Annotated in this window: 44 protein-coding genes (2 of these 44 cut by a window edge); 11 read left to right on the top strand and 33 right to left on the bottom strand. The window is 69.2% G+C overall.

The window, feature by feature from the left end; all coding sequences use genetic code 11:
* The 3 genes in view from J2X46_RS15975 to J2X46_RS15965 are tightly spaced (at most 11 nt apart) and all read left to right on the top strand, a layout consistent with a single transcriptional unit that may run on beyond the window.
* Positions 1-736, top strand: the 3' portion of a protein-coding gene (locus J2X46_RS15975; RefSeq protein ID WP_310252266.1) for an acetaldehyde dehydrogenase (acetylating). The gene continues 224 nt to the left of window position 1, outside the view; the window shows 736 of its 960 coding nt (coding positions 225-960); the start codon falls outside the window, past its left edge; it ends in the stop codon at positions 734-736.
* Complete coding sequence (gene dmpG, locus J2X46_RS15970; RefSeq protein WP_310252264.1) at positions 733-1761, top strand: 4-hydroxy-2-oxovalerate aldolase; 1029 nt, start codon at positions 733-735, stop codon at positions 1759-1761. The genes J2X46_RS15975 and dmpG overlap by 4 nt, the downstream gene beginning before the upstream one ends.
* Before the next feature lie 11 nt (positions 1762-1772).
* A complete protein-coding gene (locus J2X46_RS15965; protein ID WP_310252262.1) occupies positions 1773-3017 on the top strand; it encodes an MFS transporter in 1245 nt (414 codons plus the stop codon).
* On the opposite strand, the gene J2X46_RS15960 is transcribed toward J2X46_RS15965, so the two are convergent.
* The 4 genes from J2X46_RS15960 to J2X46_RS15945 all read right to left on the bottom strand — a co-directional run bounded on the left by J2X46_RS15960 (position 2954) and on the right by J2X46_RS15945 (position 7845).
* A complete protein-coding gene (locus J2X46_RS15960) occupies positions 2954-4684 on the bottom strand; it encodes an AMP-binding protein (protein ID WP_310252260.1) in 1731 nt (576 codons plus the stop codon). The genes J2X46_RS15965 and J2X46_RS15960 overlap by 64 nt on opposite strands.
* Positions 4681-5529 (bottom strand): alpha/beta hydrolase, encoded by an 849-nt coding sequence (locus J2X46_RS15955; RefSeq protein ID WP_310252258.1) that lies wholly within the window; start codon positions 5527-5529, stop codon positions 4681-4683. The genes J2X46_RS15960 and J2X46_RS15955 overlap by 4 nt, the downstream gene beginning before the upstream one ends.
* Positions 5530-5635: 106 nt before the next feature.
* On the bottom strand, positions 5636-6814 hold the full coding sequence (locus J2X46_RS15950) for an FAD-dependent monooxygenase (RefSeq protein ID WP_310252256.1): 1179 nt from the start codon (positions 6812-6814) through the stop codon (positions 5636-5638).
* Positions 6811-7845, bottom strand: coding sequence for an amidohydrolase family protein (locus J2X46_RS15945; RefSeq protein ID WP_310252254.1), 1035 nt, complete (start codon positions 7843-7845; stop codon positions 6811-6813). The genes J2X46_RS15950 and J2X46_RS15945 overlap by 4 nt, the downstream gene beginning before the upstream one ends.
* Before the next feature lie 184 nt (positions 7846-8029).
* Here J2X46_RS15945 and J2X46_RS15940 point away from each other — a divergent pair, with 184 nt between their 5' ends.
* Positions 8030-8842: an IclR family transcriptional regulator gene (locus J2X46_RS15940; RefSeq protein ID WP_310252252.1), complete on the top strand. Its 813-nt coding sequence runs from the start codon at positions 8030-8032 to the stop codon at positions 8840-8842.
* A gap of 15 nt (positions 8843-8857) precedes the next feature.
* Here J2X46_RS15940 and J2X46_RS15935 read toward each other — a convergent pair whose 3' ends face one another.
* The 3 genes from J2X46_RS15935 to J2X46_RS15925 are packed head-to-tail and all read right to left on the bottom strand — an operon-like array spanning position 8858 to position 11514.
* A complete protein-coding gene (locus J2X46_RS15935) occupies positions 8858-9922 on the bottom strand; it encodes an extradiol ring-cleavage dioxygenase (RefSeq protein WP_310252250.1) in 1065 nt (354 codons plus the stop codon).
* A gap of 46 nt (positions 9923-9968) precedes the next feature.
* Positions 9969-11189, bottom strand: a complete 1221-nt coding sequence (locus tag J2X46_RS15930; RefSeq protein WP_310252247.1) for an FAD/NAD(P)-binding oxidoreductase — start codon at positions 11187-11189, stop codon at positions 9969-9971.
* A complete protein-coding gene (locus tag J2X46_RS15925; protein WP_310252245.1) occupies positions 11176-11514 on the bottom strand; it encodes a non-heme iron oxygenase ferredoxin subunit in 339 nt (112 codons plus the stop codon). Before J2X46_RS15925 ends, J2X46_RS15930 begins: the two co-directional genes overlap by 14 nt.
* Positions 11515-11666: 152 nt before the next feature.
* On the opposite strand from J2X46_RS15925, the gene J2X46_RS15920 reads away from it, so the two are divergent.
* A complete protein-coding gene (locus tag J2X46_RS15920) occupies positions 11667-12983 on the top strand; it encodes an aromatic ring-hydroxylating dioxygenase subunit alpha (protein WP_310252243.1) in 1317 nt (438 codons plus the stop codon).
* 62 nt (positions 12984-13045) lie between these two features.
* Here the strand turns inward: J2X46_RS15920 and J2X46_RS15915 are convergent, their stop codons facing one another.
* From J2X46_RS15915 to J2X46_RS15900, 4 genes are all read right to left on the bottom strand, one after another.
* Positions 13046-13732 (bottom strand): dienelactone hydrolase family protein, encoded by a 687-nt coding sequence (locus J2X46_RS15915; RefSeq protein ID WP_310252242.1) that lies wholly within the window; start codon positions 13730-13732, stop codon positions 13046-13048.
* Positions 13733-13736: 4 nt separating this feature from the next.
* Positions 13737-14546 carry an SDR family oxidoreductase gene (locus tag J2X46_RS15910; protein ID WP_310252240.1) on the bottom strand — a complete coding sequence of 270 codons (810 nt, stop codon included), beginning with the start codon at positions 14544-14546 and terminating at the stop codon, positions 13737-13739.
* Positions 14543-15064: an aromatic-ring-hydroxylating dioxygenase subunit beta gene (locus J2X46_RS15905; RefSeq protein ID WP_310252239.1), complete on the bottom strand. Its 522-nt coding sequence runs from the start codon at positions 15062-15064 to the stop codon at positions 14543-14545. Before J2X46_RS15905 ends, J2X46_RS15910 begins: the two co-directional genes overlap by 4 nt.
* A gap of 104 nt (positions 15065-15168) precedes the next feature.
* Entirely contained in the window at positions 15169-16827 is a 1659-nt protein-coding gene (locus J2X46_RS15900; protein WP_310252237.1) for an AMP-binding protein, read from the bottom strand.
* Positions 16828-16952: 125 nt separating this feature from the next.
* On the opposite strand from J2X46_RS15900, the gene J2X46_RS15895 reads away from it, so the two are divergent.
* Positions 16953-18080: an epoxide hydrolase gene (locus tag J2X46_RS15895; RefSeq protein WP_310252235.1), complete on the top strand. Its 1128-nt coding sequence runs from the start codon at positions 16953-16955 to the stop codon at positions 18078-18080.
* Between the two features lie 6 nt (positions 18081-18086).
* Here the strand turns inward: J2X46_RS15895 and J2X46_RS15890 are convergent, their stop codons facing one another.
* The 9 genes from J2X46_RS15890 to J2X46_RS15850 all read right to left on the bottom strand — a co-directional run bounded on the left by J2X46_RS15890 (position 18087) and on the right by J2X46_RS15850 (position 27764).
* Positions 18087-18380, bottom strand: a complete 294-nt coding sequence (locus tag J2X46_RS15890) for a hypothetical protein (protein ID WP_310252233.1) — start codon at positions 18378-18380, stop codon at positions 18087-18089.
* Between the two features lie 308 nt (positions 18381-18688).
* A complete protein-coding gene (locus J2X46_RS15885; protein ID WP_310252231.1) occupies positions 18689-21223 on the bottom strand; it encodes a bifunctional FO biosynthesis protein CofGH in 2535 nt (844 codons plus the stop codon).
* A 13-nt stretch (positions 21224-21236) separates the two neighbouring features.
* Positions 21237-21902 (bottom strand): NADPH-dependent F420 reductase, encoded by a 666-nt coding sequence (gene npdG / locus J2X46_RS15880; protein WP_310252230.1) that lies wholly within the window; start codon positions 21900-21902, stop codon positions 21237-21239.
* Positions 21903-22035: 133 nt separating this feature from the next.
* Positions 22036-22752 (bottom strand): IclR family transcriptional regulator, encoded by a 717-nt coding sequence (locus J2X46_RS15875; protein WP_310252229.1) that lies wholly within the window; start codon positions 22750-22752, stop codon positions 22036-22038.
* A gap of 37 nt (positions 22753-22789) precedes the next feature.
* Positions 22790-24052 carry a CaiB/BaiF CoA-transferase family protein gene (locus tag J2X46_RS15870; RefSeq protein WP_310252227.1) on the bottom strand — a complete coding sequence of 421 codons (1263 nt, stop codon included), beginning with the start codon at positions 24050-24052 and terminating at the stop codon, positions 22790-22792.
* Entirely contained in the window at positions 24049-25593 is a 1545-nt protein-coding gene (locus tag J2X46_RS15865; protein WP_310252225.1) for a tripartite tricarboxylate transporter permease, read from the bottom strand. Before J2X46_RS15865 ends, J2X46_RS15870 begins: the two co-directional genes overlap by 4 nt.
* 4 nt (positions 25594-25597) lie before the next feature.
* Positions 25598-26068, bottom strand: coding sequence for a tripartite tricarboxylate transporter TctB family protein (locus tag J2X46_RS15860; protein WP_310252222.1), 471 nt, complete (start codon positions 26066-26068; stop codon positions 25598-25600).
* Complete coding sequence (locus J2X46_RS15855) at positions 26065-26952, bottom strand: tripartite tricarboxylate transporter substrate binding protein (RefSeq protein ID WP_310252220.1); 888 nt, start codon at positions 26950-26952, stop codon at positions 26065-26067. The genes J2X46_RS15860 and J2X46_RS15855 overlap by 4 nt, the downstream gene beginning before the upstream one ends.
* Positions 26953-27407: 455 nt before the next feature.
* Entirely contained in the window at positions 27408-27764 is a 357-nt protein-coding gene (locus J2X46_RS15850) for a hypothetical protein (protein WP_310252218.1), read from the bottom strand.
* Between the two features lie 274 nt (positions 27765-28038).
* On the opposite strand from J2X46_RS15850, the gene mobF reads away from it, so the two are divergent.
* The gene (gene mobF / locus J2X46_RS15845) at positions 28039-34296 is read left to right on the top strand and encodes a MobF family relaxase (RefSeq protein ID WP_310252216.1); all 6258 of its coding nucleotides are present in this window, start codon (positions 28039-28041) and stop codon (positions 34294-34296) included.
* A 264-nt stretch (positions 34297-34560) separates the two neighbouring features.
* Here the strand turns inward: mobF and J2X46_RS15840 are convergent, their stop codons facing one another.
* The gene (locus J2X46_RS15840) at positions 34561-37182 is read right to left on the bottom strand and encodes a DEAD/DEAH box helicase (RefSeq protein WP_310252214.1); all 2622 of its coding nucleotides are present in this window, start codon (positions 37180-37182) and stop codon (positions 34561-34563) included.
* Positions 37183-37547: 365 nt separating this feature from the next.
* Between J2X46_RS15840 and J2X46_RS15835 the strand changes: the two genes are divergently transcribed.
* From J2X46_RS15835 to J2X46_RS15825, 3 genes are all read left to right on the top strand, one after another.
* Positions 37548-38441 carry an abortive infection family protein gene (locus tag J2X46_RS15835; RefSeq protein ID WP_310252212.1) on the top strand — a complete coding sequence of 298 codons (894 nt, stop codon included), beginning with the start codon at positions 37548-37550 and terminating at the stop codon, positions 38439-38441.
* A gap of 1085 nt (positions 38442-39526) precedes the next feature.
* Complete coding sequence (locus tag J2X46_RS15830; protein ID WP_310252211.1) at positions 39527-40708, top strand: hypothetical protein; 1182 nt, start codon at positions 39527-39529, stop codon at positions 40706-40708.
* Positions 40705-41154, top strand: a complete 450-nt coding sequence (locus tag J2X46_RS15825) for a hypothetical protein (RefSeq protein ID WP_310252209.1) — start codon at positions 40705-40707, stop codon at positions 41152-41154. The genes J2X46_RS15830 and J2X46_RS15825 overlap by 4 nt, the downstream gene beginning before the upstream one ends.
* Positions 41155-41418: 264 nt before the next feature.
* Here J2X46_RS15825 and J2X46_RS15820 read toward each other — a convergent pair whose 3' ends face one another.
* The 3 genes from J2X46_RS15820 to J2X46_RS15810 form a co-directional block, all read right to left on the bottom strand.
* Complete coding sequence (locus J2X46_RS15820; protein WP_310252207.1) at positions 41419-42459, bottom strand: DUF4192 domain-containing protein; 1041 nt, start codon at positions 42457-42459, stop codon at positions 41419-41421.
* A 424-nt stretch (positions 42460-42883) separates the two neighbouring features.
* On the bottom strand, positions 42884-43345 hold the full coding sequence (locus J2X46_RS15815) for a hypothetical protein (protein WP_310252205.1): 462 nt from the start codon (positions 43343-43345) through the stop codon (positions 42884-42886).
* 224 nt (positions 43346-43569) lie between these two features.
* The gene (locus J2X46_RS15810) at positions 43570-44955 is read right to left on the bottom strand and encodes a TraM recognition domain-containing protein (protein WP_310252203.1); all 1386 of its coding nucleotides are present in this window, start codon (positions 44953-44955) and stop codon (positions 43570-43572) included.
* A 311-nt stretch (positions 44956-45266) separates the two neighbouring features.
* Between J2X46_RS15810 and J2X46_RS15805 the strand changes: the two genes are divergently transcribed.
* Positions 45267-45395 carry a hypothetical protein gene (locus tag J2X46_RS15805; RefSeq protein ID WP_310252202.1) on the top strand — a complete coding sequence of 43 codons (129 nt, stop codon included), beginning with the start codon at positions 45267-45269 and terminating at the stop codon, positions 45393-45395.
* Positions 45396-45801: 406 nt separating this feature from the next.
* On the opposite strand, the gene J2X46_RS15800 is transcribed toward J2X46_RS15805, so the two are convergent.
* From J2X46_RS15800 to J2X46_RS15760, 9 genes are all read right to left on the bottom strand, one after another.
* A complete protein-coding gene (locus J2X46_RS15800; protein ID WP_310252201.1) occupies positions 45802-47874 on the bottom strand; it encodes a peptidoglycan DD-metalloendopeptidase family protein in 2073 nt (690 codons plus the stop codon).
* Positions 47875-47986: 112 nt separating this feature from the next.
* Positions 47987-49318 (bottom strand): ATP-binding protein, encoded by a 1332-nt coding sequence (locus J2X46_RS15795; RefSeq protein ID WP_310252200.1) that lies wholly within the window; start codon positions 49316-49318, stop codon positions 47987-47989.
* A 290-nt stretch (positions 49319-49608) separates the two neighbouring features.
* Positions 49609-51117 (bottom strand): SCO6880 family protein, encoded by a 1509-nt coding sequence (locus J2X46_RS15790; protein ID WP_310252198.1) that lies wholly within the window; start codon positions 51115-51117, stop codon positions 49609-49611.
* A 14-nt stretch (positions 51118-51131) separates the two neighbouring features.
* A complete protein-coding gene (locus tag J2X46_RS15785; protein WP_310252196.1) occupies positions 51132-53723 on the bottom strand; it encodes a type IV secretion system protein in 2592 nt (863 codons plus the stop codon).
* On the bottom strand, positions 53723-54109 hold the full coding sequence (locus J2X46_RS15780; RefSeq protein WP_310252194.1) for a hypothetical protein: 387 nt from the start codon (positions 54107-54109) through the stop codon (positions 53723-53725). The genes J2X46_RS15785 and J2X46_RS15780 overlap by 1 nt, the downstream gene beginning before the upstream one ends.
* A gap of 88 nt (positions 54110-54197) precedes the next feature.
* Complete coding sequence (locus tag J2X46_RS15775) at positions 54198-55421, bottom strand: hypothetical protein (RefSeq protein WP_310252192.1); 1224 nt, start codon at positions 55419-55421, stop codon at positions 54198-54200.
* Positions 55418-55879: a hypothetical protein gene (locus J2X46_RS15770; protein WP_310252190.1), complete on the bottom strand. Its 462-nt coding sequence runs from the start codon at positions 55877-55879 to the stop codon at positions 55418-55420. Before J2X46_RS15770 ends, J2X46_RS15775 begins: the two co-directional genes overlap by 4 nt.
* A gap of 46 nt (positions 55880-55925) precedes the next feature.
* Positions 55926-56831 carry a hypothetical protein gene (locus J2X46_RS15765; RefSeq protein WP_310252188.1) on the bottom strand — a complete coding sequence of 302 codons (906 nt, stop codon included), beginning with the start codon at positions 56829-56831 and terminating at the stop codon, positions 55926-55928.
* Positions 56832-57327: 496 nt separating this feature from the next.
* On the bottom strand, positions 57328-57671 hold the 3' portion of the coding sequence (locus J2X46_RS15760) for a helix-turn-helix domain-containing protein (RefSeq protein ID WP_310252186.1). 337 nt of this gene lie beyond the right edge of the window; 344 of the gene's 681 nt are visible here — the last part of the coding sequence; its start codon lies beyond the right edge, outside the window; the stop codon is at positions 57328-57330.

The raw sequence follows: 57671 nt of genomic DNA, 5'->3' as shown, positions 1-57671 counted from the left end.
CTTCGACGCGACGTCTGCCGGAGCCCACCGCGCCAATGCGGCACGGCTCGCGCCGTACGGAAAGCGGCTGGTCGACCTCACACCCGCCGCGATCGGTCCCTTCGTCGTTCCGGCGGTCAACCTCGACGACCACCTCGACGCGGCGAACGTCAACATGGTGACCTGCGGTGGCCAGGCGACGATCCCGGTCGTAGCAGCGATCCGGAAGGTGACGCCGGTCCCCTACGCCGAGATCGTGGCGTCGATCGCCTCGCGCTCCGCAGGCCCCGGGACCCGGGCCAACATCGACGAGTTCACCGAGACGACCAGCCGGGCCATCGTCGAGGTGGGAGGTGCCAAGCGCGGGAAGGCGATCATCGTGCTGAACCCGGCCGAGCCACCCCTCATCATGCGCGACACGGTGTTCGCGCTCGTGAGTGCCGAGGACGCCGCGACGCAGGACGCGATCCGCACGTCGGTCGCGCAGGTGGTGGCGGACGTCGCGGCCTACGTGCCCGGCTACCGGCTGAAGCAGGAGGTGCAGGTCGTCCCCGTCCCAGACGACCAGCCCCTGCACACGCTCTCGGGCGGGAGCCCCGTCACCCACCAGGTGTCGGTGTTCCTCGAGGTCGAGGGAGCGGCCCACTACCTCCCGGCCTATGCCGGAAACCTCGACATCATGACGTCGGCAGCCCTGCGCGTGGGCGAGGTCATCGCCCGGAGCCAAGGTGCTGAGCTGGAAGAGGTCTCCCGATGAGTGACAGGACGACCTCTGCACCAGGGGTGTTCGTGCAGGACGTGACGCTGCGCGACGGCATGCACGCCATCCGCCACCGCATCTCCCCCGCCGATGTCGCACGCATCGTCGCCGCCCTCGATGCCGCCGGGGTGGACGCGATCGAGGTCGCGCACGGTGACGGACTGGCGGGGGGCTCGCTCAACTACGGCCCGGGCAGCAACACCGACTGGGAGTGGATCGAGGCCGCTGCTGACGTGATCACGCGTGCGCGGCTGACCACGCTCCTGCTGCCGGGCATCGGGACGATCGACGAGCTGGTGCACGCCTTCGACCTGGGGGTGCGCTCCGTCCGCGTCGCCACCCACTGCACGGAGGCCGACGTCTCGGCGCAGCACATCGCCAAGGCACGCGAGCTGGGGATGGACGTGTCGGGCTTCTTGATGATGAGCCACATGGCACCGGCCGAGGAGCTCGCACGACAGGCGGTCCTGATGGAGTCCTACGGCGCCCATTGCGTCTACGTCACCGACTCCGGTGGGCGACTCACCATGGGCGCGGTCCGCGATCGGGTCCGCATCTATCGCGACGCGCTGTCGGACGAGACGGAGATCGGCATCCATGCGCACGAGAACCTCTCGTTGTCCGTCGCCAACTCCGTCATCGCGGTCGAAGAGGGAGCGACGCGCGTGGATGCCTCGCTCGCCGGCCATGGCGCCGGCGCAGGGAACTGCCCCATCGAACCCTTCGTGGCGGTCGCCGACCTCCAGGGGTGGCAGCACGGGTGTGACCTCTTCGCGCTCCAGGACGCGGCCGACGACCTCGTCAGGCCTCTGCAGGACCGTCCGGTCCGGGTCGATCGCGAGACCCTCACGCTCGGCTACGCCGGGGTCTACTCGTCCTTCCTCCGGCACGCCGAGGTGGCCGCCGAGCGGCACGGCATCGACGTGCGCTCGATCCTGGTCGAGGTGGGGCGACGTGGTCTGGTCGGTGGCCAGGAGGACATGATCGTCGACATCGCGCTCGACCTCGTGGCGGCGTCCTGAGGGGCGGCGCCGTGGGGCACCGCTCCTGGATGTACGTCGCACCCGCAGCCTTCGTGCTCTCCTACGGCGGCAACCAGTTCACCCCTCTCCTCGCCATGTACCGCGACCTGGCTGGGTACTCCAGCGCCGAGGTCAACCTCTTCCTCGCGATGTACGTCGTGGGGTTGGTGCCGGGATTCCTCGTCGTCGGCCAGGCGAGCCTGCGGTGGGGACGGAGGCGCGTGATGCTGGCCGGGCTGGTGACGGGCCTGATGGCGAGCGGCGTGCTCGCGGCATCGCTGAACCAGCCAGCTTTCCTCTGCATCGGCCGCCTTCTCGTGGGAGTGTCCGTCGCGATCGCGCTCGTGGTAGGGACGGCGTGGATCGATGACCTGACACCGCCGACCGCGGCGCGCGGCACCGCAGCACGTCGCGCCGCCATGACGCTCACGGCGGGCTTCGGCGCCGGAGCCGGGGTTGCAGGCACTCTGGCCCAGTGGGGGCCTTCGCCCCACGTGACGCCGTACGTCGTCCACCTGGTGCTCGGCGCGCTGGCGATGCCCAGCCTGGTGCGGGCACCGGACCCTGCGCAGCGGACCCCTGGGAGCCGGCTCGCGCCGGACCTGCGACTTCCCGGTCGATCGAGACACCGCTTCGACCTGGTGGTTCTCACCACGGCGCCGTGGGTCTTCGCGTCGGCCGGCCTGGCGTACGCGATCGTCCCGGAGCTCGTCGCCACTCGGACGGCATCGCTCGCGGTCGCCTTCGCAACGCTCCTGACCGTCCTGATGCTGGGGTCGGGTGTGCTCGCCCAGCGCGTCGCCGGTCGCTTGCACGTCAGGCTCCGCGGCTGGGAGCTGGTGCTCGGCATGAGCCTGATGACGGCGGGCGCAGCCATGGTCGCCCTCGAGACGGCGGCGAGGTCCCTCGTCCTCGCCGTCGGGGCAGCGGTGGTGCTCGGCGCCGCCTACGGAGTCACGGTCGTGGCAGGCTTGGTCGAGGTGCGAGCCATGGCTGCGGCGGAGCAGCTGCCCGGGCTCACCGGGATCTTCTACGCCCTGACCTATGTCGGATTCGCGCTACCTGCGGCGTTGGCGACCGTCGAGCACGCGGTGTCGTACGCCGCCTCCCTCACGCTCGTCAGCCTCGCGTGCGCCACCTGCACCGCTGTCGCCGCTGTCGGGCTGAGGAGCACCCGGCCGGCATGGCTCGACTACGACGAGCGGGCGGGCTCGCCGCCGGTGAGCTCGGGGAAGTCCTCGTCGCGCCACTCCTGACCGTTGCGCCCGGCGGACTCCGCCGCCAGGTCGACCTCGCGGGTCCGCAGCTCCACCCGGCGGATCTTCCCGGAGATCGTCTTCGGAAGCTCGAAGAACTCCACCCGTCGCACGCGCAGGTAGGGCGCCAGGTGCTCGCGAGCATGCCGGAGGATGTCGAGGGCCGTCTCCCGGGTCGGCTCGTGGCCGGGCGCGAGCGCGACGTACGCCTTCGGCACAGCGAGCCGCACCGGGTCCGGTGCGGGCACGACGGCCGCCTCGGCGACCGCCGGGTGCTCGATGAGCACGCTCTCGAGCTCGAACGGGCTGATCTTGTAGTCGGAGGCCTTGAAGACGTCGTCGGTGCGCCCGATGTAGGTGATGTAGCCGTCGGCGTCGCGGGCGGCCACGTCGCCGGTGTGGTACCACCCACCGGCCATGGCCTCGTCGTTGCGCTCGGTGTCGCCCTGGTAGCCGGTCATGAGGGGCAGCGGCGACTGCGCGAGGTCGAGGCAGATCTCACCCTCGCCGACGCCCTCGACGAGGGCCCCGGAGAGCGGGTCGACCAGGACGCTCGGCACGCCGGGGAGCGGGCGCCCCATCGAGCCTGGCTTCACCGGCGACCCGGGGGTGTTGCCGATCTGGCAGGTCGTCTCGGTCTGCCCGAACCCGTCGCGGATCGTCAGTCCCCAGCGCCGCTCCACCTGTCCGATGACCTCGGGGTTCAGGGGCTCCCCCGCCCCGACGAGCTCGCGGAGCTCGGGCGGGCGGTCACCGAGGTCGGCGTTGATGAGCATGCGCCACACCGTCGGTGGCGCGCAGAAGGACGTGACGCCCTCGGCGACGAGACCCTCACGCAGCGTGTCGGCCCGGAAACGGGAGTAGTCGTGGACCACGACGGTCGCCTCGGCGTTCCAGGGCGCGAAGAAGCACGACCATGCGTGCTTGGCCCATCCGGGCGAGGAGATGTTGAGGTGCCGATCCCCCGGACCGATGCCGAGCCAGTACATGGTGGAGAGATGGCCGACCGGGTAGGACACCTGCGTGTGCCGGACCAGCTTCGGGCGGGACGTGGTGCCGCTGGTGAAGTAGAGCAGCAGCGGGTCGTCCGGCGTCGTTCCCGGGTGGGGCTGAGGCTCGGCATCCAGCGCGTCGGCGTCCGACAGCGAGTGCCAGCCGGCGCGCGACCCCACGACGACCTTGGCGTAGTCGCCGGGCACCTCGTCGAACTTGACGGCGTCCGCCTCGTTGCAGACCACGAGCACGGCTCCCGACCTCTGCATCCGGTCCACCAGCTCGGCCGGCCCTGCAGCCGTTGCGGTGGGCACGATCACCGCGCCGATCTTCATCACGCCGAGCATCACGGCCCACAGCTCGGCCTGGTTGCCCAGCATGACCATCACGCTGTCGCCGGCGCGGACACCGTGCCCGCGCAACCAGGAGGCCATCCGGTCCGACCGATCGGCCATCTCGTCGAAGCTGACAGCATCCCGGCCGCCGTCCTCGCGGAGCACCACGAGCGCCTCGCGGTCCACACCGCGCGCCACGGCGTCGAACCAGTCGATCGCCCAGTTCCACTGGCCTTGCAGCATCGGCCACTCGAAGTCCTGGACGGCGGTCGCGTGGTCGCCGCGCCAGCCCAACAGCCGGTCGCGGGCCGCCCGGAAGGAGTCGGTGTTCGCCGTCACGCCGTCGCCGTCGCCGTCTCGTCGAGACCGAGGAACTGCGTGACCACCGCGTTGAAGTCACTGGCACGCTCGATCTGGGTCCAGTGCCCACAGCGTGCGAACACGTGCAGATCGGCGTCCGGGAGGAGACCCAGCATGTTCCAGGCCACGTCCACGGGCACGATCCGGTCCTCGCGCCCGTGCACGAGCAAGGTCGGGCGGTCCACCGCGCGCACCTGTTCCTCGGTGATCGCAAGCTCACCACCCTTGTGGTCCGGGTGGAAGAACATCAGCCGATACGCCTCGTGGGCCCCGGCCGCGGCGCTGGCCTTGTAGCGGATCCTGACCAGGTCGTCGCTGATCAGGGTCGGGTCGACCGCGAAGTAGGTCCGGAGGAGCTCGCGCATCGCCTCGGGCGAGGGCTCGTACGCACGCAGGGCCTTCAACCCGTCCGTCAGGGTCATCCCGACCCCGGGCGACCCCATCAGCACGAGGCGGTCGAGCCGGTCCTGGTCGTCCTCCGCCATCTGCAGTGCGATCCGTCCCCCGAGCGAGTTGCCCACGACCGAGACGCGCTCCAGGCCCAGCGCGTCGAGGAAGCCCCACACGTGGTCGGTCCAGGTCCGCAACGAGTACTGCACGTCGTCGGGGCGTTCGGTATGGCCGAACCCGACGATGTCGAGGGCGATCACGCGGGCGTGCTGGGAGATGCTGGGGATCGCGTGCTGCCAGTTGGCCCAGGCAGAGACACCCGGCCCCGAGCCGTGCAGCATCAGGACCGGATCGCCCGCGCCCGCGTCGTGGTAGTGCGTGGAGACGCCCGCGACGTCGAGGAATGCGCCTTGCGCGAGATCGGACAACGTCACGGACACGGTGGCTCCTGTGGTGGGGGAACGGTGCTTTGGTCGGACCGACGCTAGGAACCGGGGCAGCACGCGACAACGCGTCGTTCCGGCGTCCGGAATGCCGGTGTCACCAGGTCGTCGTCGCGCCCTCGAGCTCTCGGCCACGCATGAGGACGTCCCGGCGCACCTCCACGTCATCGAGCGCTCGCCGGAAGTCCTCGAGCTCGAGCGCCAACCGTGACGGGTCGTGGATCTGCGCCACGAGGTTCCTCCGGCTGATGCTCGCCGGGACCGCGTCCGAGAGGTATCTCCGACGACGTTCGTGCGCCCACGCGTCGAGGCGCGACGGAGCGACCGCTCCCGCGACCACTCCGGCGAGCACCTCCGCGAGCGTGAAGGACTCGAACCACGCCGCGATGGACGAGTGCCCGATCAGGCGGTGCGTGAGGTGGGCGCTGTCCCCCACCAGCACGGTCCTGCCCCGTCGGAAGGTCACGGCAGTTCGCTGGTGGGTCCGCTCCACGTCCCAGTCGAGGATCCGCGGCGTCGTCCCGGTGACCTGGCCGAGCACGTCGGCGATGCGCCCCGGTGCTTCCTCCTCCGACCACTCGAGAGGCTCCTGGAACACGTAGCGCCACGTGGTCCCACCGATCCTCTCGACCACCGCTCCTCTCTGTCCGTCGAGCTGGAACGTCGTCTCCGCATAGTCGTGGCCAGCGAAGTCGTGGTCGACGATCGCGACGACCGTGCGCTCGGCGCCGCTGGTGCCCGGAAAAGCGATGCCGGCCTCACGCCGAGGCACGCTCGACGGTCCGTCTGCGGCGACGATCCAGCGACCGCTCACCTCACCGTCGCCACCTCGGCCTCCATAGGTCACGGTGGCGGCGTCCGGCCCGGTGGTGACGGCACGCACCGGACCCTGCAGGACCCGGGTGCCCGGCAGGGACAGCAGGTGCTCGGTCAGCACCTCGAGGAGGTCGGTCTCCGAGACTCGCAGTGCATACGGGTGTGGCACGTCGTCGCGCAGGTCACCGAGGTCAAACGGGATCCGCTCGCCCGAAGCCAGGACCCGCAGCTCCCATCGTGTGCAACGGGTCCCCCGCCGGAGCAGGTCGTCGAGGACACCGAGGTCGTGCAGCCCCGCCAGCACGGACCAGTGGTGCACCTCCGTCCACGGCACCCGCTGCGGGCGGGCGACATCGACCACGTCGACGCTCACGCCTCTCCGCGCCAGCCCGAGAGCCGTGGCGAGCCCAGCTGCGCCCGCCCCCACCACGACCACGTCCACGACATCGGTCGGTGTCACGAGGCCACCGCTCCCAGTCCGGTCAGCACCGCGCCGTTCGACGAGAAGACCCGGTGGGCCGCTCCGCGGCGCAGAGCCCCGCTCTGCTCGGCCTCCGAGAGGAAGGCGCGTGCCTGCTGCGTCACGGCCGGAAAGAACGGGTGGTCGGTGCCCAGGACGACGCGATCCTCGCCGAACCGGTGGACGAGCAGCCTGAGGTGCTCGGGGTCGAGCACCAGGGAGTCCACCCACAGCCGGCGGACCAGCTCGTCGAGCCGCCCGGCGTCGATCCCCTGGAAGACGTTCGCCCCCAACCGCATCCGCGGGTAGGACCACGCGAATCCCCCGCACCCGTGTGCCAGCACGACGCGCAGTCGCGGGAACCGGTCCAGCACGCCGCCGAAGACGAGGGCGGCAGCCGCCAGCGCCGTGTCGGTGAGCATGCCCAGCCCGAAGTCGTAGGGCTGTCCGCCACGGCGCACGGTCCCGCTGCCTCCGTCACCCGGATGCACCATGACCAGCGCGCCGAGCGACTCCGCGGCCTCGAAGAAGGGCAGCAGCAGCGGGTCGTCGAGCTCGAGCGCGCCGATCCGGGAGCTGATCTCCACCCCCAGCATCGGCCGGGTGCCGGTCATCAGTCCCTGCAGGGCGTCCACTGACTCCCGGACGTGCGGCAGCGGGACTGCCCCGAGCCCGAGCAACCGTCCGCCGGAGGCCGCGACCGCGGCGGAGACGGAGGCCGAGCAGGCTCGTGCGTACTCGATCGCGCGGTCGCGGTCTGCCCACGTCGCCAGAGTGACCGGGACGGGCGAGATGACCTGGTGGCGCACGCCGGCGGCGTCGAGGTCGGCCAGACGTGTCTCGACGTCCCACAGCGAGCTACGCACGTCACGGAAGGGCGTGCTGCCCAGCATCAGTCGACCGTGGTCGGACGAGTCGACGGTGAGGGTCGGCCACCGATCGTCCTGCATGCGATCCGCGACCTGGAGGTCGCGCCCGAACCAGTGCGCGTGCAGGTCGACGCCGTCTCGCGGCGATCCGGCCTCCTGCATGCCGACACCTCCGAACCCTCGACGTGGGGTCGCCCAGCTGGGACGGCCGGCACCCACCTTGTCGCCGACAATCGCCGTTCGCAGCCCTGCGTTCCGGCGCGTGGAACTGAGCTCTCCCGCGGGCACCGCTCGACGCGTAGAGTGACGAGGGTCACGGTTGAATGGTTGGACCAGTGAGGTGACGATGCCCCCCACCACTACGAAGAGCGCGCCCGGCGCTGACGCTGTCGAGCCGCCGTCGATCCTGACGAAGGCGTTCGACCTCCTGCGGGCGTTCAACCCGCACGAGCGCGTCATGACGCTCAGCGAGCTGGCCCGGGCGGCCGGGCTGCCCAAGTCGACCGTCCATCGCCTCCTGATCAGGCTCGTCGAGCTCGGGGCGGTGGAGCACCACCGGTCCGGCTACAAGCTGGGCCTGGGCCTGCTTCAGCTCGGGGCTGGCACCCCCGCCGGGTACATGCGTGACCTGGCGCTCCCCCACCTCGCTCAGCTGCACCGCTGGAGCGGTGCCACCGTGCACTTTGCCGTGCTTCGCGAGTTCGACGTGGTCTACCTCGAGAAGCTCGCCAGCCGGGACACCCGCGCCTCGATCACCTCCGTCGGTGGTCGTCTCCCCGCCAACTGCACGGCGATCGGCAAGGCGCTCCTGGCGTTCGAGGACTTCGACGACCTGGCCAACTTCCTCCCCTCGCCGCTGCCCGCGATGACGGCTCGCTCGATCACCGAGGTCGACACTCTGATCAGCGAGCTGCGCAAGGTCCACGACGAGGGGATCGCCCGCGAGAGCGGTGAGGCGCAGCCCGGCCTGGCCTGCGTCGCAGCCCCTGTCCGGATGAACGGCTTCGCGATCGGGGCCGTGTCGGTGGGCCACTGCGCGGAGGACCCGCCGCCTGCCCGAGTGGACCAGGCGCTGCGCATCACGGCCGACCGGATCGCCGACGACGTCGGAGAAGGCCTGGCCGAGGGGCGGGGGCACTGGTTCCCGCGTGACATCTGAGGGGCTTGCGACACCTCAGCGGAAGATGGCGAAGGCCTTGTTGGAGTTGAAGATCTCCGTCACCGCCCAGTCGGTCCACTCGAGCTTCATGCCGAGCTCGTCCATCGCCCCGAGCAGGCAGAACCAGTTGAGCATCTCGTGCTGCCCCGAGTCGATGATCTCCCGACTCGTCCGCGCGTTCCAGGTGTCGTAGTCGCCGGCCAGCATCGCGTCGAACAACACCTGGTCGGACTCGGTGTCCGGGCGCAGGTGCCACCCCTTGTCGTAGAGGAACGCGTGCGACCAGCTGGACGACGCCACGAGCGCCACGCGCTTGTCCGACGCCGCGACAGACCGGGCGACGGCACGGCCGAACTCGAAGCAGCGACGAGGGCTGGGGCCCGGAGGGTCGAGGTCCTCGCCGGCCTGGATGTCGGCGAAGCGGGCGATGCCGCCCTTGCGGGCGATCACGTGCTCGCCGTAGCAGTTCACGGCCATCGGCACGATCGGGTAGGGGAACTCACTGCCCACGTTGTCGAAGTCGAGGAACACCTGGGTGTTGCCGAACGCGTGCGGGAAGTGGATTCCCTGGCGCTTCTCGTAGGAGTACGCCACGTCGACTCCGTCGTTGAGGACGTCGCTGGCGAGCTTCTTGGCGAAGTCCGGCATGCCTCGCATCGTGAAGACGGTGTCGTTCGGCAGACCCCAGTAGTTCGGGATCTTGAGCATGTCCAGGACGCCGAACGGCTCCACTGGGGTGTCGCCGTAGGCGAGCACGCAGAAGGACGGGATCACCTCTTCACGGAAGTTCTCGTACTGGTCGTCACCCCAGACCAGCAGCACGTCGGGCTCGAACTCGTCGATCGCACGGCGGCACATGTCGAGGTCGTCCAGGAGCCGCTTGCGGTGCCGCCCCGCCGCCGCCGTCCCGCCGTCGTCGCCCCACTCCTCGCGTGCGAGGTCGCTCCACGAGTCCGGGTCCTTCGCCGCCTCGGGGATGTCGGGATCCTTGAGCGCACTCTTCAGCAGGTTCGCCATGTGCGTGTCCGCGCCTGCCAGCAACGGGTAGTGGGTCAGGCCCACGCCGAGCACCTCAGCCATGTCGCATCTCCTCTTCGTGTCTCACGTGTGTGGGGTCGTCAGCCGGTCAGGCCGGCAGGAAGAATGTCTCGTCGAGCTCGGCCGCCGTGGTACCGGCGGTCACCGCCTTGCGGAGCTTCATCAGCAGACGCGGATCGTCCACGACGATCGCGCCCACCACCGCGCCTGCGTCGGTGGCGTACACCGCCACGAGGTCACCCGCCTCCATCGAGCCCCGGCGCCGGGCGAGTTCGCCCTCCCCGGGCCGTCCGACGATCTGGATCCGGTGTCCGTACTGGTCGGACCAGACATAGGGCACCGTGGGGCGGGGTGGCCGGGCCCCGGTCAGGTGCGCCGCCACGATCTCGGCGTGGTCGCCGGCATTGGTCCAGTGCTCGACCCGGATCGGCGTGGGATACGACGGATGGGGCCACCGAGCGACATCGCCGACGGCGTGGATGTCGGGCCATCCCACGACCTCGAGGTCCGCCGAGCACTCGATGCCGTCCATGACAGGCAGCCCGGATCCGACGAGCCAAGCTGTGTTCGGCACGGCACCGACGCCGACCACGACCACGTCGGTCGGCAGCACCCGACCGTCGGCCAGGACCACCTCGGTCGTGCCGTCCGCCGCCGTCCGGACTGCTTCGACGCCTACGCCCGTCAGGAGCTGCGCGCCGTGAGCGGCGTGCACGCCGGCCACCTCGGCTCCCACCTCCTCGCCCAGGAGCTGGGCGAACGGGTGCGGCTGCGCCTCCACGAGTGTGACCTCCATGCCACGACTGCGCGCGGCGCTGGCGAACTCGGCCCCGATGAAGCCGGCGCCGATGACCACCGCTCGCCGTGCGGCGCCCAGTGCGTGGCGGAGCCGTGCGACGTCGTCGAGGCACCGGATGACGTGGACAGCGTCGAGCTCGGGTCCGGGGAGGCGCCGGGCGGCGGCCCCTGTGGCGATGACGAGGTGGTCGTAGGAGATCTGTCGGACCTGGCCGAGGTGGTCGACCGTCACGGTCCGTCCCAACGGGTCGAGGCCGGACGCACGAGTGTCGAGGAGGACCTCGACATGTAGGTCTGCCGCCTGCTCGACGGTCAGCAGCGGCACAGGGTCTCCCGCGTGGTCCTCGGCCAGCAGGTCCTTGGACAGCGGGGGACGGTCATAAGGCATGTGCGACTCGTCAGAGACCATCGTGAGCCTGCCATCGAAGCCCACACGGCGTAGTGCCTGCACCGTGCGTACGGCCCCGGTCGAGCCACCGACCACCACCACGTGCTCGTCAGGCGAGGACATGCACGCGGCCGTCCTCGACCACGACCTCGAAGGTCTTGAGGGCGACGGTTGCCGGGAAGCAGAGGGCCTCACCGGACGTGATGTCGAAGCGCGCCATGTGGAGGGGGCACACCACCTCGTTTCCCTCGAGGTCGCTGTCCTCTCCGAGCGACCACTCCTCGTGGGTGCAGGTGTCGGCGGTCGCGAACAGCTCGCCGTCCTCGTTGCGGAAGACCGCGATCGCCACGCCACCAGCATCCTCCGCCGGGATCGTCATCGACTCGCCGGGCGCGAGGGCATCGTCGTTGCACGCGAATCGGCGTTCCACGGCTCGTGCTGTCTCCATGCACGCCACTGTCGCCAGCGGTGGGGAGCACCGACCACCGCCCGTTCCGTCGACCGGAACCAGCCGCTGTCGCGGCACCCGGCTGTGCTGCACGGTGAGGACCATCACTGGCTGCGCGGCGCTGCCGGTGGATCGACGATGTGAGGAGTCGCATGTCCACCTTCGTGAACGACGACCGGGAGATGCCCCGGTTCCAGGTGAACCGGTCGGCCATGGTCGATCCTGAGGTCTTCGCGCTCGAGCGCGACAAGATCTTCAACCACAGCTGGCTCTATATCGGGCACGAGACCGAGCTGCCCAAGAAGAACGACTACAAGACGCGCAAGGTCGCCGGTCGCCCGCTGGTGTTCGCCCGTGACGCGACGGGGACGATCCAGGTCTGGATCAACAGCTGCCCGCACCGGGGCGCGATGCTGTGCCGCGAGGACAGCGCCAACGCCCGGTTCCTCACGTGCTTCTACCACGGGTGGAGCTTCAGCACGGCCGGCGAGATGGTGTCGATGCCGGGTGACGACGCCTACGGGGAAGGGTTCGAGCGACCCGGGCTCGCCAGCCCCGCGAAGGTCGACTCCTACCGAGGCTTCGTCTTCGTGTCGTTCGACCCCGACATCGTCGACCTGAAGACCTACCTGGCGGGGGCAACCGAGTACATCGACCTGGTCTGCGACCAGTCCGAGCAGGGGATGGAGATCCTGCACGGGACGCACGAGTACTCGATCAAGGCGAACTGGAAGCTCCTGGTCGAGAACAGCATGGACGGCTACCACGCGGTCTCCACGCACCAGCGTTACTTCGAGATGGTCCTCGCCGCCCGCGGCAAGCTCGACCCCAGTGCGCTGGCCGACTCTCGCGGGATCGACCTCGGCAACGGGCACGCCGTGATTGCAGGCGCACCTGCCACCGAGGGTCTCTTCGGGCGCCCGCTCTCCGACGCCGGAGCCGAGGAACGGGCGGCCCGCTTCGACCGGTTCCGCGAGCTCTACGGCGACGGCTGGGTCGACCGGATGATGGGCAACCGCAACATGGTGATCTTCCCCAACCTGGTGATCATCGACCTCGTCATGGGGGTCGTGGTCCGCAAGATCGACCCGATCAGCCCGGACTACATGGAGGTCACCGCCTGGGAGCTGGCGCCACCGGAGGAGGGCGACGAGCTCCGCAAGCAGCGACTGGACAACTTCCTGACCTTCTGGGGCCCGGGCGGCCTGGCGTCGCCGGACGACGTCGAAGCGCTCGAGACCTGCCAGACCGGCTATGCCGCCGCACGCGAGCTGCCCTGGTCAGACATCTCGCGAGGCATGAACAAGGACATCAACTCCACCACCGACGAGCTGCAGATGCGGACCTGGTGGCGGCGGTGGAACGAGCTCGTCACCGGCGAGCGGCTCCCGGTGGAGACCAAGGCTCCCCTCGATGAGATGTTCCGGGCCGAGCGGCGCCACAGGTCGACCGAGTCCACCAACGCATGAGCACGCCGAGAGCCCCCGGTGGACCGACCGGTTCCCGGGGGCTCTCGATGTGTCGGTGTCGGTCAGACGCTGGGTGCTGCGTGCTGCCGGTTGCGCCACGCCACCGCGAGGGGCGTCAGTCGGGCTGCGACGCGGGCGTTGAGCCACTCCGTTGCACGCTGCCAGCTGTCGTACGACGCGGCGAACGCCACACCGGTCTCCGTCCGGCGGTGGAAGTCAGCGCCCACCCCCGGATAGCTCACGACATGGCTGAAGACGTCGGAACCGCCTCGCAGCGTGCCGCGCAGCCGGTGGACCTCGCCACGGGTCAGGCCCGCAGCGTCCTCACCGAACATGCCGAGCCACGGGGTGCGCAGGGCGGGCTCCGCAGCCAGTCGATCGAGGTCGGGGGTGGGCGAGAACGCCACTGCGGCACCGAGCTCGCGACGCAGGGCGAGGTCGAGGGCGAGGGTGGCGCCGGCGCCCAGCCCGACGACGCCGACCTGGTCGTCGTGCCAGCCGCGTTCGGCCGCGCGCCCGAGGACGACGTCGACACCATCGAGGTCCACACGTGCTGCGATGGACTCGTAGCCCTCCATGACGAAGTGGTTCATCGACTGCACCACGTCGACGTCCGGGACCTCGTCGTCGGTGAGCAGGACGACCAGGCCGCGTGGCGTGCCACCGAGGCTGATCTCCGTGACGTGGATCGGACCGCCGGGTCCCTCCAGGACGTGCGGGGTGGGGTGGACGAGGATGACGTCGGACATCTGCTCAGCTCGATTCGGGATGGGGAGTCCACGGCCAGTACTTGGCCGTCGCTCCGGCGTCGACGGTGATGTTGGTGCCGGTGACCATGGCCGACTCGTCGGAGGCGAGGTAGACGACCGCTCCGACGTAGTCCTGCGGCGTGGGCAGGCGTCCCAGCGGGAGCTGCGCACGGAAGTCGTTTGCGTAGTGCGACGGCTTGCTGAGCAGGGCCTGCATCGAGGCCAGCGCGGCCGGATCCGTCGGCGCCGTTGCCGTCGGGGTGAAGCCGTTGACCCGGATGCCGTGCTCGGCGAGCTCCATGGCGACCGACCGGGTGAAGTTGATCATCCCGCTCTTGCCCGTGGAGTAGCCGACGTTGCCGGGCTGGCCCTGCCACGCCGCCGTCGAGAGCACGTTGACGATGCTCCCTCCGTGACCGGCCGCGATCATGCTCCGGGCGGCCTCGCGGGTGAGCAGGAACGCCCCGCCGAGGATGACCTCGAGCTGGCGCATGTAGTCGGCGTACGGCATGTCGAGCACGCCCTGCTGCTGGAAGAACACCGCGTTGTTGACGAGGACGTCGATGCCGCCCCACAGGTCATGGGCCTTCGCCATGATCTCCCGCGCGTGCTGGTCGTCGGTGACGTTCCCCGCGATCCAGTCGGCCGTACCGCCGGCGGCGCGGATCCCCGAGGCGGCCGCCTCGGCGACGTCCGGCACCAGGTCGGTGCACAGCACGCGCGCGCCCTCGGCGGCCAGTCCGGCCGCCAGCGTGCCCCCGATGTTCGGGCTCGCCCCGGTCACCACCGCGACCTTGCCCGCCAGCCGGCTCACAGGATGATGCTGACCTTGCCGTGGGGGCGCAGCGTGTCGAGGTCGAGGACTGAGCGGCGGACGAGGAAGCGCAGGCCACCCTCATCGTCCCTCGCGAGCACGTGGCGGTACTGACCGACGTAGGTGTCGAAGGCACCCGATCGCATCCGGAAGACAGCGAAGTTGGCGCGCACGACGACGTGCCCTTCTTCATCGAGGTAGGCCCTGACGTTGCTGATCATCCGACGGGTGCGCGAGTGCGGGTACTCGGCGTGGGCCGAGCGCTTCATCAGGGAGCCGATCCGCTGCTCGAGGAGGAAGCGGTCGTCCTGGACGAGGAAGAGGTCGCGACCCGGGTCCCCGTCAGGCAGGTCCGTGCTCGGGACGAGGTACTGACCCTCCGGCAGGAACAGCTCGAGCCACTCCGGAAGTCGCCAGTCGTCGAGCAGGTCGGCCTCACGGTAGAGGTAGTGCTCGATCTCGGAGGAGAGACGAGTGTCCGCAGGCACGTCTGCGGCGATGGTCGAGGCTTCGGTCACGATGGCTCCTCAGGTCGGCGGTCGACGCGCTGTCGTACGGCGATTCCTCAGGCTGCCCGGCGCCTGCGGCGTCTGCCACCGGTCGTTCCGAGGTGCGGAACCGCTCAGGTCGTCGGGCTGGCCAGCTCCGATCGGAGCTTGTACTTGAGGATCTTGCCGCCGACCGTCTCGGGCAGCGCGTCGACGACGACCACGCGCTTGGGGGCCTCGTATCCGGCCAGCCTCTCCCTGGCGAAGCCGATCACCTCGTCCGGGTCCAGGACGGCACCTGCGACGGGGACGATCACTGCCGTGACCTCTTCTCCCCAGCGGTCGCTGGGCACGCCGACGACCGCGACCCGGCCGACCGACGGGTGCTGCGCGACCACCGTCTCGACCCGAAGGCTGGACACGTTCTCTCCTCCCGACTTCACGATGTCCTTGAACCGGTCGACCATGATCTGCAGGCCGTCCTCGTCGTAGGTGCAGCTGTCGCCGGAGTGAAACCATCCGCCCTCGAACGCCTCGCGGGTCGCCTCCTCGTTGCGGAAGTAGCCGGCCGTGATGGCGGGCGAGCGGTAGACGGCCTCGCCGGCGGTGCCCGGCGAGTCCCGCAGGAGCCTGCCCTCCGCGTCGATCACCTTGGCCGCCAGCATCGGGTTCGGAACACCGACGTAGTTGACCCCGTGCATGGACTGCTCGTGCTTCTCCGGGTGCTGGTCCGGATAGAACCGGTAGCACGAGAGCGACTCGGTCTGGCCGAACACCTCAAGGGCGGTGAGCTCGGGGTTGCGTGCCTTGTCCTTGAGCCGGGCGATGAGGTCCGGGCGCATGGCGCCCCACGAGAAGAAGACGACAGTGAGGGTCGAGAGGTCGTCGCCCTGGGCATCGTTGGCGTCCACCAGGGCCTGGAGGAAGGCCGGGGAGCCTCCCCAGACCGCGGTGATCCGCTCGGATGCGATCGCCTTCGACAGCTCGGGCGGGTTGGGACGCCTGCCGATCACGGCTGTTCCGGCGGCGAACCACGACTGGAAGAGGACCGCGTAGTGGCCGACGTGGTAGACGATCGGGAGGAAGGTGCCCGTTCGCAGCTGGTCCTCGTAGCGCAGACCCCGGGTCGTCGAGAGCGTGTAGGTGTACGACGCGAGGTAGCCATAGGTGTGGCTGATCATCGACGCCTTGGGCATCGCCGTCGTCCCCGACGTGAACATCAGGCTCCAGATGTCGTCAGCGTGGATCGCGATGTCCACGTCCGTCGTCGGCCGGTCCGCGATCCAGTCCTCGAAGAGCAAGGTCCCCTCGACGGCGCCACCGCCGATAGGGATGGTCACTGAGGGCGCGAGCCCCGACTCACTGAAGGCTGCCTCGGCTCGGGGCCACAGCTCGGCGTCGACGATGGCAAACGTCGCGCCGACGTGCTCGATGGCGTACGTGACGACGTCCGGGGCCAGGAGCGGGTTGAGGGGGACGCACACCAGGCCTGCCTTCGCGATCCCGAGCATGGTGACCACGGCCTCGACGGAGTTCTCGCAGTAGAGCAGCACCCGCGCCCCACGCTCGAGCCCGGCTGACAGGAGGGCGTGCGCGACCTGGTTGGCGGCCTCGTCCCCCTCCCGGTAGGTCAGGCGCTCGAACCGCGGCGACCCGAACGCCCCCGACCACCCCACGATCGCCTCCCTATCGGGCTGGCTCCACGTGATGCGTTCGAGCACGTCACCCAGGACCATCCGGTTCCAACGTCCCGTGGCCGGGCGGTCGTAAAGGCTCTCGACGTCAATGTCCACGTGGCGACGTTAGGCACGAAGACCGGCTGGCGCACGGCCTTGATCTCGCGGCCACTGTGGACCTCCCCACCACGCCGGACCCTCTGGCATGGCCACGCCCACGCATGTGGAGGTAGAGGTGACGCGTGCTGTTCGAACCCGCGGTGGCCGCCGACGACGTCCTCGACCTGCGCCGCCGACTCGCCTCGGTGCGCTGGCCGTCCGCTTCGCTGGACCCCGGGCACGGCACGTCGCTGGAGCGCATGAAGCATCTCGTGTCGCGATGGGAGAGGGACTACGACTTCGAGCGACTGGAGCAACGCCTGCGCACTCACCCGCAGATCAGGCTGGAGGTCGACGGCGTGCTGCACCACGCCGTCTACCTCCGCTCCCCCGACCCCGCGGCCGTGCCCCTCCTGCTCGGCCACGGGTGGCCGAGCACCTGCTACGAGTTCGACCGGGTCGTCGAACGTCTCACTCAGGCCTCGGACCATGCGCCTGCCTTCCACGTCGTGTGCCCGTCCCTTCCCGGGTACGCCTACTCCGGCAAGCCGACTGAACCGGGATGGGGTCCCGCGCGGACCGCGGACGCGTGGGTTTCCCTGATGAGCGCGCTCGGCCACGACCGCTTCGTGGCCCACGGTGGCGACTGGGGTGCATCGGTGTCCACCGAGCTGGCGATCCGGCACCCGGATCGGTTGCTCGGACTGCACCTGAGCATGCCGCTCGTGCAGGTCACCGAAGAGGACCGGGCAGCGGTGACAACGGAGCTAGGGCGCGCAGGAGCCGAGCGCGAGCGTGCATTCCGGCGCAGTGGCTACGCCTATGCCCTCCTCCAGATGACCCGGCCCCAGACCATTGGCTACTCCCTCGAGGACTCCCCCGTCGGGCTGCTGGCGTGGCTCACCGAGAAGTTGGACGCCTGGTCGGACTGGCACCCTGACCGGTCATCGTTCCTCGACGACGACGCCGTACTGGATGTCACCTCGGTCTATTGGCTGACGAGAAGTGCGACGTCAGCCGCCCGCATGTACGCCGAGGGGCTGCGCTCGGACCTCGGTCGTGCCGTCACTGAGGTGCCGACCGGTTGCTCGATCTTCGGTGCCGATGTGATCCAGCCACCTCGGAGCGCCGTCGAACGGCGCTATCGACGACTCGTGACGTGGAGCGAGCTCGAGCACGGCGGGCACTTCCCGGCCGCCGAGGTGCCGGACATCTTCATCGACGAGATCCGGGCCTTCGCCCGGGGCATCGGACTGACCCGGGCGACCTGACGACAGTCAGACGGTCAGGAGGGAACCTCGCAGTGCTCCGAGGTCATCGGGGGTGTCGAGGTCGAGACGCAGTCCTCGAAGGGGCCGCAGCGCTGCGACGTACCCCAGACGCCGGTGCAGTCGTGCGGAGTCCGGTCCGAACGCGAGCCCTGGTCGTCGGGCACCGTGGACCAGGCACGTGGTGCCGGACCCGAGGTGGTCGGCGACGAAGATCGGCTCTCCCACGTCTGCGTGCTCGGAGATGACCGAGTCGAGGTCACCCAAAGTCAGGTCAGGGAGGTCGGCGACGAGGATGGCCACTGGACTCGTACGGTGCGTGGCGAGGGCGCGTCTCCGGCCGAGAGCGGCGGCGGCGTTCACGCCGAGTGGTCGCCCTTCGGGGACGACGACGGCTCCGGCCGCGGAAGCCCGTCGAGCGATGAGCGGATCGCTCGTCACCACGAAGACCGATCGCGCGCTGCGCGACCTCAGTGCCGTCGCGATCGTGTGGTCAGCCAGGTCCACCGCCACCCGTGCGGCCACGTGACGGTCCGCGGTGAGTCGCGTCTTGGCCTCGGTCGTGTCCTTCGCGAGAACAACGAACGACGCAGCGCCTGGCAGGAGACCGCTCACGCGGCCCTCGCCGGTGTGCCGTAGGTGGTCGTGCGTTCGCGCACCGGTCGGTCGATGCCCGCGGCGATGTCGGTGAGCTCGGCGATGGTCTTGGCCGAGCCGTGCTCGGAGCCAGCCATCCGGGAGATGGTCTCCTCCATCAGTGTGCCGCCGACGTCGCTCGCGCCCGCGCGCAGCATCGCGCGCGTGCCGTCGACGCCGAGCTTGACCCAGCTCGTCTGGATGTTGCTGATCCGGCCGTGCAGCATGATCCGGCCCATCGCGTGGACTGCGAGGTTGTCGCGCATCGTCGGTCCCGGTCGGGCGACGCCGGCGAGGTAGATCGGCGAGCTCGTGTGGACGAACGGCAGCGGCACGAACTCGGTGAACCCACCCGTCTCGTCCTGGATCCGGGAGAGCACCCGCAGGTGCTGCACCCAGTGCCGCGGGTTGTCGACGTGGCCGTACATCATCGTCGAGCTCGACGGCAGCCCGACGCGGTGTGCCGTGCTGATGACGTCGATCCACGTCGCGGTGGGCAGCTTGCCCTTGGTCAGGATCCAGCGGACCTCGTCGTCGAGGATCTCCGCCGCCGTGCCCGGGATCGACCCGAGCCCGGACTCGCGCACCTTGATCAGGAAGTCCTCGAACGACAGGCCCGTGCGGTTGGACCCGTTGACGACCTCCATCGGGCTGAAGGCGTGCACGTGCATCTCCGGCACCCGCGCCTTCACCGCCGCGGCGAGGTCGAAGTAGGCCGTGCCGGGCAGCTCGGGGTCGATCCCGCCCTGCATGCACACCTCGGTCGCGCCGAGGTCCCACGCCTCCGCCGCGCGGTCGGCGACCTGGTCGAGCGAGAGGGAGTACGCATCGGCGTCCGTACGCCGCTGCGCGAACGCACAGAAGCGGCACCCGACGTAGCAGACGTTGGTGAAGTTGATGTTCCGGTTGACGACGTAGGTGACCTCGTCGCCGACCACCTCGCGGCGCAGGTCGTCGGCCAGCCGACACACCTCGTCGAGCAGATCGCCCTCGGCGGTCATCAGCGCGAGCGCGTGCTCGTCGGACAGGCCGGCAGGGTCGCGTTCTGCCGCCCGCAATGCAGCCCAGCCGTCTCCGCTGATCGCGACTGCCGGTGCGGCCGATGCGGCGGCGTCGCGGACCGATTCCCAGTCGCCGTACACGCTGTCGAAGTCGGCCCGCCGGTCGTGCGTGCGGCCCTCGGTGTCGATCGAGGCGTGGAGATCGGTGCGGCCGGCCGACTCGAGCCCGCCGTCGGGTGCCTGCCACGGCAGCCCCGTCGGTCGTACGCCGTCCAGCGCGAGGCCGTCGGGACCCGCGAGCGCGGCGACGTGGGCGTGCACGCGCGGGTCGAGCCACGGCTGCCCGTCGCGCAGCGACCCGACGACGTACTCCGGGTGCACGGTCAGCCGCGCCCGCAGCTCCATCCCTGCCTCCGCGGTCAACGACCGGAGCCGGTCGAGGGAGGGCCACGGGCGCTCGGGGTTCACGTGGTCGGGCGTCAGCGGCGAAACCCCGCCCCAGTCGTCGACACCGGCGTCGAGCAGCGCCGCGCACTCCGTCAGGTCGGTGAGGTTGGGCGGCGCCTGCACCCGCGCCTTCGGGCCCAGCACGATGCGGGTGACGGCGATCGCCGCGCGGTACTCGTCGAGGTCGAGGTCGTCGGTGTGGCGCATCGCGGTGTCGGGCTTGGCCCGGAAGTTCTGGACGATGACCTCCTGGAGGCCGCCGTAGCGACGCGCGACCGCGCGTAGCGCGAAGATCGTCTCGGCCCGCTCGGTCAGGGTCTCGCCGATGCCGACCAGAAGCCCGGAGGTGAACGGCACCGAGGTCCGGCCCGCGTCCTCGAGCACCCGCAACCGGACGTCCGGATCCTTGTCGGGCGAGCCGAAGTGCGCCTCGCCCCTGGTCTCGAAGAGCCGCCGCGAGGTGGTCTCGAGCATCATCCCCATGGACGGCGACACCGGCTTGAGCCGCGTCAGCTCCTCCCACGACATCACGCCCGGGTTCACGTGCGGCAGCAGCCCGGTTTCCTCCAGCACCCGCACCGCCATCGCGCGGACGTAGGCCAGCGTCGAGTCGTAGCCCTGCTCGTCCAGCCACTCCTTCGCCTCGGGCCACCGCTCCTCGGGTCGGTCACCCAGCGTGAACAGCGCCTCCAGGCAGCCGATCTCCGCACCCTGCCGGGCCACGTCGAGGATCTCGTCCGGCGACAGGAAGGGACCCCGACCCTCGCGCGCGGCGTGCCCCGGCGTCTCGACGAACGTGCAGTAGTGGCACCTGTCCCGACACAGGCGCGTGATCGGGACGAATACCTTGGGCGAGTACGTCACCACGCCGGGTCGCCCCGCCGCCACCAGACCTGCGCCCCGCACCCGAGCCGCGACTGAAGCCAGTCGGTCGAGGTCCTCGCCCGTCGCAGCGAGCAGCGCCGTCGCCTCCGCCACGTCGACCGCCGCACCGCGCTCGACACGCGCCAGTGCGCGGCGTACCTCCCGGGAGGGCGGGCGATCGGACGGGGAGCCGGTCATCGCGGGACTCAACTCAGACGTCCGTGACCCGCACGCCCGCGTGAGCCTTGTAGCGCCGGTTGATCGAGATCAGGTTCGCCGTCAACGCCTCGACCTGATGGGCGTTGCGGATCCGGCCGCCGTAAACACCGCGCATGCCCGGAACGGTATCGGCGAGGGCCTGAACGGCGTCGGTGGCCTCACGGTCGTCACCCAGCACGAGAACGTCGGTCTCGATGGACTCCACCGAAGGGTCTTCCAGCAATACTGCCGAGACGTTGTGGAACGCGCCCACCACCCGCGACTCGGTGAGGATCGCGGCCGCCTGCTGGGTGGCCGAACCCTCGGGCACGAGAAGGGCGTAGGGGCCCTGCTTGTCGAACCCGAGCGGGTTCACGCAGTCGACCACGACCTTGCCGGCCAGCTCGCCCTTGAGCGACTCCAGCAGCTCGGCGTGGCCGTCCCACGGCACGACGACCAGCACGATGTCGCCCTGCGCAGAGGCGTCGGCGTTGGACGCTCCGCTGACCGCCCCACCGGTGGCCTCGGCGAGCTCGGCAGCCGCCGCCTCGGCGCGCTCGGCAGTCCGGCTCCCGAGCACGACGGTCAGGCCGGCGACGGCGAAGCGGCGGGCCAGACCGCGCCCCTGCGGGCCGGTGCCGCCGAGGATCGCGATGGTCAGGTCCTTCAGATCGTCCACGTTGCTCGCTCCTCTTCGATCCGGTCCCGTGGTGCGGCCCCAGAGTGCCCGGCCCCGGCCTTGCCGGCCATCGCGGCTCCCACGAAAACTGTGGATCGCCACAGCAGAAGGCGGTCTGTGAGACGTCCGACTGTCAGGAAAGGCCGTCTGCGATCAGCTTCGCTGCTCCCCGAAGAGCCTCAGCCATCTCGTCGCGGCGGGCCTCGATGCGGCGGGTGGGCCCTCCGATGGCTAGGCAAGCAGTCAGTCCGAGCTCCCCGAAGATCGCCGAAGCGACCGCACTCAGGTCGGGGAACGTCTCGCCGTGGTTGTAGGCAAGTCCGGTGGTTCGCGCCTCGACCACCTCCTGCCGCAGGCCATCGCGTTCCTCCGGCCTGGTGTGCTCCTGCAGATGCCGCTCCAGAAGTGCCTCCGGAAGCTGCGCGAGGTAGAGCTTGCCGATGGACGATGGACGTTCGGTCGGCGGCCGGACCTTCGGCGGTGAATAGCGGACCATCTGGCTGGATTCGACCGTGTGGAGATAGACCAGCGTCTCCCCCACCATGCCGCCGAGCATCACCGTCTCGTCGAACTGGTCGACGAGGTCCTGCATCAACGGGCCGGCGACCGCGACGATGGAGGGGCCACGTGCCGCGGCCAGCGTGCCGATCGCCGGGCCAACGCGGTAGCGGGATCCGTCGTACACCAGGTAGTCGCGCACCAGCAGCGCACGCAACAGCGGGTGCAGCGAAGACTTGGGCGCGTCAAGCTCGCGTGCGAGCTCGCCGAGGGAGAGTCCTTCAGGCGATGCCACGACGCGCTCGAGCGCGATCAGCGCGCGACCTACTCCCCGGTGACCTTCTGCGCTCACGAAATCGACCTCTCCTCACTGATCGCCCGGCGTCATCCTAGGAGGGTGCACGTCGGCTCGCGGGTGAGGACGCCGTGCTGCGGAGCACCACTCCCCTGCTCTCCAGGTCGTCCGCGGCGGCCTGGTCGCGGCCAAGCTCGGCCAGAATCTGGCGGGTCTGGTCACCCAGTCCGGGCACGGGTCGTACGGGGTAGGTGCGTCCGCGCTCGGTGATCACCTGTCGCAGCGTCGGCACCGGGCCGATCGGCGTCGGGGTCTCGACCCAGCGGTCGCGCTCGACGAGCTGGGGATGGGTGGCAACGTCCTCGAGGTCGTTGACCCGAGCGCAGGCGATGCCGATGTCGTCGAGGACGGAGGTGAGCTCGCGGCTCGTCCGCCAAGCGCAGGCTGTGGCCACCATCCCGTCGACCTCGGCGCGTCGAGCTGCGCGCGCCACGTTGGTCGCGTAGCGCGGGTCGTCCGCCAGGTCGACGTCGCCGAGGACGTGCTCGGCGAGCCTTCGCCACTCACGGTCGTTCTGCACACCCACGACGACGGGGGTGTCCCGCGTCGGGTACTCGCCGTAGGGAACCAGCGACGGGTGGCCGAGGTTGAGTCGCTCCGGCGGATGCCCGGTGTGCTGCGTGAAGTAGATGTTGTTCGCGATGAAGTCGGTCATCGCGTCGATCATCGCCACATCCACGACCGTGCCCGCCCCCGTTCGCTCGCGTTGGAACAGGCCCATGAGCGCGGCCTGAGCCATGTACATCCCGGCAGCGACGTCACAGGCCGAGAATCCGGGCTTCACCCTCACGTCGGGCGTCCCGGTGACCGCGACCGTGCCGGACTCCGCCTGGACAAGCGCGTCGTATGCACGCTTGCCGGCGTAGGGGCCGGGTTCTCCGTAGCCGGAGTTCGAGATCACGATCAGCCGTGGGTTGCGAGCGGTCAGCGCATCGGCGCCGAAGCCAAGTCGTTCGGCGGCACCCGGCGCCAGGTTCTGCATGAAGACGTCAGCGGTGTCGATGAGGTCGAGCACGACCTCCCGGCCCTCCTCGGACTTCAGGTCGACAGCCAGCGACTCCTTGCTGCGGCCCACCCAGAGAAAGACGCTCGACAGCTTGCCGCCGACGACGTCGTCGTACCCGCGTGCGAAGTCGCCCCCGTCGATCCGCTCGACCTTGATCACCCGGGCGCCGAGGTCGGCAAGCTGTCTCGTTGCTATCGGAACGGCTACCGCGTGCTCGATCGTGACGACCGTGATACCGGCGAGCGGCCCCCCGTCCGTCCCGTCCCGCGCGACGAGTTTGCGTACCGTCATCGGGCCTCCTCCTTGTCCTCGACGGCGGACGGCTCAGACTCGTCCACCGGGAGATCGGCGAGCAGCGCGCGGCGGCGACGTGCGGCAACGACGCTGACGATCGCAACCAGTGCGGCAAGGGCGAGCATCGAGCCGGAGATCGGCCGGGTGACGAACACCGTCAGGTCCCCTCCACTGAGCAGGAGCGACTGGCGCGCGGCCGGCTCGAGCAGCGCGCCGAGGACGAATGCCAGGACCAGCGGGCCGGGCTCGAAGCCCACCTTGCGCATCCCGTAGCCCACCAGTCCGAACGCCAGCACGACCCACAGGTCGAAGATGCTGTTGTTGATGCTGAAGACACCCAGCATCGTCACGACGACCGCGAGCGCCACCAGGATCGCGACCCGGATGTCGAGGATCCGGATGAAGACCCGGACCAGAGGCAGGTTGAGCGCGAGCAGGATGACGTTGCCGACCAGCATGGAGGCGATGACGCCCCAGAAGATGTCGGGGTGGTCCTCGATCAGGCGCGGACCCGGGGTGATGCCTTGGATCAGCAGTGCTCCGAGGATCAGGGCGAGCACCGGATTGGGCGGAAGGCCGAGCGTCAGCAACGGGATGAACGACGACTGCGACCCCGCGTTGTTGGCCGTCTCCGGCCCGGCGACGCCTTCGATGGCTCCCTTCCCGAATCGCTCCGGGGTCCGGGAGCGCCGCTTCTCGACGGCGTACGACGACAGCGAGGCGACCATGCCGCCACCGCCGGGCAGGAGACCGAGCACGAATCCGATGACGCTGCCTCGCGCGATGGGGCCCCGACATTGCCTGAGCTCGTCACGAGACGGCATCACGTGCCCCACCGGGATGACCTCACCGGTGCCTCGGCGCGAGCGGTCGAGGGTGTGCAGCAGCTCACCAAGGCCAAACAGCCCCATCGCCACCGCGACGAAGTCCAGACCGTTGAGAAGCTTGAGCGATCCGAAGGTGAAGCGCGGGCTGCCCTCGATCGAGTCCTGGCCGACCGTGGCCAGGACGAGACCGCATGCCGCCATGGCCAGGGCCGCAGCGAAGCGTCGCGACGCGAGGTAGGCAGCGAGCACGATGCCGAGCAGGGCGAGCACCGTGAACTCGGGCGGCCCGAACCGCAGCGCGAACCCGGCCATCAGTGGAGCGACCAGCACCAGTCCGGCAACGGACGCGAGCCCGCCGATGAAGGATCCGATCGCGGCGATCCCGAGCGCTGGGCCGGCGCGTCCTTGCTTGGCCATCTGGTAGCCGTCGAAGGTGGTGACGACCGATGCTGCCTCTCCCGGGAGGTGGAGCAGGACCGAGGTGATGGTGCCGCCGTACATAGACCCGTAGTAGATGCCCGCCAGCATGATCACGGCCGTGGCGGGATCGAGGCCGTAGGTGAGGGGAAGCAGCAGCGCGATGGTCGCCGTCGGGCCGAGCCCAGGAATGACGCCGATGACCATGCCCACGAGGACGCCGATCAGGACGAACAGGAGGTTGGAGGGAGTCAGGGTCGTCTCGACCCCGACGAGGATTCCGGAGAAGTCCATGTCGTCACCACCCTCCGGGGGCCAGAGGTCCAACGGGCAGCGATACGCCGAGCAGGTCGACGAAGACCACCTGCAGGGCGACCGTCCCGAGGACCGCGGTGAGCATCGCCAGACGCCAGGTCTCGCCGAACAGGCGCATCCAGGCGGTGATCATGAGGGCCGCAGGCACCGGCATACCGATCAGGGGCAGGAGCACGACGAATCCTGCGGTCGATGCCACCGCCAGCCCGACGTGGGCGAGGTCGGACCTGTCGGTCTCCTCAGGGGCCTCTATGCCCGTCACCACCAGCCAGGCCGAGGTGAGGACAACCCCGACACTCGCAAGCAGAGGCCACGCGCCGGGACCAGGCTGGGTCACGTCGCCCAGTCCGAGGCGTACCGAGGCAACGACCGCCACCACGCCCCCGCACAGCAACAGCAGCGGGGCCCAACGGTGGGAGCGCTCCGCACCTTCTTCTGCAGTCAGTGAGGTCATCGGCTCAACGCCTCCGCCCACTGGCTCTCCGCCGTCTCGAACTCCTGGCCCAGCACCTCGTGCCCCGCGTCGTCGTCGCGCACGAACTCCTCACCGAGCACGTCCGCGGCGCCGGATGCGATGCAGTCGTCGAGAGCCCCCTCGAGCATGTCGCGGATTCCGGCATCGAGGCCTGCCGGACCGAGCAGCGCCACGTTGACCATCGAGCCGGGCAGGTCGTCGTACCCCACCTCGGCGAAGGTGGGCACTCCTTCGAGGAAGTCCACGGGCTCCGTCGCACCGGTGGCCACGGCCCGGAGCTCGCCCGACTCGAGTTGCTCCAGCAGCGTGGGTGAGGTGCTCAGGTAGGCGCTGTCGGCGTTGCCGCCGAGCACCGCGGCCGCCGACTGGTCATTGCTCTCGAACGGCACCGTGGTGAACTCGGGACCGCCAGCGTCCGTGATCGCGTCCATGGTCAGGGCGAAGATCCCCCGCGCCCCGGGCATGGCGACGGAGAACTTGCCGTCCTCGGCTTCAGCGGCTGCCATCACCGCGTCCGCGTCCTGCCACGAGGACGATCCCTTGACCACCAGCACCGAGGGCGCGAGGGTGATGCCCCGGACCGGGGTGAAGCTGTCTCCCGAGAACTCCGCGCCGTCCGTCGTCATGGGGACCAGAGCAGCGGTGGACATCGACGAGACGGCCAGGGTGGAGCCGTCCGGCTTGGCCTGCGCGACCTGGGTCATGCCGATTGCACCGCCACCTCCGTCCTGGTTCTCGACGATGAAGGTCCCGTCGAGCTCCTCCTCAAGGCACGAGCCTGCGACGCGGGCGGTCGCGTCCGAGATGCCCCCGGCCGCGAACGGCGCGATGATCCGGATCGTGCCGGACGGATAGGTCTCCACCGTGCCGACCGTGGATTGGGCGCACCCACACGCCGCGGTTACCACCAACCCGGCGCACAGGGCTGTCGCTCGCTTCTGCATGACATCACGTTCCTATTTACGAATCGCCTGTTCGATATCAGGAACACCTTCACATGTGCTGTGAGTGACGTCAATCACCTCGGTCGCCGACTCGGAGGTTTGGCGCCGCGCTTGGCCCCGTTTCAGGGCTGGAGGAGTTGCTCGGCGCCACTTCCCACACGATGTGGGCTGCGTGTCGCGACGCGATCGGACAATCGGCTCGCGTACGAGCGTCCAGATGCGTGGTCGCGTTTGCCACCTCGACGCATACCGAAGTAGCGAAGGATCGCAGTTTTGACGTGTTGCCCGTCGCCAGCGCGCCGTAACGCACCACGACGAAGGCGTCTCACGAGACACACTTGACCGAACGCGGCACAACCTGTTGAAGTCAAAAGCTAGGGCTGCTCAGTGGTCTCGGCACGGGATGAGGGATTTACGCTCGATTGCGACGCGTGTGCGCTGATCTCTGCGAGTTTCCACAATCTGGTCGCTTCGCGAAGACTGACACTGCTGCCACACCATTCGACGGCCTCGCGGATGGTCAGCCCTTCCGCTGCCGTCATCTGCCGTAAGGCTTCTCCTGCCTTTCGTTCGGCCACCGCCGAGAGCAGATCGCGCTCTCCGATTGCGCTCATCACCTGAACTGCCAACTCCTCGAGCCGTCTACTGCGCTCCAGCATTTCGGCCCGTCGCCTGGCCGCGATCGAGCGCGCGTCCCGCCTGGCAACTTGTCGCATCGTTTGCTTTGTCATCGAGAACTCACCCTTCCGTTTCGTGCCTGCTCACCTACGACAGATGGATGCAGTCGGCGCTTACCCACACCCCACTAGCGGACACACCGCCGCGAGGCTCTCCTCGAAAGTCCGTGCGTATCCCGACCCCCGACGTCAATGCCGGATTCGAAGCGCCACACACCTCTTGCATTGCCGGTACGCCCCTCCGATGACGCTCAGCGTCCCCCACCCCCGCGTGCTTACCGCGGGGTGACCCTCGCGGGTCGAGTCGGGCACGTAGGTGCGGGTGACCATGAGCCTGCACAAGCTCACGGCCGGGTCGGGATACGACTACCTGACCCGGCAGGTCGCCGCGCTCGACGCCACCGACAAGGGGCACGTCGGACTCGCCTCGTACTACACCGAGAAGGGCGAGACACCCGGCGTCTGGATGGGCTCCGGGATGGCTGGTATCGACGGCCTCGACGCCGGAGAGGTCGTCACCGCGGAGCAGATGCAGAACCTGTTCGGCGCCGGCCACCACCCCCTCGCCACCGACCGCACCCACGCGCTCGACGTCCGCATCGGCCGTCCCGGTCTCCCCCGCCCCACCGAGGCGGACTACCGGACAGCGGCCAGGCTTGGGGCGCCGTTCAAGGTGTACGACCACGACGTCAGCGCCTTCCGGACCGAGGTCGCCAAGCGACTAGCCGCCCTGAACTCCGAGTTCGGGGTCCGGCCCGACTGGGCCGTCCCCGCCGCCGAACGAGCCCGGGTGCGCACCGAGGTCGCCCGCGACTTCTTCCGCGCCGAGCACGGCCGCGACCCCTCCCCCGGCCCCGACGGCGCACGCGAGCTCGCCGCCACCATCGCCAAGCACTCCCGCCCCAAGACCACCGCGGTCGCCGGGTACGACCTCACCTTCTCCCCCGTCAAGAGCGTCTCGACGCTGTGGGCGATCGCCGACCCGACCACTGCGGCTGCCATCGAACGCGCCCACCAGGCCGCCGTCGACGACGCCCTCACCTTCCTCGAGACCACCGCGCTCTACACCCGCGAGGGAGCCAACGGTGTGCGCCAGGTCGACGTCCGCGGACTCGTCGCGACCGCATTCACCCACCGCGACTCCCGCGCCGGCGACCCCGACCTCCACACCCACGTCGCCGTCGCCAACAAAGTCGAAACCCTCACCCCACGCAACGGAAAATCCGGGGCTGGGAAGTGGCTAGCGATCGACGGACGACCGCTGCACAAAGCCATCGTGTCGGCCTCCGAGACCTACAACACCGCCCTCGAACGCCACCTCACCGACACACTCGGAGTCCGGTTCGAGGAACGCCCGGACACCACGACCGGCGGTAGCCGGAACAAGCGCCCAGTGCGGGAGATCCTGGGAGTGGACCCTCGTCTCAACGCCCGGTTCTCGAAACGACGGGCCAGCGTCGAGGCCCGACGCGCGGTCCTGGCCGGGGCTTTCCAAGCCACGCATGGGCGGCCCCCGACTCCGGTCGAGACCCTCCAACTCGCCCAACAGGCGACCCTCGAGACCCGCGACGCCAAGCACGAACCCCGCTCGCTGGCCGAGCAACGCGAGGCATGGAACCGCGAGGCCATCGAAGTGCTCGGCACCCCCGCACAGGTCGCCGCGATGGTGCGCACCGCACTAAACCCCACGCACATCGGCCTGTCGCAGACGGCGGGCGAAGGTGTGGCGGCGGACTCGGCATGGTTCGCCGCGACCGCCGACCGCATCACCACGACGCTCGAACAGGCACGCAGCACCTGGCAGTACTGGCACGTCTACGCCGAAGCCCAGCGTCAGGTTCGCTCCGCGACCGTGCCCACCCACCAGGTCGCCCGGGCCGTCGACCTGCTGGTCGGCGAGGTCCTCGACACCGGATCTGTGTCCCTCGCACGACCCGCGATCAGCCTTTCGGCGGATGCAGACGGGATCGTCGAGCCCGACGTGCTGCGCCGCGCAGACGGAACCTCGGTCTACTCCTCGGCCGGCTCAGAGCTCTACGCCTCGGAGCGGATCATGGCTGCCGAACAACGACTGGTTGACGCCGCCGGCCGCCGCGACGGCCACACCGTCGACGCCAGCACGGTCGACCTGGCGCTCCTGGAGTCGACCGCCAACGGCGTCACCTTGAACGCAGGCCAAGCCACTCTCGTACGAGAGATGGCCACCTCTGGGGCTCGGCTGCAGCTCGCGATCGCGCCCGCCGGATCCGGCAAGACCACCGCTATGCGCGCACTCGCCCGCGCATGGACCGACGCCGGCGGCACCATCGTCGGGCTCGCCCCGTCCGCCGCCGCAGCCGACGCCCTCCGCACCGCCATCACCTCCCCACCAGCATCTGTCGACGGATCGACACCGGCACCCACAGCGGCGCACACGGGGGTGTATGCAGGGGTGCGGACCGAGACGCTGGCCATGCTCACCCACGCCCTGCAAGGACCAGACGCCACGAGCGGCGGATCAGCAGCCGGCCCACTCCCGGCCTCAACCCCACACCCCCCTGCGGCCGTCGCAGGGATGCCGGAGTGGGTCGCCGACATCGGGCCGACGACGCTAGTGGTGATCGACGAGGCCGGGATGGCCGACACCCTCTCCCTCGACACGGCCGTCTCCTACGTCCTCGAGCGCGGCGGCAGCGTCCGGCTCATCGGCGACAACCAGCAGCTCACCGCCATCGGCGCAGGCGGCGTCCTCCGCGACATCCAGACCACCCACGGCGCCCTCCAGCTCAGCGAACTCGTCCGGTTCACCGACCCCGCCGAAGGAGCAGCATCCCTCGCCCTACGCGACGGCAGGACCGAGGCGCTCGGGTTCTACCTCGACCGTCAACGCATCCACGTCGGCAACCTCACCGCTCTGAGCGAGGACATCTTCGACGCCTGGCTCTCCGACAGCGAAGACGGCCGTGACTCGATCATGCTCGCCCCGACCCGCGAGCTCGTCAGCGACCTGAACCGACGCGCCAGAGCACACCGCCTCCACCAGTCATCCTCCGATAGCGCCGGATCGCCCCGTCCGATCGCCGGCCCGACCGCTCGGCTCGGCGATGACAACGATGCGTCTACCGGAGATCTGATCATCACCCGGGAGAACGACCGCCGCTTGCGCACGTTCTCCACCGACTGGGTCAAGAACGGGGACAGGTGGACCGTGCTCCGCATCCACGACAACGGCGACCTCACCGCGCGCCACATCCGGAACCACCGCACGATCCGGCTCCCCCACGACTACGTCGCCCGCGCGACCGGCCTCGGCTACGCCTGCACAGTTCACGCCGCCCAAGGTGTCACCGCCGACACCATGCATGGCCTCGCCACCGGCGCCGAGTCACGCCAGCAGCTCTACACGATGCTCACCCGCGGGTCGGCTGCCAACCACCTCTACCTCCAGATCGTCGGCGACGGCGACCCCCACACCGTCATCCACCCCACCCTGATCCATCCCCGCACGCCGACCGACATCCTTGAGAGGGTCCTGGCCCGCGACGACACCCAGCACTCGGCCACCAGCCTTCTCCACCAGCAGGCAGACCCCGCCCTTCGGCTAGGACTGGCCGCGCAGCGGTACCTCGACAGCCTCCATGTCGCGGCCGAAGACATCCTTCGTCGCCATCCAGCCGCCAGCACCACCGCAGAAGCCGCCGACGATCGTGGCGCGGCAACCGGAGACAACGCTCCCGCACGAAACGTGGTCGAAGCGCTCGACGTCACCGCCGACCTCGTCGTGCCAGGTCTGTCCGACGAGCCGGCGTGGCCGACCCTCCGCGCCCATCTCCTGCTCCTCGCAGCCGACGGCCACAACCCCGTGGCGCTCCTGACACGAGCGGCCACCGCCGGCGAACTGAACACGGCCACCGACCGCGCCGCCGTGCTCGACTGGCGACTCGACATCGACACCGCCACCGCCAGCCACGCCACCACGCGTCCCCCGCCGCTCGGATCGCCGCCATCGAGCGTGCGTCCCGGTCCGATGCCGTGGATGCCGGGCATTCCACGGCTACTCGCCGAAGACTCCCAATGGGGCCGCTACCTCACCCAGCGGGCACAACTGCTCGAGACTCTCGTCGCCGACGTGCGTGCCCAGGTCGCCGAGCAGACCAGCGCGCCCGTCTGGGCGCAGAACGGCGTCCTCCCCAATCTCCACGCCATCTGTGACGTCGAGGTCTGGCGCGCGGCGATGCAGGTCGCCGATGACGATCGCCGACCCACAGGTCCGCGACAGCTCCAGAAGGCCGCCGCCACCTACCAGCGACAGCTCGTACGCGCTATCACCGCCGCCAGCACCCCTGCCCTCTCCGAGTGGCGCCACCTCCTCGTCTCGCTCGCACCACAGATCCACGACGACGACTTCACGCCCCTGCTCGCCGAACGCCTGGCCGCGATGTCGCGAGCAAGTCTGCCCGCGCACCAGCTGCTGCGGAACGCAGCCTCCACCGGCAGCCCACTCCCCGACGACCACGCTGCTGCCGCTCTGTGGTGGCGGATGGCACGTCACCTCACCCCCGCCGTGGCCGCCCACATCGTCAGCCCGGACGCGGCACGTGCCTCCGGCCCGTGGTCCTGCATGATGCCTGACCTCCTCGGCGTCGACCTGACCGAGCGCATCCGGACGAGCACCTGGTGGCCCGCGTTGGTCACCAATATCGACCACGCGATCGAGCGTGGGTGGCGACTCGAGGACTTGCTCGGCGGCCGCGCAGTAAAGACCGTCGATGGCGGCAGCACCTCTCTCGCCGAAACGGGGATGGATGAATGCCAGGTGCTGGTCTGGCACACCTCGATCGCACTCGACCCCGTCCCTGACGAGAAAACGGTTGATGACCAGCTCGACCCGCCGCCCGCGGACCTGTGGTCCGGTGTCGAGGTCGACCCCGGGACCTACGTCCAGTTCCCCGCCGATCACGACCGTGACTTCGACGGGATTGACGACTTCGAGCCGGTCGGTGCCGACACCAACAGCGGGGCACCCGCCGTACCCGGCGACTGCGAGACAGACGTCGACTCGCAGGCCTTCGTCGAGCCGGACCTCACCATGGCGGGCCTCGTCCGCGACCTCAGCACCGGGCCGCTCGAACTCACCTCGGCTGAACTGCGGGTGATGTTCCGGCGCGCAGAGGACTGGTACCTCTCCCCCGTCACCCGCGAACGCATGCTCCAGGTCAACGAACTCGCTCAGTCCTACTTCGAGGCCAACTTCAACGACTCGTGGGGACGACGCCACCTCCACGAACGCGTCCGGGTAGACCTCGCAGGCGACGCACACTTCCGTCCCGGGCACGCCCCCGCCGGCTGGACCAAGCTCGTCGACCACCTCCGAACTCGAGGCGTCACCGACGCTGAGATGCTCGCCGCCGGACTCGCGTCCACCTCATCACGAGGCCACCTCTTCGACCGGTTCCGCGACCGTCTCATCCTCCCCATCACCCACCACGACGAGATCCTTGGATTCGTCGGCAGACGCCATCCCGACCTGGCCGACGACCAAACCCATGGCGGGAAGGTGGGACCGAAATACCTCAACACCCCCAACACCCCGCTCTTCCACAAGGGCGCCCACCTGTACGGCGCTTCCGACGACCTCATCATCGACGGCGCCATCCCCGTCATCGTCGAAGGCCCCATCGACGCCATCGCCGTCACCCTCGCCACCGCAGGCCGCTACCTCGGCCTCGCGCCGCTCGGAACAGCGCTGACCGATGAACAAGCTCGACAGGTCGTCGCCATCACGCGTGCCACGCGCCCAGTTGGGATGGGCCCCGCCGCGCCAGTGATCGCGACCGACGCCGACCTCGCCGGCCAGGTCGCCGCAGAACGCGACTACTGGATCCTCACCCCCCACGGACTCGACCCCACCTACGCCCGCCTTCCCCTCGGCCTCGATCCCGCAGCATTCATGACGTCCGCCGGCCCCGCAGCACTCACGGCCGCTCTCGACCGAGCGCTGCCGCTCGGCGACCGCCTGATCACTGAACGCCTTGCCAACCTTCCACCCGACGACGCCTACCAAGCAGCCACACGCGTACTCGCAGCCCGCCCCCGGCACGCCTGGACGGGTGGAGCCGACCGCATCAGCACCCGGCTCGACCTCCCCCAACCCGATACAGCTCGAGCGCTCCGCGACGCCGTGAAGGCATGGAACCTCGACCCACGGCAGACCGCCCAACTAGACCTAGCCAACGTCCGCCACGTCCAGGCGCGCATGCAGACCGCATCCACCCGGCCTCCAGCCCAACGATGGGCTCCGCTCGCCCACAGCCTCGACACCAGACTGGTGGGGCAGCCCGACTGGCCTGTTACGGCTGACGCGATCCAACGTGCCGAGTACCTGTGCGACGACGTTGAGACGACGATCAGGATTGCCATCGGAGACTCGCCACTCGACGACCGGCCCGCCAGGGACCTTCGTTACCGACTCGCCGCAATCCTCGACACAGATTCTGAGTCCAACCACGCGCCAGAAACAGTCGCAGTCAGCTCCCTGCGACCAGACACCGACCGTACCGCTAGCCCAACAGCACGAGCACCCGAGCCCCCACCACCGCAGCGCTAGGCCGCCCGCCCGCCTCGCCAAGAACACGCGGAACCGCTACAACACACGCACCAGCCGTCACGGCGTGTATCCGAGGCATCGGGAAGCGCCCCGATTCGACCAGATTGACGTCGCCTTGGTACGCGACGGGGGGTTGCACGCGCAGACGTGGGGATTTCCCACTTCGCGTGCAAGACACGTGCTTCGCCGCGGCGCCCGGACGAGACCCTCATCGCTGGGTTCGATGGGGTGCGTGACCGCCGGTAGGTGTCTGGCAGGTGACGGTCAAAGGTCGGCGACAGCTTCGGTGCACAGGTCGACGGCCCACTGGGATGGGAGGAGGCGTTCGTCTCGTAGGGCCTTAGCCACGCCATCTTCGTCGATACCCGGTACCGCCCGGATGACGCCCCAGGCCCTGATGGCGCGGTCTGCGAGGTCGACCATGCGGTCGGGGCGCAGGCGGTACAGGTGTGGTTCGGCGAGCTTGACGCCGGCTGAGTGGACGGTCGCCTCGGGGGTGACCAGGAAGCCGACCGAGCCGCCCGGGATCGGTTCCTTCCGGTCGTTGCCGGTGTAGCGGAGGTGGTCGCTGGCCTGGCGGACATAAGTGGCACCGGTCTCGCCTGTGGGACTCGCTTCGCTCTTGGCTTCGAGGCTGACCCACATCTGGTTGCCGAACATCCACACGGCGTCGGGCGCTGCGGATGCGCCGCCGTTTCCGAAGGATTCGGATGCGCCCAGGAGCGTGCCGATGGTGACGAGTGCGTTCTCGAAGGGGATGGCGTCGGCGACGCGGACGTTGGTGCGGAGTTCCTCCACCAAGGGTGCGAACTTCGACTGCTTGCCATGGTTCGGCAGGTGGGTAAGGACGCCTTGGACTGCTGCGGCGTCGAGGTTGTCGAGCTCGGTTGCGGCGGGCGTCGGGACTTCGTCGGCCGGTGAGGCGAGGTGACTGAGCCAGGTGGTTCCACGGCCGCAGGCGCGTGCGGCCTTGTAGTAGGCGCGGATGGCGTCCTGGAGCTTGGCGGCTTCGGCTGGGGTGGCCCTGGATGCGAGCTTCGAGGTCCAGCAGGCAGCGAAGTAGTTCCACATTGCGGCGTAGCGCTGGGGTGCGCGCGCGCCGCCGATGGCGTCGATGACGGCCTTGGCCTGGGTGAGCGCGAGTTCGGTTTCGCCGGCCCAGAGGGCGTCCCATGCGGCGACCTCGGCGCGGGCGGCTGCGGCGAGTTCGGCAGTGCCGGGCGGGTCGCGACGTTCGACGTCTTCGCGCATGTTAGCGATGTCGGTGTCGACCTCTCGCCAGTCGTCGTCGTGCTCCAGGAACAGGTCAATGTTTTCGGTCATCTCCGCGGAAGAGGTGTCCATGCTGTGGAGCCAGCCGAATTCGAGTTCAGCATGGATTTCGGGGTGCATGGCCGAGCGGACGTCGCTGCGGGTGGCGAACTTGATCAGGTTGGTGCCGAGGACGATCACGGTCGCGTAGTCGCGGGAGTTTCGGGTGGCGCGGCCGGCACCCTGGGCGAGTCGGGCGCGGATGCGTTCTTGCAGGACTTCGTGGGCGCCGAGGGATGAGTATAGAAACTTCTCTTGGAGGTCTCCGCCAGTGGGGAATCCGGCGAGGATGACGAGTCGGCAGTCGTTGTCGGGCAGGTCGATGCCGTCGTACCGGTTGGTCAGTACGAGGACTGCCTTGTCTTGGTTGGTGAAGACCTTGAGGTCGTCTTCGACCTGGTTGGCGGTGAGAGTCGGGGTGCCGGTGGGCACGACGATGGATGTGACCTGGCTGGCCGTGCGTCCGTCTGGGGTGAGAAGAACGGCTCGTCCGTGGCGTGTGATTTCGCTTTTCACCCACTCGGCGACGGCGGGGCCGTTGCCCGACATATCGCTGGTGAGGTCGGGGACGCAGAAGAGGCGTCGGCCGGTTCCTTGCTTTTCCCAGCCGGAAGGGATGGGGATTCGGGTGATCTTGCGGCGACCGAAGGCGCGTTCAAGTTCACCGCCGGCGCCGAGGGTGGCGGACATGTAGATGCGGCGCGCGGGGGTGTCGAACGCAGGGTGGTTGGCGGTCGGCGGGATGAGGGGACGGATGAGGATTTCGCGGTGGGAGACGTAGAACAGGCACGCTTCAATGTGGTCTTCGATGAGCCGCAGGGTGTACGTGGCGGACTTGGAGAGTGCGGCGTATTCGGGGACCGAGGCAGCTCCGCGGAGAATCTTGCCGATTTCGGTTGCTGTGGCGCGGACTGCGACAGGTGAGGCGAGGTAAGTGGAGGTTCGGTACTTCTGGTCGGCGCTATCCTCTCCGAGGCGGGTCACGACGAGGGGGTCGAGGCCTTCGCTGAGTTGACCGATGACCTCCATGTAGGTGGCGTGGTGATCCTCACGGCCGATGTTGAGGCTCCACGGACTTGCGACGGCGTCAGCTGCTGCGTGGGCGTCGTCGAGGATGAGGAGTTGAGCGTCGTCGATGGCCGGGTAGGCGTTGAACACGTGCGCGTAGGTGGTGACGGCAACGGCCATGCCTGAGCGGTATCGGGCGGTGTCCGCGTCGGGCCAGTTGCGGGACTTGCCTGTGAGCGCGACGGCTGGGATGCCGTAGGTGTTGAGGCGTTCTGCGGTCTGGCGGGCGAGCTGCCGGGTCGGGCAGAGGTAGGCAGTGCGCTCGTTGGCGGTGCGTCGTTGGAATTCGGCGATGACTCCGCCGACGAGGGTCTTGCCGGCGCCGGTGGGGAGTTCGAGGGCGACGTCGGACTCGCCGTGGTGCTTGGTGTGCCAGGTGGAGAGGACCTCGCCTTGGTGGTACCAGAGGTTCTCAGGGGCGTCCGGGTTCTGGGCAGCGAGCATCCGGTACAGGTGGGCCGGGTCGGTTGGTACGGCTTCCTTGGTGGGTCGCTTGTTGAACGCCATGGGGTAAGCCTTTCACTACGTGGTCGGTTAGCGAAGCAGGCTTCACCTCTTTGGGATACCCACCAGCCACGTGAACATCGTTCCAGCCAGAACCCGCCGTCCTAGCCGATCTGGAAGTCCCAATCCATGCAGCAAACCTGACTTAAGAAGCTCCGTGGATTCTCGGTTTGATATGCCTTTTGTCAGCCTTCGTAGGCGTCCGGATCCGCGGCGATGAGGGTGCGTCATTCCGCCGCCTGCCGGGGCACTGCTCGAACATCCGGACATGCCGAGATGCGGACGTTGCCGAACCAGCCGGTGGCGATTCCGGGATACAACCGGCCGCGGTGCAGCGGATATCCCGCAGGGGCTGGAACCATGACGGCGTGGACAGCAGCGAGTTCTTCACTCTTGAGACGGACACAAGCCCGTGGGGATCCACGGAGGTCACGCGGCTCCACACGGACCTGCTCGACCAGATCGCAGCAGCACCTACTCCGTCCTGGTCAGACCCTGAGATCGCGAAAGCGCTGGCCGAGCTCGCTCACGACGAGTATCAGAGGTTCGGCACCAACGGCAGCGAGCTCGACAACGTCGAGGCACGCAAGCTGTTGGCTAGCTTGAAGGCCGTTCTGGGTCGCATTGGGATGCGCAGCATCGACTTCGGCTTTCGGGACTTCGAGAGCTTCCGGAACTACTGGATCCGCAAGGGTGCTTCCGGACCTGGCGGGTGGCAGGCTCGTCGCGATCTGCTCGCCGATCTGTTCGACCCGATCCACGATCGCCTGGATGCTCTGTCCTCCGGAGGGGTTGGACCGAAGCTGACAGATGAGGCCCTTACGGCCCTTTCGGACCCCGGTGCGATTCGCGATCACCTGGATCGGATCGAGCGCAACCTCGACGACGACCCCAGGCTCGCGGTCGGGTCTGCCAAGGAGCTTGTCGAGTCCACCGCAAAGTTGGTCCTGATGAGGTGCGGGGTCCAGTACGGCAAGAGCGACGACTTGCCCAGCCTCGTGAGCAAGGCACACACAGCCCTGGGCATCAACGCCAAGCAGGTGAACGAGGGCGCGGAAAACGCAGTCGGCATCCGCACTCTGTTGAGTGCGGTTTCGCGGATTGGGGTGGGCATGGCAGAGCTGCGTAACCAAGTCGGAACCGGCCATGGGCAGACGGAGGTGCCTACTTGGGTGACTCCCCGTCACGCCCGGCTTGCGGTCGGGGCAGCGCACGTGTGGTGCCAGTTCGTCTTGGAGACTCTGGAACAGCGCTCGTCGTAGGGGTCCACCACATCTACCTCCAGCGCTCACGACTGCTCACGCGACGGTTTTGCGAACCTCCATGTCTACGACCCCTGCGACCGGGCATGCCGATGTGCGAGCGTTCGGGCATGTCGACGTACTGGGATCCGACCTCGGCCCTCGCCGAGGTCCTGGGTGGGCCACCTCGCGGCCGCCGTGCTCCGTGGACGTCACCGGGATCGAACGATCAGCGCACGATCTTCACTGGCGCTTGGCCTCAGCGGGATTGGCGCAACTTGCCAGGTCCGTTCTATACGTCAGAGACGGACACGTGTGGTGGCGGTCGGCACGTCGCGCCCGATCTCATTCTGGTCAATGAGAACTGGACAGAGTTCGTGTTCAGACAACCCGCGAGCGCTCGGCAGGTGTTGCAACTCGTCGACGCCGCCTACGACGACCCGTTTGCGGCCTACGGTTGTGATGGGGATCAGCACTGGACCCTGCAGTCGATACGCGTTTGGTGGCGCGACAGAGACCAACTACTTGCGTGGATCGACACCGCGCGTCTCCTGTTTACGAGCGAGGGCGCTGCTAGAGAAGTTGCGAGCCTCGACCAGTACGCAGCAGACATTCGAGGACCGCTTGAGGAGCAGCTTCGACGGTATGCGCACTGGCTTGAACAGGGTCGAGGCCCAGATCCCGGTGAACCGTTGCCTGACATCTGATGTGCGATGGCGGGCCCGCACATGCGCGCTAGCCACTTCAGTCGACGTCCGGATCTGCCGCATTGAACGTGCGCGGTGGGTTGAACGCGCCCGCGCGGTTGCGCCCCGCAGGGCGGCGAGAACAGAGCTCGGGCGATTCGACCGCGGGTAGGTCATCTACGACTGCGACGCGATCCGGCCGTCGCTGAGGTGAATGATGCGGTCGCAGCATGCGGCAACGGAAGCGGCGGTCGTGTCGACCGCGCGTCGGGTGTGTGAGTTCTGGTCGCCATCCGCCCCATCTCGTCGAGTTTCCGCAAACCTTCGGACAGCCCAACGCTCTCGATTAGGGTGCGTCTTGCAGGACTGATTGCTCTCGCAGCGTGGCACGAGAGCGAGGGATGCGCCGTGGGGGACGCAATGACGATTCAGGTGACGGCACACGACGGCAGCGTCGAGATAGACCGAAGCACCTTCACCAGCTTGCTGGAGAACTCGGTGGCTCACGATCGGGCCCCGGTTCGAGACGCCTTGCTGGCCGGGAAGATCGCGCTGTCCGAGCTCATCAAACTGAGTAGGACTGCTGAGATCCCTTATCCGTTGTTCTTCGCGCCGCGCGCCGTGGTCGACGCCCAGCTCAAGCACAAGTCGGACACCCTCTTGGCGGGCATCAGCAAGCGGGAGTTCTCGATGAACTCTCGTAGCCCTGTCGACGTACGCGATGTCGAGCTGATCGTGAAAGACATCCTGCGCAAGCAGGAGTTTCTCAAGGAGCACGACTCGCTCGCCAACAACACCTTCATCGGCTCGCTGGGTCGAGCCAGGTCGAACGGGGCCGCGGCGGCGCACGTGCGCGCCACTTTCGGGATCGACACCGCACAACTCCGCGCGATCGAGACGAAGCGCGAAGCCCTGGAGTGGCTCATCAAGAAGTTCGAGGCGCAGCAGCTCTACGTCTCGCGTAGTCAGCAGCAGCAGTACATGCCGCAACGCCTCAACGGCGTGAAGTTCAGCGGGCTGTGCGTCAAGGACAAGAAAGTGCCCTACATCTTCCTCACCGGAGGCGACGCTGGCGAGTCCTTCGAGCCGGACGGACGGAAGGTGTTCACGCTGGTCCTCCTTGCGTGCCTGGTCGGGTTCGGCCGCTTCGCGCCGGTCACCTACGACGACCACACGACGGAGTTCATCAAGGACAGGGAGTACCTAGTCGCCCAAGAAGTCCTCATGCCTGCATCAGAGGTGCGCGCCCTCACGGTGGCGACCCTTGATCAGGTGGTCGACCACGCCGCGAGGTTCAAGGTCACTCCGAGCGCATTCGTGATGCGCGCGAGTCGGCTGGGCATGGTCGAGAGTGACCTCGCGGCCGACTTCTTCAGCGAGCTGCGCGCCGAGTTTCTCGGCAGGGAGGAAAGGACCCCGCGCCGGGCCAACCCGCTCAATGCCATCCGTAGATACAGCGGCGCGGAGTTCTCGCGGCGCATGCTCGCGCTGCTGGATCAGGGCACGATCACGCCGGGCGAGTTCTGCCGCGTCACCTGCCTGAACAACATCAAGCCGGCCCAGATCCCGGACTTCCGCGCCCGTTTGGAGCGGTCGCGATGAGCGACGTTCACTACCTGCTCGACACCAACGCAGTGAGCCGACTCACCAGGTCTGAGCGGGCTGGCCGGTTCGTGCGGGCGCGGTGCGGCATCACCGAAGACGTGCTGTGGGAGTCACGCGACCTAGCCGACGCCGAGCAGTTGAAGTCGCTCGTTCAGCCCATGACGGTCCACGCACTGACGGTGATCCAGGAGATCATGGCCGAGGTCCCCATCGGTGACCTGAAGCTAATCAACCTCTACGCCAACAAAGGTGCCGCCGACCCTGGCCTCGTCGCCTGTGCGCTCGCCGCGGCAACTCGCTCGAACGACACCCTGTTCCAGCAAGACTGGGTGGTCGTCACCGACGACGGCGAAGTGCGAACGACGGCTGTGCGATTCGACGTCGGCTGGATGTCGTCGTCGGACTTCGTTGCGACCCTCCGCGCCGGATCAGCCGCGGGCTAGGCCGGGATCACGGCTGCGCAGAGCTGTGCGTTGCGGTGATGGTCCGCCGAGCGCGCGCTGTCTACCGCCTCGATGAGCTCGCCCTTAGGCCGCGCGCCTCGAAGCGAGTGGCGTCCGCGTGCCTTCCGTCGGCGAGGAGCTGGAATGTCGAAAGTTCTAAGCCGTCGCGGCCGCCTCGCGCAACATCCGGATCTGCCGCGGTGAGCGCGTCTTAGCGCCGCGAGCCGGGGTCGCCTCATTCCCAGGACCAAGGCTGCCCGGGACTCAGCGAGTGTGACCGCGGGTGTACGACGTGGGCACTGATCGAGGGCCTTCTCGTTCGTGTCGGCGGGGCCGTGGATGGGCGACTGTTTCATCGATGTCAGTGGCAGCGTCGCGCATCTGGGTGTTGAGGCGTTCCCATTCTCGGGGATGAAGGCCGTGTTCCAGTACAGACGCGACGAGGGCGGCCATGGAGTAGGGCGGTCCTGGGGGGATCTGGTCGAGCGCGCACCAGGCGCGGGCTCCGTCTCCGCGGAGCCAACTGCTGAACGCGAGCAGGGTCGACGGTGCCGTGCGGACCGAGTCTGGTGCGCGGCGGGTCAGGTCGCTCCACAGTGCAACGTGTGACGGTGCGTTCTGTCGGGTCATGTCGGACCAGAGCGCGTCTCGGGTGTTGATGTCTTCGACGGCGACGAGCATGCGGGCGCTGTCGGTGTCGGACAGGCGGTTGCCGTCGTCATGGAACTGCTGCAGTCGTGCATGCGCCCAGCTGCGCTCGGCCGGCACCGTGTTCGCCGATGCTGCTGCGCGCACGCCGGCAAGGACCTTGGCCACGGGATCTCTGTCACCGACGAGTGAGGCGGCGAGCGCTTGCCGACTACCGACCGGTTGTGCGGCCCCGGCCAGCACCATCTGTGCCGCCAGGCGGTCGGTTGCGGAGGTGGCGAGCGATCCGTTTCGGCCTGTGTTGAGGTCGCGCCAGGTGTCGGCGTGCGCAAGTAAGCGCAGTTGAGTCGTCACACCGATGGTCTCGAGGTGGGTGCCCAGGTGGCGGCTCGCGTGCTCGGCGTTGGCGTCGTCGGAGGTGAAGCAGATCAGGGCGACTTGAGCGCCGGGGTGTACGTGACGGTGGAGGCCCTCATGGATGGCTTCCCAGACGTCGGCCCTTGCTTGAGTGGTGGTGGGGAGGTCGACGCGCAGGCTCGGGAGACCCTGCCCGAACGGGACGAGGACAACGGACTCCTCGGGTTGGAAGCCGAGCATGTGAGGGACTGCCGCGAGCAGTTCCTCGGGTGATCGGACGACGAGCTTGACCGGATCCATGACGCTCACCCGACCTCGACGACTAAGGCTGCACCGAGGGACGCCAGGGTCGCGGCGCCGGCGTGAGCCGCAACGACGTGTTGGAGTCCGGAACAGTGCCGCGTGGGCCTGGTGCACCCAGACGATGTTCTCCGCGTCGGGCGTGCGCGCCCGTCTCGGCGGCGAGGTCGGGGTCGCCGTCCTCCTTGGACGTCGTATGCATCGAAGGTTCTTGTGGGGCTCTCATCTGACGTGGTGGCGGACATGGCGTTCCCTTCGAGTCGCTAGCACCTGGGTTCGGTGTCCACTCCCCTAGGTCCGTCGCGTGGTCTCCGGCGATCAGCTGGGCCGGTGTCGCGTGCACGCGCTGATGGGTCTCGTGGTCAGCCTGTCGCTGTCGCGGGTGCCTGGCTCGGTGACGGTGTGCGGACGGCACCCAAGCGGCTCATTCGTGGGGGCCCTTGAGGGTGCGGGTCCGTGGGAAGGCGCCGGGCGGGGCGTCGCCGATGATCTCGCCTGTCTCGAGGTCGACCATGCCCAGCCGCGGAGTTGATGGCGTCGGGCCGGCGGATTGGTCGGGTCGTGGGCGGTCGGTGTCGGCTGCGTAGAGGTCGTGGCGACGTTGTGTCCACGCGGTGTCGGTGTGCTCGTTGTGGCTGGGACGTCCGGGCCAGGGCGAGTGAGTGTCGGTGCAGTGGCCGCTCAGGCGGCTGCTCAGGCGGTCGATGAATGCCGGGAGGCAGTAGCGGTGCCATTCCTCGAGGGCGTCGCTGGTCTTCGCGAGGCTGGCGCGTCGGCGCTGGTCGGCGATGACGGCTACCTCGTGGACGAGGTGTGGATGTTCGGGCCAGCAGGGCGGGATGAGGGCGGCGGTATCCCAGGTGTATTCGTGGTTCAGCCAGATCACGACTTGGTCGAGCCATCGCCACAGCTCTCGCCGTAGGTCGGGTTGGACGCAGGTGTCGGGCGCCCACGGGCGAGGCAGGAGTGCGTGCGGTCCGAGGGCCTTCTGTTCCTCGGGTGTGCCGTTGGCGGCGGTGTGGATCTCTCGGTAGGCAAGTCGCACCAGTACACCCGGTTGTGGGAACGGGAGCACGATCGGTGTTCGTGGGAGAGGCTCTCGGTGGACGCTCACGAGTGGTGGCCGCTCTCACCGTGGCGAGTGGGCTGGAGGCTGGAGGGTCCTGCCTCGGGCGATTCGCTGCTTGTGGCGTCGCCGGCATCGGTGGAGACCTCGGGGTCGTCGTTGAGTCCGAGGCGGCGTGCTTCGGCGAGGGCATCGAGGGTGCGTGCGTCGAGCGTGCGGCGGGGCCCGCGGTCCTGGGTGAGCTTTGCCCTGTGGTCGCGTTGTCGAGCAAGGAGCGTGGCGCCCTGCTTGTCGTCGACGCAGCGGTCGAGTGCAGCGACGATGGGTTTGCCGTTCTCGGCGATGACGAGGGCCTTGCGTTCGGGCAGGCGGCGTACTTCTTCGGGACGCATGATGGCGATGTCGTCGCCGGAGAAGCTGCGGGCGGATCCGTGCCCACCGGAGTTGTGGGTGACGCGTCCGACGCGGACGGTGCCGAGGAGGTCGGAGATCTCCTGGTTGAACGCGACGTCTTTGGAGCCGCCGAAGACGACGAGGACGTTGGTCAGTCCGACCAAGGCGCGGGATTCGTGCTCGCCGAACAGGGAGGTGAGCTGCGCGCGGGTCTGGGCGGCGTAGATGAACGAGAGCCCGAGGGCGCGTTCGTTGGCCATACGGGTGCGTAGCGTCGGCAAGGGTGCGGTGGACGGGAGCTCATCGAGGCAGGCGAGCATCGGTGGGCACAGTCGACCGCCCCACGGTGACTGATGAGCGAGGGCGAGGGCAGTGTCGAGCACGTGCTCGGCGACTGCGGTCATGAGGGGGCTTGCTGAGGCGTACGGGTCCTCTCGGCCAAGGAGGTAGATCGTTCCGCGCCGTCGGATGACGTCCGTCAGGTCGGTGGCGGGTCGAGTGGGGGCGGGGACGCAGCGCCGGCGGGTGGAGGCTTGGAAGAACAGCGACATGGCCTGCTGGACGGTGGTGACGGTGTTGCCGGCGGTGCGGTCGTCGCCTCGCAGCGCACCGTGCAAGAGGCCGTGCCAGAAGGGTTCGGCGTAGGGGTGGCGGCGCAGGATCTCGGTGGGTTCTGTGGCGACCGGGGGGTTGGCGACCCAGCGGAGCACGTCGTCGAGAGTCTTCCCAGACAAGGCGGCGGCGTGGAGGTAGCCCTGAAGGACCTTGGCTGACTCGGCGGCGTAGAAGCGTGCGGCGTCGTCGCCGGTGCCGCCGTTGACGGCGCCGCTGACGGTGCCGGCGGTGAAGGCCTTCGCGCGGCGTTCGGCCACTTGGGGATCGACACAGCCGGCGACGGGATCCCACACGAGCTCGCGCACCGTGTCGTCCCACAAGCCGTCGGCGAGTCCGAAGGGATCCATCACCACGCACGGCCGGCCGCCGGCTGCGCGGTCGGTGAGGCTGAGCAGGAGGTCCTCGACCTTGGTGAGGGTCACCAGCGCTGCGCCGGGCGCGGCAAGGAGGGCAGGTGTGAGGATGTCGAGGGTTTTCCCGGAGCCTTGAGGGCCGATCACACCGGCGGTGCGGTCCCACGGAACCCACAGTTCCCCGCCGCGCGGCTGGTGAGCCTTACCGATCCGCCACCCGACCTCGCGCGATGCAACCCGGAGCTTCATCGCGACTCCGCGCGAGCGCGACGCGCGAGCCACGACGTCAGACGGTCGTCGCGCTGATCATTGGGCGGAGGGTGCACCTGCCTCCCAGTTGTGGCCTCCGTCCCGACCGGCGCCCGTTCAGGCTGGTCGACTTGAACCGTCGTCGACGTGCGTGGTGGTCGCCGGCGTGCGGCGGGACGTCCGTACAGGTCGGGTCGGACCAGGGGCGCCACGCGGCGGATCCGTCGGAGTCCGAGGAGCTGCTCGGCCTCGGCACGTGAGGCCATGCCTCGCATGCGGCCGGGACCCCACCGCAGGTAGCACTGGACGCACGCCCATGTCGTGGTGCCAAGGATGAGCAGCTCCGTGAGTGCCAGGCTGACCCAGACGAGCCACGGCGGTGCGAGTCCGGGCGGGACCGGTTGGGGCAGGCCGGCTGCGGCGTCGCCGGTGATGATGGCGGGCAGGCTGGTCCAGAACGCGGCACCAATAGGCGATGGCGTCGGGATGGGTGATGCGGCGGCCCCATCCGCCACCTGCTGGGCGGCAGGCCAGGTCAGTCCTGCTCCGTACACGATGTTGGCTACCGTCCGGCCGACCTGGATCCCCGACACCAGGCCGGTCAGGACGACGCAGGTGACGGCAGCCGGGATCTCCCACGTCCACGGGTAGGGCGTTCTGACACGTTCACGCTGCATGCGGGTCGTCCTCTTCGATTGCCGTCGGACGTTCCGCCCGACGTTGCTTTCGACCTACGGCGTGGACACTTGCGCGGGCGAGCACTCTGGTCGGCTCCGTGCTGCGATCGACGACGGGCCCGGTCGGACCGTCTGCCGTTGCTGCAGGGTCGGCATGTTCGGCAAGCCAGAGGCTGGGGTCGACGTTGTCGGAGGCGTAGATGGTGCCGTTGTGCTCGTGGACCTCGAAGTGAAGGTGGCAGCCTCGGGCGTTGCCGAGGTCTCCGGTGGTGCCGATCTGGTCGCCGGCGGAGACGGTGTGGCCGCGGCTGATCGTGACGGTCTCCAGGTGGGCATACCAAGTGGCCAGCGAGGTGGGGCCGGTAGTGATCTTGACCAGCTGGGGTCCGGCCCAGGTCTGGGTGGTGTCGATCTCGACCGTGCCGGCGTGCGTGGCGTAGACGGGGGTGCCGCAGGGCATCGAGAAGTCGGTTCCGGTGTGCCAGGACGACCAGTCCGGGCCGGCGTCGTGCCAGTTGTGCCGGTCGGCGTCGATGTAGGGCGCGGGGACCGGGTAGACCACGGGCCCGCATCCCGCTGCTGCGCTCTCGGCGGCGGTAGCGAAATCGTCGACTTGGGCGGTGGTCGGGAGTGCGTTGATGTGGACGTGATCTTGGTGGTTCTCCGTCGGGCTCCCCCGGTCCTTCATGGCCCGCCAGCCTTCGTCCGCCCGCGCGCGGGACCAGATGTGTTGGCGCCAGATGATGTAGTCGATCTCGAGCTCGGTGGCGTGGGCGCGGGCGTACTCGGCGAGCGCGGTTCCTTGCTGCTCCCCTACCGCGGTGAGAGGCACCGTGAAGTCGGCGGCGAGGCCGGCGGGGTGACCGTCCGGGTCGCGGGCGGAGGGTCGGTATCCGCCGACGGTGGTGATGTCGAACCGGGGCGCCAGGATCGACACGAGCCGTGCGAGCTGGGGCTGCACCGGGCCGAGCTGGTAGGGGTCGGGCTGCTGGGCGCACGCGTTGATGACGACCGTCCCGATGCGGCCGCAGTCCTCGGGCTGGGTTTCAACGGCTGCTCCGGGTGGCGTCGTGGAACCCGGTGTGGTCGAGGTCGGGGTGGAGCTCGAAACGGGTCCGGCGCCGTTCATGGCGAGGCGGGCGGCGATCCAGGGGTGGTCGGACTGCATGGGGCCGGACCAGCCTTGGGTGAGGGTGACGCCGAGGTGGCGCGGGTAGAAGATGAAGTCGATGGCGACGTCGTGCCACGCGTAGCCCGCGGCAGTCATCTTCGCGGCGGCGGACCAGGGCAGGTCGGTGTAGCTGGCGTGGGTGTTCATGTCGCCCGCGACGAGGACGGGCCCGTGGGCGGCGAGCGTCGTGGTGAGGGCGAGCAGGGTGTCCATTCCCTGGCCATACTGCTCGGCGCGGGTCAGGGGCGGGGTGCCCCACTGGCGGGGGTACTTGTGCGGGTTGATCATGTGGTGGACCGACAGCATCGACACCACGGCGCCGTCGACGCGTTGGAGCATGGTCCAGGTGACGTAGCGGTCCCAGAGGATGGGGTGGCCGTCGTAGAAGCCGTGGTCGCCGTTGACGATGGTGACCCGGCCGCCGGCGACGCGGGTCCAGGTGTCGGTGCGCCAGGCGACGACGTTGCTGATCGACTCCCGGGCGCTGGAGCCGGGGACGGGGTCGGGTTCGCGGTAGGCGGCGTATCCGGGGGCGGCGGCTTCGATCTGGGTGAGGCTGCGGCCGGCCATCTCGTTGAGGGAGATGAAGTCAGGGTGGGTGAAGAGCACGCGTGGCATGGAGGCGTTGAACCCCGCGTCGCCGACGCGGTCGGGGATGTTGGCCTGGGCGACGGTGACGGTGCCGGTCACGGGCGCGCCGACCGGCGGCTCGGCCGGTAGCCCGTCAACGACCATCGTCCCGGTAGTGACGGGTGCTGTGGGTGTGGTGATGGCATGTCCGGTGCACGCGGCTCCTGCGCCGACTCCCATGGAGACGATGACGGCTGCACCGAGTGGCAGGCCGAGTAGCAGGACGAGGGCGGCGCTGGCAGCGGCGAGTGCCTTCGTCATGGCGTCCACCGTCGCGTCCACCGACGAGGAGTCAGTGCGAGCTTCACGGCTTCTCCCTGGGGTGCTGAGGGTCCTTCACAGGCAGCGGCGGGACTGACGTGGTGGCCGGTGGTCAGGAGGCGGCTGCGATGGCGTCGTTGGTGTAGAAGAGGTCGCGCTCGATGGGGTGCAGGACGGTTTGCACCTTGTAGGCGGAGTCGCCGACGCTCCACAGGGCGCGGCCCTTGCCTTGCATGGCCCAGCCGCTGATGAGGGATTGGGCGATGGGTCCGAGTCCGAGCATCGACTCGAGCTCGTCGGCGACGCGGGGTTTCTGTCCGCCGAGGATCTTGATGTCGGCGAGCTCGAGGAGGTCCTTGGCGATCATGGTGGCCTGGGATCCGGCGTCGCCGACCGAGAGCAGGTCGGAGGGCTTGTGGAGGTTGGCGAACTGGATGTCGCCGCCCTTGCCGGCCATGCCGCGTGAGAGGCGCAGGTCGGCGTCGAAGCTCATCACGGCGGCCACGCCGAGGCGCATCTGCTTCCAGACCTCGTCGCGGACCACGATGCGGAGGTCCCCGGGTTCGGCGATCTCCCGCAGTCCGCGTCCCCAGGAGTTGAGGCACAGCAGCGCGATGCCCATCGCCTCGTCCCCGAGGGGGTCGAGCCGCGACAGGCTCAGGGACTGGATGGGGGCCCGCCAGTCGATCTCGATGTTGGTGTGGGCGTCGAAGAGGCCGGCGAGGGTGCCGGTGACGAGCTGGCCGAGGGCGTTGCGCAGCAGCCGGGTCTCGTCGAGGAACTGCCGTTCGGTGTCGTAGCGCGACCGGGTCAGCAGGTCGGGTGTGGGGTTGTGCAGCAGCTGCCACAGCTCGGGGATGGTGGTCTCCCGGATGTGGGTGTCGCCAGCGGCATAGCCGGTGAGGATCTGTAGCCCGATCCGGACGACGTCGCTCTCGTCGGGCCCGAAGGGCACGTGGTCCTGCCCGATGCGCATGCTCCCCACCAGCCCGCGCACGAGGGTGAGCCATCGGCCGAAGATGATGGTCGCGCGCCGTCGGGCCTCCTCCCCCGACAGCGAGTCCCATCCTTGGGCGAGGGGTCCCATGGCGAGCGGGTTGATCCGTGTGGCCATGCCGGGGCCGACGACGAACGGTTCCACGCCGTGGGCGCGGCACAGGGCCTCGTACTCGTCCTTGGGGTCGCCCAGGATCAGGGTCCGGTAGCCGAAGGGCATCATCCGGTTGCAGAAGCTCTTGGTAGTCCCGGACTTCCCGGTTCCGGGTTTGGCGAACTGGAAGATGTTGGGGTTCGTGACGGGGACGTCGTCGCGCAGCACCCACCCGAACGGGTCGCAGTAGAACGAGCCACCGGAGAGCTGGTCGATCCCCATCAACGCACCCGTCGGCGGGAGCGACGGCGCGGAGATGAACGGCCACAGCACGGGCGCTTGGTCCGAGGTCATCCGCCACGTCGAGGCCGGTGCGTCGGCGGCAGCCCAGCCCCTGCCGCGCCGAGGCGCACCGCGCCGTGGAGCGTGGCGCCACAACGCGGGCTCCTTCACCGGCGGTGCGGGTGAAGGAGTGGTGGGGAGGTCGTGGCCGAAGTCGGCCAGCAGCGCGGACACTCCCCTGCTCCCGGAGCGCACCGAGCGCATCGAGCGCACTGCGCGCCGCCCGCTGGGTTGCTGGGTCGTGCGTCCGGTCGCCCTCGCGCCCGCGTTCCGTCGACGTTGGCGGAGTCGTCGTGTGGTCATTACGCTCCTCCTCTGCGGGTGAGGCTGATGCCCATCGGGACGGTGGATGCGGCGAATCCGACGTCCTGGGCGAGGTCGAGTCGCAGGGGCGCGAATCCGGCTCGTCGCACGTCTGAGTCGAGCCGGCGGCCGTACTCGGTGATCCGGGCGGTCTTCGCGACGGTGACCGTGACGACCGCGTGCGGGCGGGTCATGGCGCTGCCGCGGGCGAGCTTGGCGTCGAACGCTCGCGTGGCGTCTTGGGCGTCGCGTTGGGCGGCTCGTGTCTTGCGTCCGAGCTTCTCGTTCATGCCCTGGGCCAGGTCGGCAGCCCACTCGGCGTTGCCGGACTGCCGGTCCGCCTTGGTCGGTGACACCAGTGGGTAGGCGACCAGGAAGGACCGGCGTTCACCCGGTTCGCTCGGCGTGAGGACGGGCGCGAGCGCTCCCATCACCGCTCCCCTGCTGGGGAGCTTGATGGTCGAGCTGATGGAGTTCCACGCGTCGTGGCTGTAGTGCCGCACCGTCGCGTCCGCACCGGACGGCCCGGCCAGTGCCCACGGCACGTCAGCGTTGACGCCCGGATGCGTGGGGCGTGCGGCCAGTGCCTCGATGATCCCGGCCCGGTCGCCTGGCGCGAACCCCGTGCGGCATGCGGCGGCGAGCTCGGGGCTCGTCAGCCACCGCACCGAGGTCATGCCCAGCGGCCCGGTCAAGTGGGCTCCCACCTCGCCCATCAGCAGGTGCAGCTCGCGGCAACGACCCTCGAGCCCACCGCCTGACTCACGAGCCGACCGCGCGATCCGGGAATCGGGCACGACCAGCGTCACGAACATCTCGGTCCGTACCGACGCGAGTGACAGGCCGCGAGCGAGTTCGGCATTGATCTGCTCGGCCAGGACCGGCGCACCTGGCCGGCGATGCCCCGCGACCCACAGATCCCGCTCGGCACCGTCCTCGGGGACCGTGCGCACCACGATCAGGAGCTCGTCGATTTTCTCCGTGCGCGCTGCCACGTCCAGCAGCGACGACAACGCCTGGCCCTGCACGTGGCGTGTGTGCGGGTCCATCATCCCCACCCCGGGATGGACCACCGCCGCGGTCACCGCCCACGTGCGGGTCGCGTGGTTCTGGATGATCGCGACCCGCGTCATGTCCGCCCCGTGGGGCGGTCCCTCGTGGACGTCGATGGCCTGCAGCACACCCGGCAGGTCCGGACTGGCGAGGTCGGCTGCACGTCCACGTGCTGCCGCAGACTGGAAGGTCGTCCAGCCCGCCAGACCACCTGCGGCGAATCTGGTCGACGCGGCGATCCAGCCGATCGCGGACCTGCCACGCACCGGCACGGCCGTCACCAGCGCTGCACCCGCCCACACGAGCGCGAGAAGCATCCCCGACGACCAGGCGCCGCGGCTGATCGACCAGAACACTGGAAGGACGGCGACGGCCAGGAACCCCAGCTGGAGTCCCGATAGTCCGAAGAACCACCCGATCCGATCACGGGTGTAGGAGCTGTAGGACGTACTCACGAGATGTCTCCTTGCTAGGCGACCGGCGGAATCGGGACGACGGCCGCGGAACCGGCCGCACCGGAACCCGCGGCAGCACCGCCCGCTGCAGAGCCGGGCCCAGCGGACGGCGGCGCCGGCACCGGTCTCGCCCCGGCGCCCGGCACCCCTCCGGGCAACGACGGGGTCGGTGGCACCGGCAAGGCAGCACCAGATCCCGAGGGGCCCGACCCGCCGCCGTCAGCCCAGTCGCCATACCCGTCCCCATCGCTGCCGTCGCCGCTGTCGTGAGACATGTGGGCGGCGGGGCCGGGGGTCGACTGGTGAGCGTTCCTCCCTGAGCGGGCGCCGAGTGAGCTGAAGTCGGGTCCGTAGGTGCCTTGCCCGGCGCCGGCTTGGTTGGTCTGGTCCGACATGAGGGAGGCGGCGAGCGCTCCGGCCTTGGTGACGACCCCGATACCGGCAGCGGCTGCCTGGCCAACGGGGCCGAGCAAGCCTGCGGCGCCTTGGGTGGCCTTGGCGAAACGCTCCCCGGTGGCGTCTTCGGCGCCTTGTTCGCCCGAGGACCGGCCGGTGCCGTCAACGGCGGAAGCGCCACTCGCCCCACCAGCTCCCGACGAGGCATTACCCGTGAGCAGGCCCTGGACGCCGCCGGCGGCGGCCATGCCCTGGCGGAAGGAGGCTCCCGACGGGGTGCCGGGATCGACGAAAGCCAACAGCTTGAACAGCGCCATCGGAGCGATGGTGCTGACCAGGATCAGCATCACCGCAGGAAGTGCTGTCGCGACGGCCTGCTGGGCGCCTTCTGCCATCGATGCGGCGACACCATTGGCGAACTGCACGCCGATCCCGAGGACCAGCACCATCAGCACCGGCGTCAGTGCAGCGGCGTGGAACCAGCGCAGGCTCTTCCAGAACCACGACCTGGTGCTGTCGGCCACCAGACCGGCCGCGGCCACCGGACCGGTGGCGGCCAGGACCAGCAGAGATGCGGCTCGAGCGAGGTAGACGAGGATGTGACCGATCGCCGCGAGCCACAAGAACACCCCGAGGAACGCCAGCACGGTGGCCGTTCCGGAGTCGGTGATGTCCTCCGCGTCGAACCCACCCAACGGGTCGAACTCCGGCCAGGTCTCGATGCCCAACAAGCTCCCCATCAGCGCTCGCGACAACGTGCCGCAGGCAGCGACGAGGATCGAGCAGTAGCCGAGCCAGCAGGCGTAGGCGAGGACGAACTGGCCCGCGCCGATCGCCGCGCGGGCCAGTCGCTTGCCCTCGCGGGTGAACGCGGCCCGACCCAGCTGAACGAGCGCCAAGATCGTGGCAAGACCACCGGCCATCCAGAGCGTGAATGCATAGACGTCGCGTCCCGGACCGTCGGTACTCAGGTCGGGGGTTAGGAAGGCTTCGGCGAAGGTGAGCACCACGCGGAGCACGAAGAGCCCCGAGGCCCAGACCGCCATCATGGCCGACGTCCACGCGTCGGCGGCGGCCTTGGCGATGACAGAGCCCAGGTCGTCCAACGGGTTCAGGTCGGGCCAGTCGATGCCGCGCTGGCTGATGTCAGGCAGTTCGATCGTGACGGCGGGATCTGCGTCCCAGGCGGCTGGGGACGTCGGGCCGCCGGGGCGTCGTTGGGGTGTGTTGGACGAGAGGGCGGGCGGCGTGGCTGAGGGGCTGCGGACGGTCTCCCAGCGCTCCCACCCGGCCTCCGTCGCGAGAGGGCTGCCCGGCCAGGTCGATGGCGCAAGTGCGGGCGGGGTGCCCGGAGCGATCATCCAGCGACCACCTGCCCATCCGCCTTCCCCTCCACCCACTGGCTTGTCCACCCACTGCATGCGTTCGCAGTGGCCGAGGGCAACCTCGCCGGTGCTGCGGTAGGTGGCGCTCACGTGGAGGAGCACGCACACGGTCGTCCAGTCGGGTCCGTCGGTTCCCTTGACCAGTGCGGCCGCCGGCTCGACCTGCACCCACGCGGCGGGGTCCTTCGCCGTTCCCATCGACGCGGCGTCGAGGAACGCGCGCACGCTGGCGGTGATCCACCACTCCTCCGAGGTGGTGCCCCCCGGGAGTGCCCATGCGGCGTGGACCTCGCGGGCGGTGCGCAGGTCCATGGCTTGCAGGACCGCGACATCGATCTGGGCGAGCTGTCCGATCGCGCCCTGCGGCGTGCGGGGGAACCCGCTTGCCACGAAGGCTGGACCCGGTGCATCGCCGGCAGGGATTTCGATCGGGGGCGTGCTCGTCGTGCTGGGGACCGTCTCGCCGGGCCCCGTGTTCTCACCGATTCCACTGAGCCCACCGGGCCCGCTGGCGTCGGTGGGAGGGCGGACTGCTGAGGGCGGGGCGTCGAGCATCGGGGCGCCGGCGATGGCATCACGTCGCTCGGGGCCCGTCACATCCAGCGACCCCTGGTCGAGACGCCAGCCGTCCGCCGGAGAGGTCGAGTGGATGTCTGCCGAATCCGGGGTAGGCGTGACCGCGCGATAGACGCCGTAGCCGAATGCTGTCACCAGCAAGGTCGCCGCGAGCGCGGCGGCGGCGAGGATCGCGATGAGCCGTCGTCGACTCCACACGCCGTGCTCGACGAGGCCAACCCTCAAGTCCGGTGGGGCGGTGCGAGGCATCAGATGCATCCGTTGCCAAGGAGGCCGCTGAGCATGCTCGGGAGCACGAGGTAGCCGATGGCGGCCAGGAAGACCACGACCACCGAGATGACGCCGACCTTGGAGGCGTGGGGCATGGCGAAGACGCGTCCCGCGATGATGGCGCCGATCGCGATGATGATCCCGACCACGAAGAGGATGCCGACTCCCCAGAGCACGTAGCCGGTGATGGTGTCGGTGGGTACCTGGGCTCCCGGTGGTGCCTTGGGGCAGACCGCGAGCACGGTGACCGACACCCGTCCGGGGAGGTGCTCGACTGCGGAACCCAGACCGGAGGGCGAGGCGGAACCGGCGATCGGGGCGCCGACAGCGACGTACATGGCGTGGGTGAGGGTGGTGAGGTCCATGACGGGACCTCCTTTCTCGATGGTCGAGGTGCACACCGGGGCGTGCGGGATCGGGCGGGGCAGCTGGGATTGGCGGGATTGGCGGCCCTCAGCGGCCTCGCGAGGACGGCTGCGATTGACGGACGGATCCGAAGCTCACGTGCTCGGGCCGCTGCCCGAGCCCCTGCCCGAGCCCCTGCCCGAGCCCCTGCCCGAGCCCCTGCCCGAGCCCCTGCCCGAGCCCCTGCCCGAGCCGCTGCCCGAGCCGCTGCTCGGCACGCAGCTCAGAGCGCTGCTCCGGGATGTCCTCCGGGATCTGCTCGAGACGCTGTTCAAGATGCTGACCGAGAGGCTGGTCGGGTGGGTCGAGGCGGTGCAGGACGTCACGGGCGGCCGAGGTCAGCGGCGACGGAACAGGGCGGGAGTCGAGGCCTCGCACAGCGACGTCGCGGCAGTGGGGAATCTCGACCAGGGCACCGTGGGCGAAGAGCCTCGCAGCGTCGGGGCCGGCCTCATGTTGGAGGCTTCGATCCCAGCGGCGCTGCGAGGGACCGCGCACCCCCAGCACGACTTGCGTCGTGGGCTGCGTGTATCCGGTGCGTCCGTCGAGACGTTCGCTGCGACGTTCACCGAGACTGCGTGCGAGAAGAGTGGGATCGGTCAGCAGGTTGATCGCGCCGGCCATCCGCCGCATTCCCGCGGTGGTCGCGGGCGTCACGAAGACCAGAACGTCGGCGTTTGCGACCGCGTCCGAGATCCACCCGCGGGTGGCCGCGAGTTGGGTCGCCTCCCATCCCACGTCGAGGATCGTGAGGGTGTCCGGGGCTGCGGGTGGGGGTGGCAGGACGTGATCGACGGTGAGGAGCGGAGTGTTGCTGCGTTGCAGGAGGACGTGGTCGCGGCGGCCCTGGCGCCAGCCGTGAGCGTCGACGCCCAGCTCAGCAGTCGCGGCCGCGGCCAGCCCGGATGTGGTCGAGGAGCAGCACTCGACGACGCGTGTCGGACCTGGGCTGGCCAACGCGGCGGCCAAGGCGAAGGTCGTGGCGCCGGCGGACCCCACGCACCCCACCACGGCGACGACCCGTTCCCCCGCGGCTCGTTCCCGGCCCAGCCCTGGTCCGTACCCGTCGGCGACGTCCTGGGTGAGGTGGGCGCGACGTTGAGACAGGTGTTGGAAGTCGCCCGCCGCGATGGACCGCCAGGCGCGCTTCAGCTCGTCGACGTCGACCGGCCGCGGCGTCGGCGCATCCGCAACGGACATGTCGCCGTGCAGTCCGCTTGTCAGTTCGGTGTCGGCGGAAGAGTCCGGGTCGGGGCGGGCGCCGGGGATCATGCGCTGACCCCTCGAACCGTCGCGAGACCAACCAGGGCACCAGCCGCGACACCAGCCGGAGGACCACCCGACAGACCGGCCGACAGCCCGGCCGAGGCATCGGTGGGCTCAGTTGTGAGTCCAGCCGCGAGGTCGCCGACGGCGGCGTGGCGGCTCTCGACCGCCTCGCGGATCTCCGCAGCCGTCAACCCGGACAGCTCGCGCTTGGCGGCCTGCGCGTCGATCAACTCCTGGAGACACGTCGTGATCTCGTGGATGATCTGCTCCTCACGAGATGCGGTCGCGAGCAGTTCCGTCACCCGACCGGGATCGCACGTGCCGGTCGTTGTGCCGGAGCAGCCCGAGCTGTGGGAACTGTCGGGAGTGCGGGGTCTGGGTGCCTCGTCGAGAATCGGCAGCATCAGTTGGCTCGACCGTCGTGCCGCGATCACGCGCGGCGCGTGGATCCTGTCGGGCATGCGGATCACCTCCGCTCCCCTACGTCGACTAGCGCCGGGCTGGCGTTCAGCAGGCATCGCTCAGCGCCTCGGTGAACCTTGGAGCGGCCTTTGCCAGCGCCTGGACGGTGCGTGAGGTGCGACGTCGCACGGTGCTCTCTGAGACACCCATCTGTGCCGCGACGCGGCGCGAGACCTCGTTGCTCAACAGGCCACCGCAACCGCGGCGCACGTTGCGCGTCTCGACCTCCGCCGCTGTCTGGAGCACGGCCGTCAGGAGAGTGCCCTCGGACGGGGTGATCACCTCCGCGGTGCCGGCCCAGTCCAGGAGCTCGGTCACCTCCAACCGCGCCCGGTCCTCCGGCTCGGACTCCCCAGGAGCGCTGTGGCCGGCGATCCTGCTCGCGGTCTCGACGACCGCCTCGAACGTGGCCTGCTCACCACTCACCATGGTGCGGGCCCAGGAGCGGTCGCGTCGCTCGAGCTGGAAGTGGTCGCCGAGCTCGAGCAGTACGGCGGCGCGGGTGTCGAGCAGGATGTTGGCGGCCACCCGACGGATGCGTCGCCACCGAACCGTGCGCACCTCGATCCACAGCTGCGAGGCGACCAGCTCGTCGATTGCGCCGGCCGACCGCAGGGCGCCGACCGGCTGATGGTCGCGGAACCGCTGGCTTCGCTGCTGGCGCTGCAGCCGCGCCGCCAACTGACACGCGCCCGGGAGCAGGCACTTGGCCAGCACGCTCGCAGCCACGCTGTCGTTGCCGCCATCGAGCGCGCCCAGCTCGGCCAGCGCGAGCAGGACGTCATCGACATCGTCGTAGTCGGCGTGACGAAGCCACGGCCGGAGCTGGTCGAACCCACCAACGGCCAGCAGGCGTTCGTCGCGTGCGCACCAGTCCTCCCAGCGCGTGCGAGCGACCTCCAGCAGCTCGCCCCCGTCCTCCAGACCCAGCAGCTCCTCGACAGCACTCATCACGACGACTTCCCTCCGGCTCGCGTTACCAATGCCGCAGAAGTTGGTCGACCGAGGTCCCCGCACCCGTCCCCCGAGAGCACAGCCACCGCCTGCTCCGGTCTTGGGGACGGGATGGGGACGGGGGTGGGGACGGGGTGGGGACGGGTGGGGATGCCACCACGCGGCTGCCGTTTGCGCAGGTCAGAAGCCGTCCCCCCGAAATTCGCGCCGTCTCTTCGTGGTGACGGCGGTCCACGGTGCCGCGCGGCTCCTCGGCGGGCTGGGCGTGGATCGTGGAGGGTGTCGCCCGCTGGCGGATGCGCATCTCGACCGTCGTCGACTGACCGGGATGTGGGCCGCGAACGGCCATTACCGGTGACTCGGCGAGGACTTTGCGGCGGTGGCACGTCACGCGCGCCCCGCGAGGTCGAGGTCGAGGCCGCCGACTACCTGCCGAGCGCTCACCGACCACGTCGGCGTGACCGGCTAGTTCGGGAACGGGGTTGCGGTGGTTCTACCGGGGTGCTTTGCCGGAGCGTCTCTGCCGCTTAGCCCACAGCGGAGCTGCGGCGATGGCCGACGCTCGGCTGATGGAGGGCTTCCAGTGCGGCCCGGGCCGCTGCACGAGCAGACCCTCTGCGATGAGGGCAGGTATCGGGAACGGACTGCACCCAACGATGCGCGCAGCCTCCTCCCAGTTGACCCAGGCGTCGGCCTCCGCGGCCCGTTCCGACTTCACCTTCTCGACCGACGTGCTGGAGCACACGACGGCCGGTCGCTCGCCCGCAGACCTGCGCGCCAACCTGGCGTCGAGGCGGCCCGCGCGTGCCCACCGCAGCACCGAGCTCTCCGAGCACC

The sequence above is a fragment of the Nocardioides sp. BE266 genome (assembly GCF_031457855.1).
In the GTDB taxonomy this organism is placed as follows: Bacteria; Actinomycetota; Actinomycetes; order Propionibacteriales; family Nocardioidaceae; genus Nocardioides.
This window is presented reverse-complemented; position numbering and strand designations above follow the sequence as displayed.

What these genes read in the sequence shown, in the direction of transcription:
- dmpG (WP_310252264.1), top strand. Translation starts at nt 733, where the DNA reads ATGAGTGACAGGACGACCTCTGCACCAGGGGTGTTCGTGCAGGACGTG.
- J2X46_RS15945 (WP_310252254.1), bottom strand. Translation starts at nt 7,845, where the DNA reads ATGCAGGAGGCCGGATCGCCGCGAGACGGCGTCGACCTGCACGCGCAC.
- J2X46_RS15940 (WP_310252252.1), top strand. Translation starts at nt 8,030, where the DNA reads ATGCCCCCCACCACTACGAAGAGCGCGCCCGGCGCTGACGCTGTCGAG.
- J2X46_RS15935 (WP_310252250.1), bottom strand. Translation starts at nt 9,922, where the DNA reads ATGGCTGAGGTGCTCGGCGTGGGCCTGACCCACTACCCGTTGCTGGCA.
- J2X46_RS15930 (WP_310252247.1), bottom strand. Translation starts at nt 11,189, where the DNA reads ATGTCCTCGCCTGACGAGCACGTGGTGGTGGTCGGTGGCTCGACCGGG.
- J2X46_RS15925 (WP_310252245.1), bottom strand. Translation starts at nt 11,514, where the DNA reads ATGGAGACAGCACGAGCCGTGGAACGCCGATTCGCGTGCAACGACGAT.
- J2X46_RS15920 (WP_310252243.1), top strand. Translation starts at nt 11,667, where the DNA reads ATGTCCACCTTCGTGAACGACGACCGGGAGATGCCCCGGTTCCAGGTG.
- J2X46_RS15915 (WP_310252242.1), bottom strand. Translation starts at nt 13,732, where the DNA reads ATGTCCGACGTCATCCTCGTCCACCCCACCCCGCACGTCCTGGAGGGA.
- J2X46_RS15885 (WP_310252231.1), bottom strand. Translation starts at nt 21,223, where the DNA reads ATGACCGGCTCCCCGTCCGATCGCCCGCCCTCCCGGGAGGTACGCCGC.
- J2X46_RS15870 (WP_310252227.1), bottom strand. Translation starts at nt 24,052, where the DNA reads ATGACGGTACGCAAACTCGTCGCGCGGGACGGGACGGACGGGGGGCCG.
- J2X46_RS15865 (WP_310252225.1), bottom strand. Translation starts at nt 25,593, where the DNA reads ATGGACTTCTCCGGAATCCTCGTCGGGGTCGAGACGACCCTGACTCCC.
- J2X46_RS15860 (WP_310252222.1), bottom strand. Translation starts at nt 26,068, where the DNA reads ATGACCTCACTGACTGCAGAAGAAGGTGCGGAGCGCTCCCACCGTTGG.
- J2X46_RS15850 (WP_310252218.1), bottom strand. Translation starts at nt 27,764, where the DNA reads ATGACAAAGCAAACGATGCGACAAGTTGCCAGGCGGGACGCGCGCTCG.
- mobF (WP_310252216.1), top strand. Translation starts at nt 28,039, where the DNA reads ATGAGCCTGCACAAGCTCACGGCCGGGTCGGGATACGACTACCTGACC.
- J2X46_RS15840 (WP_310252214.1), bottom strand. Translation starts at nt 37,182, where the DNA reads ATGGCGTTCAACAAGCGACCCACCAAGGAAGCCGTACCAACCGACCCG.
- J2X46_RS15830 (WP_310252211.1), top strand. Translation starts at nt 39,527, where the DNA reads ATGACGATTCAGGTGACGGCACACGACGGCAGCGTCGAGATAGACCGA.
- J2X46_RS15825 (WP_310252209.1), top strand. Translation starts at nt 40,705, where the DNA reads ATGAGCGACGTTCACTACCTGCTCGACACCAACGCAGTGAGCCGACTC.
- J2X46_RS15820 (WP_310252207.1), bottom strand. Translation starts at nt 42,459, where the DNA reads ATGGATCCGGTCAAGCTCGTCGTCCGATCACCCGAGGAACTGCTCGCG.
- J2X46_RS15800 (WP_310252201.1), bottom strand. Translation starts at nt 47,874, where the DNA reads ATGACGAAGGCACTCGCCGCTGCCAGCGCCGCCCTCGTCCTGCTACTC.
- J2X46_RS15795 (WP_310252200.1), bottom strand. Translation starts at nt 49,318, where the DNA reads ATGACCTCGGACCAAGCGCCCGTGCTGTGGCCGTTCATCTCCGCGCCG.
- J2X46_RS15785 (WP_310252196.1), bottom strand. Translation starts at nt 53,723, where the DNA reads ATGCCTCGCACCGCCCCACCGGACTTGAGGGTTGGCCTCGTCGAGCAC.
- J2X46_RS15780 (WP_310252194.1), bottom strand. Translation starts at nt 54,109, where the DNA reads ATGGACCTCACCACCCTCACCCACGCCATGTACGTCGCTGTCGGCGCC.
- J2X46_RS15775 (WP_310252192.1), bottom strand. Translation starts at nt 55,421, where the DNA reads ATGATCCCCGGCGCCCGCCCCGACCCGGACTCTTCCGCCGACACCGAA.
- J2X46_RS15770 (WP_310252190.1), bottom strand. Translation starts at nt 55,879, where the DNA reads ATGCCCGACAGGATCCACGCGCCGCGCGTGATCGCGGCACGACGGTCG.
- J2X46_RS15765 (WP_310252188.1), bottom strand. Translation starts at nt 56,831, where the DNA reads ATGAGTGCTGTCGAGGAGCTGCTGGGTCTGGAGGACGGGGGCGAGCTG.